General features: G+C 70.8%; 53 protein-coding genes (2 of these 53 running past the window's edge). 34 read left to right on the top strand and 19 right to left on the bottom strand.

The genetic code is table 11. The features are described 5' to 3' along the window. The 3 genes in view from ASF68_RS10370 to ASF68_RS10380 are tightly spaced (at most 24 nt apart) and all read right to left on the bottom strand, a layout consistent with a single transcriptional unit that may run on beyond the window. Positions 1-1,007 carry the 5' portion of an amidohydrolase family protein gene (locus ASF68_RS10370; RefSeq protein ID WP_235526784.1) on the bottom strand. 634 nt of this gene lie to the left of the window's left edge, so 1,007 of the gene's 1,641 nt are visible here — the first part of the coding sequence; its start codon is at positions 1,005-1,007; the stop codon falls past the left edge of the window. Continuing rightward, the gene (locus ASF68_RS10375) at positions 1,004-1,663 is read right to left on the bottom strand and encodes a bifunctional 4-hydroxy-2-oxoglutarate aldolase/2-dehydro-3-deoxy-phosphogluconate aldolase (RefSeq protein WP_056009928.1); all 660 of its coding nucleotides are present in this window, start codon (positions 1,661-1,663) and stop codon (positions 1,004-1,006) included. Before ASF68_RS10375 ends, ASF68_RS10370 begins: the two co-directional genes overlap by 4 nt. A gap of 24 nt (positions 1,664-1,687) precedes the next feature. Then, positions 1,688-2,992 carry an alanine racemase gene (locus ASF68_RS10380; RefSeq protein ID WP_056009930.1) on the bottom strand — a complete coding sequence of 435 codons (1,305 nt, stop codon included), beginning with the start codon at positions 2,990-2,992 and terminating at the stop codon, positions 1,688-1,690. Between the two features lie 155 nt (positions 2,993-3,147). Between ASF68_RS10380 and ASF68_RS10385 the strand changes: the two genes are divergently transcribed. The 3 genes from ASF68_RS10385 to ASF68_RS10395 all read left to right on the top strand — a co-directional run bounded on the left by ASF68_RS10385 (position 3,148) and on the right by ASF68_RS10395 (position 5,438). Then, positions 3,148-4,197 carry a sugar kinase gene (locus ASF68_RS10385; protein ID WP_056009932.1) on the top strand — a complete coding sequence of 350 codons (1,050 nt, stop codon included), beginning with the start codon at positions 3,148-3,150 and terminating at the stop codon, positions 4,195-4,197. Further along, positions 4,194-4,958: an IclR family transcriptional regulator gene (locus ASF68_RS10390; RefSeq protein WP_056011768.1), complete on the top strand. Its 765-nt coding sequence runs from the start codon at positions 4,194-4,196 to the stop codon at positions 4,956-4,958. Before ASF68_RS10385 ends, ASF68_RS10390 begins: the two co-directional genes overlap by 4 nt. 75 nt (positions 4,959-5,033) lie before the next feature. Further along, positions 5,034-5,438 carry a RidA family protein gene (locus tag ASF68_RS10395; protein WP_056009933.1) on the top strand — a complete coding sequence of 135 codons (405 nt, stop codon included), beginning with the start codon at positions 5,034-5,036 and terminating at the stop codon, positions 5,436-5,438. A 6-nt stretch (positions 5,439-5,444) separates the two neighbouring features. Here the strand turns inward: ASF68_RS10395 and ASF68_RS10400 are convergent, their stop codons facing one another. Further along, positions 5,445-6,347, bottom strand: a complete 903-nt coding sequence (locus tag ASF68_RS10400) for an Lrp/AsnC family transcriptional regulator (RefSeq protein ID WP_056009935.1) — start codon at positions 6,345-6,347, stop codon at positions 5,445-5,447. Between the two features lie 245 nt (positions 6,348-6,592). Between ASF68_RS10400 and ASF68_RS10405 the strand changes: the two genes are divergently transcribed. The 3 genes from ASF68_RS10405 to speB all read left to right on the top strand — a co-directional run bounded on the left by ASF68_RS10405 (position 6,593) and on the right by speB (position 10,659). Next, complete coding sequence (locus ASF68_RS10405; RefSeq protein ID WP_056009937.1) at positions 6,593-8,266, top strand: amidohydrolase; 1,674 nt, start codon at positions 6,593-6,595, stop codon at positions 8,264-8,266. A gap of 99 nt (positions 8,267-8,365) precedes the next feature. Further along, positions 8,366-9,724, top strand: a complete 1,359-nt coding sequence (locus ASF68_RS10410; protein ID WP_056009939.1) for an MFS transporter — start codon at positions 8,366-8,368, stop codon at positions 9,722-9,724. Then, positions 9,721-10,659, top strand: coding sequence for an agmatinase (gene speB / locus ASF68_RS10415; protein ID WP_056009941.1), 939 nt, complete (start codon positions 9,721-9,723; stop codon positions 10,657-10,659). The genes ASF68_RS10410 and speB overlap by 4 nt, the downstream gene beginning before the upstream one ends. A 28-nt stretch (positions 10,660-10,687) precedes the next feature. Here the strand turns inward: speB and manD are convergent, their stop codons facing one another. Genes manD through uxaC form a run of 3 tightly spaced genes read right to left on the bottom strand, consistent with a single transcriptional unit; the run spans position 10,688 to position 14,871 of the window. Beyond that, complete coding sequence (gene manD, locus ASF68_RS10420; RefSeq protein ID WP_056009943.1) at positions 10,688-11,926, bottom strand: D-mannonate dehydratase ManD; 1,239 nt, start codon at positions 11,924-11,926, stop codon at positions 10,688-10,690. A 60-nt stretch (positions 11,927-11,986) separates the two neighbouring features. Next, positions 11,987-13,456, bottom strand: a complete 1,470-nt coding sequence (locus ASF68_RS10425; RefSeq protein ID WP_235526785.1) for a mannitol dehydrogenase family protein — start codon at positions 13,454-13,456, stop codon at positions 11,987-11,989. Then, positions 13,453-14,871, bottom strand: coding sequence for a glucuronate isomerase (uxaC, locus tag ASF68_RS10430; protein WP_157580302.1), 1,419 nt, complete (start codon positions 14,869-14,871; stop codon positions 13,453-13,455). The genes ASF68_RS10425 and uxaC overlap by 4 nt, the downstream gene beginning before the upstream one ends. 184 nt (positions 14,872-15,055) lie before the next feature. Here uxaC and ASF68_RS10435 point away from each other — a divergent pair, with 184 nt between their 5' ends. The 8 genes from ASF68_RS10435 (at position 15,056) to ASF68_RS10470 (ending at position 22,807) form a co-directional block, all read left to right on the top strand. Continuing rightward, the gene (locus ASF68_RS10435) at positions 15,056-16,318 is read left to right on the top strand and encodes an ABC transporter substrate-binding protein (RefSeq protein ID WP_056009947.1); all 1,263 of its coding nucleotides are present in this window, start codon (positions 15,056-15,058) and stop codon (positions 16,316-16,318) included. Beyond that, positions 16,318-17,289: a carbohydrate ABC transporter permease gene (locus ASF68_RS10440; RefSeq protein WP_056009949.1), complete on the top strand. Its 972-nt coding sequence runs from the start codon at positions 16,318-16,320 to the stop codon at positions 17,287-17,289. Before ASF68_RS10435 ends, ASF68_RS10440 begins: the two co-directional genes overlap by 1 nt. Next, positions 17,286-18,230, top strand: a complete 945-nt coding sequence (locus ASF68_RS10445; RefSeq protein WP_082498572.1) for a carbohydrate ABC transporter permease — start codon at positions 17,286-17,288, stop codon at positions 18,228-18,230. The genes ASF68_RS10440 and ASF68_RS10445 overlap by 4 nt, the downstream gene beginning before the upstream one ends. Positions 18,231-18,268: 38 nt before the next feature. Next, positions 18,269-19,087 carry a sugar phosphate isomerase/epimerase gene (locus ASF68_RS10450; protein ID WP_056009951.1) on the top strand — a complete coding sequence of 273 codons (819 nt, stop codon included), beginning with the start codon at positions 18,269-18,271 and terminating at the stop codon, positions 19,085-19,087. Positions 19,088-19,138: 51 nt separating this feature from the next. Then, the gene (locus ASF68_RS10455) at positions 19,139-20,236 is read left to right on the top strand and encodes a Gfo/Idh/MocA family protein (RefSeq protein WP_056009953.1); all 1,098 of its coding nucleotides are present in this window, start codon (positions 19,139-19,141) and stop codon (positions 20,234-20,236) included. Between the two features lie 17 nt (positions 20,237-20,253). Then, positions 20,254-21,114 carry a sugar phosphate isomerase/epimerase gene (locus tag ASF68_RS10460; RefSeq protein WP_235526786.1) on the top strand — a complete coding sequence of 287 codons (861 nt, stop codon included), beginning with the start codon at positions 20,254-20,256 and terminating at the stop codon, positions 21,112-21,114. An 86-nt stretch (positions 21,115-21,200) separates the two neighbouring features. Next, the gene (locus tag ASF68_RS10465; RefSeq protein ID WP_082498574.1) at positions 21,201-22,283 is read left to right on the top strand and encodes a LacI family DNA-binding transcriptional regulator; all 1,083 of its coding nucleotides are present in this window, start codon (positions 21,201-21,203) and stop codon (positions 22,281-22,283) included. Beyond that, entirely contained in the window at positions 22,280-22,807 is a 528-nt protein-coding gene (locus ASF68_RS10470) for a GrpB family protein (RefSeq protein ID WP_056009957.1), read from the top strand. The genes ASF68_RS10465 and ASF68_RS10470 overlap by 4 nt, the downstream gene beginning before the upstream one ends. Positions 22,808-22,826: 19 nt before the next feature. On the opposite strand, the gene ASF68_RS10475 is transcribed toward ASF68_RS10470, so the two are convergent. The 3 genes from ASF68_RS10475 to ASF68_RS10485 form a co-directional block, all read right to left on the bottom strand. Beyond that, on the bottom strand, positions 22,827-23,204 hold the full coding sequence (locus ASF68_RS10475) for a Rid family detoxifying hydrolase (RefSeq protein ID WP_056009959.1): 378 nt from the start codon (positions 23,202-23,204) through the stop codon (positions 22,827-22,829). 27 nt (positions 23,205-23,231) lie between these two features. Beyond that, the gene (locus ASF68_RS10480) at positions 23,232-24,194 is read right to left on the bottom strand and encodes a helix-turn-helix transcriptional regulator (RefSeq protein ID WP_056009961.1); all 963 of its coding nucleotides are present in this window, start codon (positions 24,192-24,194) and stop codon (positions 23,232-23,234) included. A 95-nt stretch (positions 24,195-24,289) separates the two neighbouring features. Next, entirely contained in the window at positions 24,290-25,789 is a 1,500-nt protein-coding gene (locus ASF68_RS10485; RefSeq protein ID WP_056009962.1) for a glycoside hydrolase family 36 protein, read from the bottom strand. 146 nt (positions 25,790-25,935) lie between these two features. Between ASF68_RS10485 and ASF68_RS10490 the strand changes: the two genes are divergently transcribed. After that, a complete protein-coding gene (locus tag ASF68_RS10490) occupies positions 25,936-27,150 on the top strand; it encodes an ROK family protein (RefSeq protein WP_235526787.1) in 1,215 nt (404 codons plus the stop codon). A 30-nt stretch (positions 27,151-27,180) separates the two neighbouring features. Here the strand turns inward: ASF68_RS10490 and ASF68_RS10495 are convergent, their stop codons facing one another. After that, positions 27,181-28,239, bottom strand: coding sequence for a Gfo/Idh/MocA family protein (locus tag ASF68_RS10495; RefSeq protein WP_056009964.1), 1,059 nt, complete (start codon positions 28,237-28,239; stop codon positions 27,181-27,183). Continuing rightward, complete coding sequence (locus ASF68_RS10500; RefSeq protein ID WP_056009966.1) at positions 28,236-29,117, bottom strand: sugar phosphate isomerase/epimerase; 882 nt, start codon at positions 29,115-29,117, stop codon at positions 28,236-28,238. The genes ASF68_RS10495 and ASF68_RS10500 overlap by 4 nt, the downstream gene beginning before the upstream one ends. A gap of 107 nt (positions 29,118-29,224) precedes the next feature. Between ASF68_RS10500 and ASF68_RS10505 the strand changes: the two genes are divergently transcribed. The 11 genes from ASF68_RS10505 (at position 29,225) to ASF68_RS10555 (ending at position 37,432) form a co-directional block, all read left to right on the top strand. Further along, positions 29,225-29,920: an HAD hydrolase-like protein gene (locus ASF68_RS10505; protein ID WP_235526789.1), complete on the top strand. Its 696-nt coding sequence runs from the start codon at positions 29,225-29,227 to the stop codon at positions 29,918-29,920. Between the two features lie 89 nt (positions 29,921-30,009). Next, positions 30,010-30,603 (top strand): sulfite oxidase-like oxidoreductase, encoded by a 594-nt coding sequence (locus ASF68_RS10510; RefSeq protein ID WP_056009970.1) that lies wholly within the window; start codon positions 30,010-30,012, stop codon positions 30,601-30,603. Continuing rightward, positions 30,600-31,328, top strand: coding sequence for a ferredoxin reductase (locus tag ASF68_RS10515; RefSeq protein ID WP_200936417.1), 729 nt, complete (start codon positions 30,600-30,602; stop codon positions 31,326-31,328). The genes ASF68_RS10510 and ASF68_RS10515 overlap by 4 nt, the downstream gene beginning before the upstream one ends. Beyond that, a complete protein-coding gene (locus tag ASF68_RS10520; protein ID WP_056009974.1) occupies positions 31,328-31,585 on the top strand; it encodes a DUF6510 family protein in 258 nt (85 codons plus the stop codon). The genes ASF68_RS10515 and ASF68_RS10520 overlap by 1 nt, the downstream gene beginning before the upstream one ends. A 125-nt stretch (positions 31,586-31,710) precedes the next feature. Further along, positions 31,711-32,547, top strand: a complete 837-nt coding sequence (locus ASF68_RS10525) for an alpha/beta fold hydrolase (protein WP_056009976.1) — start codon at positions 31,711-31,713, stop codon at positions 32,545-32,547. Then, complete coding sequence (locus ASF68_RS10530) at positions 32,540-33,121, top strand: TetR/AcrR family transcriptional regulator (protein WP_056009978.1); 582 nt, start codon at positions 32,540-32,542, stop codon at positions 33,119-33,121. The genes ASF68_RS10525 and ASF68_RS10530 overlap by 8 nt, the downstream gene beginning before the upstream one ends. Before the next feature lie 55 nt (positions 33,122-33,176). Beyond that, entirely contained in the window at positions 33,177-33,554 is a 378-nt protein-coding gene (locus ASF68_RS10535; RefSeq protein WP_056011783.1) for a VOC family protein, read from the top strand. A gap of 37 nt (positions 33,555-33,591) precedes the next feature. Continuing rightward, positions 33,592-34,731, top strand: coding sequence for a ThiF family adenylyltransferase (locus ASF68_RS10540; RefSeq protein ID WP_056009980.1), 1,140 nt, complete (start codon positions 33,592-33,594; stop codon positions 34,729-34,731). 58 nt (positions 34,732-34,789) lie between these two features. Then, positions 34,790-36,025 (top strand): gephyrin-like molybdotransferase Glp, encoded by a 1,236-nt coding sequence (gene glp, locus ASF68_RS10545; protein ID WP_056009982.1) that lies wholly within the window; start codon positions 34,790-34,792, stop codon positions 36,023-36,025. Then, positions 36,022-37,011 (top strand): bifunctional molybdenum cofactor biosynthesis protein MoaC/MoaB, encoded by a 990-nt coding sequence (gene moaCB / locus ASF68_RS10550; RefSeq protein WP_056009984.1) that lies wholly within the window; start codon positions 36,022-36,024, stop codon positions 37,009-37,011. Before glp ends, moaCB begins: the two co-directional genes overlap by 4 nt. Continuing rightward, a complete protein-coding gene (locus ASF68_RS10555; RefSeq protein WP_056011786.1) occupies positions 37,004-37,432 on the top strand; it encodes a molybdenum cofactor biosynthesis protein MoaE in 429 nt (142 codons plus the stop codon). The genes moaCB and ASF68_RS10555 overlap by 8 nt, the downstream gene beginning before the upstream one ends. Positions 37,433-37,508: 76 nt before the next feature. Here the strand turns inward: ASF68_RS10555 and ASF68_RS10560 are convergent, their stop codons facing one another. Further along, complete coding sequence (locus ASF68_RS10560; protein ID WP_056009986.1) at positions 37,509-38,081, bottom strand: dihydrofolate reductase family protein; 573 nt, start codon at positions 38,079-38,081, stop codon at positions 37,509-37,511. A gap of 93 nt (positions 38,082-38,174) precedes the next feature. On the opposite strand from ASF68_RS10560, the gene ASF68_RS10565 reads away from it, so the two are divergent. From ASF68_RS10565 to ASF68_RS10575, 3 genes are read left to right on the top strand one after another with little or no spacing between them, the layout of a single operon-like run. Next, complete coding sequence (locus tag ASF68_RS10565; protein ID WP_056009988.1) at positions 38,175-40,775, top strand: excinuclease ABC subunit UvrA; 2,601 nt, start codon at positions 38,175-38,177, stop codon at positions 40,773-40,775. 35 nt (positions 40,776-40,810) lie between these two features. Further along, a complete protein-coding gene (locus ASF68_RS10570) occupies positions 40,811-41,353 on the top strand; it encodes a hypothetical protein (protein ID WP_056009990.1) in 543 nt (180 codons plus the stop codon). Between the two features lie 34 nt (positions 41,354-41,387). After that, entirely contained in the window at positions 41,388-41,858 is a 471-nt protein-coding gene (locus ASF68_RS10575; protein ID WP_056009992.1) for a BLUF domain-containing protein, read from the top strand. A gap of 13 nt (positions 41,859-41,871) precedes the next feature. Here the strand turns inward: ASF68_RS10575 and ASF68_RS10580 are convergent, their stop codons facing one another. Together ASF68_RS10580 and moaA are read right to left on the bottom strand one after the other, a co-directional pair. Continuing rightward, on the bottom strand, positions 41,872-42,129 hold the full coding sequence (locus ASF68_RS10580; RefSeq protein WP_056009994.1) for a MoaD/ThiS family protein: 258 nt from the start codon (positions 42,127-42,129) through the stop codon (positions 41,872-41,874). Continuing rightward, positions 42,122-43,189, bottom strand: a complete 1,068-nt coding sequence (moaA, locus tag ASF68_RS10585) for a GTP 3',8-cyclase MoaA (RefSeq protein ID WP_056009996.1) — start codon at positions 43,187-43,189, stop codon at positions 42,122-42,124. The genes ASF68_RS10580 and moaA overlap by 8 nt, the downstream gene beginning before the upstream one ends. A gap of 90 nt (positions 43,190-43,279) precedes the next feature. On the opposite strand from moaA, the gene ASF68_RS10590 reads away from it, so the two are divergent. From ASF68_RS10590 to ASF68_RS10600, 3 genes are all read left to right on the top strand, one after another. After that, positions 43,280-44,845, top strand: a complete 1,566-nt coding sequence (locus tag ASF68_RS10590) for a molybdopterin-dependent oxidoreductase (protein ID WP_056009998.1) — start codon at positions 43,280-43,282, stop codon at positions 44,843-44,845. A gap of 273 nt (positions 44,846-45,118) precedes the next feature. Further along, the gene (locus ASF68_RS10595) at positions 45,119-46,855 is read left to right on the top strand and encodes an ABC transporter ATP-binding protein (RefSeq protein ID WP_056010000.1); all 1,737 of its coding nucleotides are present in this window, start codon (positions 45,119-45,121) and stop codon (positions 46,853-46,855) included. Between the two features lie 2 nt (positions 46,856-46,857). Beyond that, entirely contained in the window at positions 46,858-48,942 is a 2,085-nt protein-coding gene (locus tag ASF68_RS10600; protein ID WP_056011789.1) for an ABC transporter ATP-binding protein, read from the top strand. Positions 48,943-49,008: 66 nt separating this feature from the next. Here the strand turns inward: ASF68_RS10600 and ASF68_RS10605 are convergent, their stop codons facing one another. Then, positions 49,009-50,760, bottom strand: a complete 1,752-nt coding sequence (locus ASF68_RS10605) for a right-handed parallel beta-helix repeat-containing protein (protein ID WP_056010002.1) — start codon at positions 50,758-50,760, stop codon at positions 49,009-49,011. A 129-nt stretch (positions 50,761-50,889) separates the two neighbouring features. Between ASF68_RS10605 and ASF68_RS10610 the strand changes: the two genes are divergently transcribed. Further along, entirely contained in the window at positions 50,890-52,140 is a 1,251-nt protein-coding gene (locus ASF68_RS10610; RefSeq protein ID WP_162239354.1) for an acyltransferase, read from the top strand. Here ASF68_RS10610 and ASF68_RS10615 read toward each other — a convergent pair. Beyond that, the gene (locus tag ASF68_RS10615) at positions 52,058-53,158 is read right to left on the bottom strand and encodes a hypothetical protein (protein WP_056010006.1); all 1,101 of its coding nucleotides are present in this window, start codon (positions 53,156-53,158) and stop codon (positions 52,058-52,060) included. The two genes, ASF68_RS10610 and ASF68_RS10615, sit on opposite strands and share 83 nt — an antisense overlap. Positions 53,159-53,186: 28 nt before the next feature. Continuing rightward, positions 53,187-53,654, bottom strand: coding sequence for an NUDIX domain-containing protein (locus ASF68_RS10620; protein WP_200921067.1), 468 nt, complete (start codon positions 53,652-53,654; stop codon positions 53,187-53,189). A gap of 79 nt (positions 53,655-53,733) precedes the next feature. On the opposite strand from ASF68_RS10620, the gene ASF68_RS10625 reads away from it, so the two are divergent. Next, complete coding sequence (locus ASF68_RS10625) at positions 53,734-54,738, top strand: aldo/keto reductase (RefSeq protein ID WP_056011794.1); 1,005 nt, start codon at positions 53,734-53,736, stop codon at positions 54,736-54,738. Between the two features lie 293 nt (positions 54,739-55,031). Here ASF68_RS10625 and ASF68_RS10630 read toward each other — a convergent pair whose 3' ends face one another. Next, positions 55,032-56,840, bottom strand: partial view of a bifunctional proline dehydrogenase/L-glutamate gamma-semialdehyde dehydrogenase gene (locus ASF68_RS10630; protein WP_157580304.1) — the 3' portion only. It continues 1,665 nt past the right edge of the window; the window shows 1,809 of its 3,474 coding nt (coding positions 1,666-3,474); its start codon lies beyond the right edge, outside the window; it ends in the stop codon at positions 55,032-55,034.

Raw genomic sequence — 56,840 nt, forward strand, 5'->3', positions numbered from 1 at the left:
AGCTCGTGCCGCACCCGCGCGCGGACGTCGTCGTCGCCCAGACGCTCGAGCGTCGCTTCCGGCCCGCCGACGGCCGCCCAGCTCGGGAGCAGTGCCGAGAGCGTGGTCGATCCCGGCAGGTAGGGGTAGGTGTCGAGCGTGAGGTCGACACCGTCGGCGATGGCCTCGTCGATGAGCGCCACGAGCTCCGCGGCACGACCGGCGTTGACGCCGAAGTTCATCGTCGCGTGCGTGAGGTGCAGCGCGCAGCCGGAGCGACGACTGACGTCGATCATCTCCGCATACGCCTCGAGGGCACCCTTCCCGTAGGAGCGCTGGTGCGGTGCGTAGAAGCCGCCGTGCTCCGCGACCGTGCGGCACAGCGCGACGAGCTCCTCGGTGTCGGCGAACATCCCGGGCACGTAGGTGAGGCCGGAGGACATGCCGACGGCGCCCTCCCGGAGCCCTGCGGCGACGAGCTCCTGCATGCGCTCGATCTCGTCCGGAGTGGCGGCGCGGTTCTCGGTGCCGACCACGAGCATGCGGACGGAACCCTGCGGCACGAGGTAGGCGACGTTCAGCGCGGCTCCGCGGTCGACGCGGTCGAGGTACTCGCCGACGCTCCGCCAGGCGAAGTCCACGTCGTCAGGCTGGCCGTTCCAGCCGGCGATCTGCTGCCGGACGATCGCCATCGTGCGGTCGTCGGTCGGCGCGTAGGAGAGGCCGTCCTGCCCGAGCACCTCGGTGGTGACGCCCTGCGAGACCTTCGCGAGGTGGTCACGGTCGCGGAGCACGGCGAGGTCGGAGTGCGCGTGCATGTCGATGAACCCCGGTGCGGCGACGAGCCCCTCGGCGTCGACGACGAGCGCATCGGCCGGCGCGTCAGTGGCGGCGTCGGCACCGATCGCGACGATGCGGCCGCCGTCGATGAGCACCGAGCCGAGCGTGCTCGGGCCACCGGTGCCGTCGACGATGCGCGCATCGCGGAGGAGCACCGCGCGCGCATCACCCGTCGGCCGTGAGCTCACGGCAGCAGGGCCGCCGCGGTGAACGCGGCCGCGCGCTCGGTGACGCCGGCCCAATCCGCGGCGGCGACGTCGGCCGCTCCGACCACGCTGGACCCCGCGGTCACGGCGGCGGCACCGGCCTGGATGTACTCACGGGCGTTCCCGGCGTGCAGCCCACCGGAGGGCACGAGCCGGAGACCGGGGAACGGGCCGGACAGGTCCTTGAGGAACCCGGGGCCCATGGCGGCGGCGGGGAAGATCTTCACCGCGTGCGAGCCGAGTGCGGCCGCCCGCATGACCTCGCTGGGCGTCATCGCGCCGAGCAGGAACGGCACGCCGGCGGCGGTCGCGACCTCGGCGACCTCCTCGCTCAAGCCGGGAGTGACGAGGAACTGCGCGCCGGCGTCGATGGCGCGCTGCGCGGTGTCGCGGTCCACGACCGTCCCGGCACCGATCACCGCGCCGTGGTCGGCGATCGCATCGGCTGCGGCCCGGATCAGCGCCTCGACGCCGGGGGTGGTGAAGGTGAACTCGACGCTGCGGATGCCGCCCGCGGCGAGCGCCCGGCAGAGTTCGACCGGGTCGGGGATGACGGGCACGCGCACGACGGCGATGGCGCGGTCGGCGTAGAGCGCGTCGAGGGCGTGCGGCGCGGACGCAGGGGTCTCGAGCGTCATGCGGGTCTCCTGTTCGGGGTCGGCTCAGCCGAAGGTGGTGGTGACGGCGTCGACGGCGCGCGGTTCGGCGAGACGGACGTCGTCGACGACGATGAGCGCACGCCACTTGTCGAAGGTGGTGCAGGGGTGGGACAGGCCGAGGCGGATGACGTCGCCGACCTCGACGTCGCTGCCGGGCGGCAGGGAGACGAAGGTGTGCTGGTCGTTCATGGCCGTGGTCGTCGCGCCGGCCAGCGGTTCGACGGTGCTGGAACCGGCACGACGGACACCCTGCACCTCGGGCAGCCCCTCATCGAAGGGGAAGTCGCGCTTGCCGCCGTCGATGAGCGCGAGACCGGGCTCGGGGCGGGAGACGACCGTGGCCCAGCCGTGGATCGCCGAGCGGAACGAACCGACGCCCTCGTGTCGACCGAGGGGCGTGATCCCGCGGTAGAAGCCGTCGTCGTGGGTGATGTAGGCGCCGGACCGCAGCAGGACGTCGACGCGCGGGCCGCGCGCGCCGTCGAGGTCGCGCAGACCGGCGAGCACCTCGGCGACGACGTCGAAGTAGGCGCTGCCGCCGGCGGTCACGACGACGGTGTCGACACGCTCGTCGTAGCGGCCGCCCGCGAGCATCTCGGTGTGCAGTGCCGCGAGGGACTCGAGGTAGTCGCGGACGATCCGGAGCGAACCCTCGTCGCCGTGGTGCGCGAGCGCTCCCTCGTACCCGCTGACGCCGGCGAGCGCGAGCTCGGGCGAGGCGACGACGGCGTCGACGATCTCCCGGGCGGTGGCGTGGTCACGGGCCCCGGTCCGGCCGCCCGGTGCCCCGAGCTCGACGAGCACAGGCAAGGGACGACGTGGCGGCTGCTCGGCCAGCACGCGGGCCATGATCTCCACCGCGCGGACCGAGTCGGCCCACACGACGATCTCGGTGTCGCCCTCGTCCAACGCGCGCCCGACGGCACGGAGGTGCTCGGGCTGCACGAGTGCGTTGGCCAGCATGACGCGGGGGATCGACCAGTCGAGGGCGATCGAGAGCTGCCACGGCGTCGCGACGGTGACACCCCAGCTTCCGGCGTCGAGCTGACGTTGCCAGAGGGCACGGTTCATCGTCGTCTTGCCGTGTGGGGCGAGCCCGACACCGGCGCGCTCGCACCACTGCCGCATGGTCTCGACGTTGTCGGCGACCGCCGAGCGGTCGAGCGTCACAAGAGGCGTCGTGAAGTCGGCGAGCGCCGGGCGAGCCTCGAGGAACGTGGCCGCATCGGTTCCGACGGAGGCCGGCGGGAAGCCCTTGAGGCTGCCGTCGAGCACCCCGAGGTCGGCGGCGTCGAAGTCGTCCGTCATGGTCTCCTCGTTTCGGGTCCGAGCGTTGCGCCACCGAGAACCGGTCAGGCGGGTTGCAACATGCGCAACACGCATTGCACTGATCGCTACGTCTGTTCTAGCATTGCGACCACAGGCCGTCAACCGGACAGGGCCGCGACACGAGGGGAACCGTGATGACGACGTCACCGTCCACCGTGAGCACGATCGGCGAGGCGATGGTCGTCCTCCTCCCCGAGGGGCAGCTCCCCGTCGCCGAGGCGCGCGAGTACCGCACGGGCGTCGGGGGTGCCGAGTTCAACGTCGCGTCCAGCCTCGCGCGCCTGGGCGTCCCCACCCACTGGATCTCCCGCGTCGGCGACGACGGCTTCGGCGACTACATCCTTGAGACGGCCCGCCACGACGGCGTGCTCACCGACGCCGTCGAGCGCGACGACCACCGACCCACCGGGCTCTACGTGAAGGAGACGGTCGTCGGTGCCGACGGTGATCGACGACCGCGGATGCACTACTACCGCAGCGGCTCGGCCGCGTCGGCGCTCGGTGCCGACACCCTCCGGCACGACGCGACCCGCGCAGCCGTCGCCGCGTCGACCATCGTGCACACCTCGGGGATCACGCCCGCGCTGTCCGACTCCACCGCGGACCTCGTGGGCGAGCTGGGTGGGACCCTTCCCGACGGGGCCGTCCTCAGCGTCGACCTCAACTTCCGGCCGCGCCTCTGGGAACGCCGGTCCACGGCCGCACTCCACCGTCTGCTCGACCAGGCCTCGGTCCTCTTCCTCGGCACCGACGAAGCCGAGCTGTTCTTCGGGCATACGGACGCCGAGCGGCTCTTCGCGGATCTGCCCACCCTGCAGCGCATCGTCCTGAAGGACGAGGAGAACGCCGCGACGACGGTCCACCGGGGCGTCGCGGAGCACTGCGTGGTGCGCTCGCTCTCGGTCGACGTCGTCGAGACGGTCGGCGCGGGCGACGCGTTCGCCGCCGGATACCTCGCCGGCCTGGCCGACGGCCTCGACGACACCGCCTGCACGCGGCTCGGCCACGCGGTCGCGGCATCGACGCTCATCTGTCACGGCGACCGCCCGGAACTGGTCCCCGACGCACCCGGCGTCCGCACCATCGTCGAGGCGGACGACGCGTCGTGGGCTTCGTGGCGGATCGCCGCGGACCGACCGCTGCCCTGGTCGACGGCCGGATCACCGGGGACGGTGGGCGCATGAGTCAATCACTCTCCCGGGCGCTTGACCTCCTCCGCGAGATCGTCTCCGGCACGAACTCCCTCGACGCGCTCGCGGCGACGGCCGGTGTGCACAAGACCACGGTGCTGCGCCTGCTCAACACGCTCGAGGAGCACGGCTTCGTCACCCGCGACGCCTCGTACCGCTACCACCTCGGGCGGGCGATGTTCGAACTGACGCAGACCGCGCTCGACGAGCAGGACGTCCGTGGGGTCGCGGCCCCGCACATCCGTGCACTCGGCGCGGCGACCGGTCAGACGGTCCACCTCGCCGCGTACGAGAACGGTTCGGTGTTCTACATCGACAAGGTCGAGTCGCGCCAACCGCTCCGGATGTACTCGCGCGTGGGCCTGCCGGCCTCGCTGTATGCGACCGGCGTGGCCAAGGTGCTCCTCGGCGGACTCGACGAGGCCGAGCGCCGGCGCGTCGTCACGGGCATCGTCTTCGAGCGGTACACCGACAAGACCATCACCGACGCCGACGCCCTCCTCGCGGAGATCGAGCGCTCCAACGGACGCGGGTGGGCGGAGGACCACGAGGAGCACGAGAGCTTCATGAACTGCGTCGCCGCGCCGGTGTTCGGACCGGACGGCCGCGTCGCCGCCGCCGTGTCGATCTCGGTCCCGACGATGGTGCTCCCCCACAGCGGCGTCCGCGCCCTGCTGCCGCAGTTGCTCGCCACCACGGAGGCGATCTCCGCCGAGCTCGGCTACGCGCCTCCCCCACCCACCCCCGGTCCCTGACCATCACCCCGGTCCCCGACCATCCACCCCGGTCCCTGAGCTTGTCGAAGGGCCGACCACACGAAGGACACCCCCATGACCGCACGCACCGCCATCTCCACGACCGACGCTCCGGCTCCCGCGCACACCTTCTCCCAGGGGGTCCGCAAGGGCAACTTCGTCCAGGTCTCCGGCCAGGGCCCCGTCGACCCGGCGACCAACGAGTACCTGTTCCCGGGTGACGTCGCTGCACAGACCACCCGCACGCTGCAGAACGTCGAGGCGATCCTCAAGGCCGGCGGCGCGACCTTCGACGACGTCATGATGCTGCGCGTCTACCTCACGAAGCGCGAGGACTTCGCGATCATGAACGACGCCTACGGCGAGTTCGTCGGCTCGCGCGTCAAGAGCGGTGTCCTGCCGTCGCGTACCACGGTCTTCACCGGCCTCCCCCGCGAGGAGATGCTCGTCGAGATCGACGCGATCGCCATCGTCGACTGACCCGCCCTACCGCCCGGCGTCCGGGAGAGGCCACTCGTAGCGCTCCTTCACGACCTCGAGGTGGATCCAGCTGTCGAGCCGGATCACGTCGTCGAGGGATTTGAGGGAGTCGATCACCTGGTGCAGGCCGAGGGCCGAGTCCGCCGAGATCGTGGCGACGAGGTCGAACCGCCCGATGGTCCGCGCGATGAACTCGACCCCCCGGAGGCCCCGGAGCGCGTCGATCGCCCGGACGCCGTCGCCGTCGATGTTGATGCCGACACCCGCGGCGGCCTTCGCACTCCGCAGCCGACGGTTGAGGACCGGCCCGATCCGCACCACCTGGTGTTCGACGAGTGCCGTGACGCGACTCCGGACCGAGCTCGCCGACAAACCGACCTGATCGGCGAGCTCGCGGTAGCTCCGGCGGCCGTCCTCCTGGAGGGCCGTCATGAGTTCGAGGTCGACGCCATCGATCCGCAGGCCGGCAGGCAGCGGCTTGCCCGGCATGAAGACCCCGGTCACGACGTCGACGTAGAGCAGCGTGTTGACCGACACGACCCCCGGCAGTCCACGGATCACCGCGACCGTCGCGTACAGCTCGCGCTGGTTCGGCAGGCGCAGCTCGACGACGAGATCGTGCTCCCCGCTCACCGCTGAGACGAAGACCGCCGCCGGGAGTGCGACGAGCGCGGGGATCGTGTCGGCCGCGGCTCCGGCGGTGTGGATGGAGACGTGCGCGTACGCCTGTAGCCCGAGGAACTCGGGGTGGACGGCGGCGACCACCCGCACGGCACCGGTGCCGATGAGCGTGCTCAGCCGCCCGGCGACGACCGCCCGACTCACCCCGGCGAGCTCCGCGAGTTCGCTGTAGCTCGCCCGCCCGTCGTGCTGCAGCAGCTCGATCAGCTGCTCATCGAGATCAGGCATGACGGACTCCTCGGCTGCTGGGCGAGAGATCGCCGGAAAAATCTTCTGCACCCCAGTGTGACGTATGCGCGGCTGTGATGGTCGGTTTCGGGACGTATTCCATCGACTTCGCTCGGTTGTCGTCGAATCGTCGGCGGATCGGCCCGCCTGGCCGTGGATCTGTTTGCGCACCTGGCGCGAAGGGCGTAGCTTCCCCATCAGCCACCGCCGCAGCGACGCGACCCGCAGCCCTCAGGAGCCCTCCCATGCGTAAACTCCACGACAACGAACGCTCCGTGCTCGAGAGCCGCCCGCTCGTCCTCGTCCCGACGTCGATGCACACGCTCGACCCCGATGTGGACGGCGAGGCGGTCCTCGTCTTCGGCTCGCGCATCGCCGCCGTCGGGACGGTCTCCGAGTGCACGACCGCCGCGACCCGCCTCAGCGGGCAGGAGCCCGAGGTGCGACGGCTCGACGGCGTCCTCGTGCCCGGCTTCATCGACCCGCACGCCCACCCGCTCATGTACGGACAGATGCTCAGCTGGGTGGACTGCGGTCCCGAGCACGCATCGACCATCCCCGAGATCATCGCGCTGCTCCGCGCCGCCGCGGCGACGACGCCCGCCGTCCAGCCGATCCGCGGGTACGGCTACGAACACCGCAACCTCGCCGAGCAGCGCCATCCCACGCGATTCGAACTCGACGAGGTGAGCGCCGACCGCGAGGTCTACCTCATGAACGCGAGCGGCCACGGCGGCGTCGTCAACAGTCACACCCTGGCTGCAGCCGGCGTCACCCGCGACACCCCCGACCCGGACGGCGGCGTCTTCTTCCGCGACGAGGACGGCGAACTCACCGGCGAACTGTCCGACGCGGCCTGCAACATCCTCACCGGCGTGAGCGGCGTGAAGATCGGCCACCACGGCCCGAACTTCCATCTGCAGGACGAGCCGGAGGAGCACCTCCGCCAGCTCCGGGTCGCGCAGGACCGCTTCCTGCAGGGTGGCGTGACGACGATCGGCGACGCCCAGGTCACGAAGCGCGAGTTCGACATGTACCTGCGTCTCGCCGAACAGGGCGGCCTGAGGACGCGAGTCAGCATGTACCTCCTCTCGCACCTGCTCGACCAGGCACTCGAGATGGGGCTCCACGGCGCGTTCGGCAACGCGCACCTCGCCTTCGGCGGCATCAAGTTCTACGCCGACGGCACCCTCGGCGGGTGGACCGCGTACTTCCCGGACGGCTACGTCGGCGACCCGTGCCGCACCGGACAGCTCTACCACGACCCCGCCGACTACGCCGAGCTCATCTCCCGCGCGCACGCGGCCGGGCTGCAGACGGCGACCCACGCGCAGTCCCCCACCGCGATCGCGATGGTCATCGACGCGATCCAGGCGGCACAGGAGGCGACCCCGTCGTCCGACGCCCGCCACCGCATCGAGCACTGCGGACTCCCGTCCGAGGAGCAGATCGTCCGGATGCGCGAGTTGGGGATCCATCCCGTGAACCAACCGCAGCACTACTACAACTGGGGCGAAGGGGTCACCGACGCGGTGGGCACCCCCGGTGAACGCTTCAACCCGCTCGGCGAGTTCATCGAGGCCGGGGTCCCGGTCACGCTCAGCTCGGACGCACCGGTGGCCGAGCCCAAGCCGCTGGAGGCGATCCAAGCCGCCGTCACCCGGGTCACCCGGCGCGGTCATCAGCTGGGCTCGGACGCGTTGCGGATCAGTGCCCGCGACGCACTCCTGGGTCACACCCTGCAGGGCGCGGTCGCGCTCGGCCGCGAGGACGAACTCGGTTCGATCACCCCGGGCAAGCGCGCCGACTTCGCCCTCCTCGCGAGCGACCCACTCACCGTCGAGCCGTCCACCATCGCCGCGATCCGCGTCCACGAGACCTGGGTCGACGGCGTGCGCGAGTACGCCCATGCGGGCTGAGCGCCGACCAGCGCGGAGCCCCCGCCCGCATCCGGCATCCACCGGTCACCCCACCCCGACTCCCCCAGCACCCCCGGCAGCATTCCAGGAGGACCAGCGATGACGCACGATCCCCGCACCGAGACCGCGCAGGCACAGACCACGCGCGCCAGGAAGGCCGGCTTCGCCGCATTCGTCGGCACCACCATCGAGTGGTACGACTTCTACGTCTACGCGACGGCGGCCAGCCTCGTCTTCGGCACCGTCTTCTTCCCGGAGTCGACCGACCGGTTGACCGGCATCGCGGCGGCCTTCGCGACCTACGCGGTCGGCTTCTTCGCCCGCCCGATCGGCGGCATCATCTTCGGGCACATCGGCGACCGGATCGGTCGGAAGACCGCGCTCGTCGTCACCCTCACGATGATGGGTGCTGCGACCTTCCTCGTCGGGTGCCTCCCCGGGTACGCATCGATCGGCGCGTGGGCGCCCGTGCTCCTCGTCGTCCTGCGGTTCGTGCAGGGTCTCGCCGTCGGTGGCGAGTGGGGCGGAGCCGTCCTCATGGCCGTCGAACACGCTCCGGCCGACAAGAAGACCTTCTACGGCGGCTTCGCGCAGGCCGGCAACCCGGCCGGAGCACTCCTCGCGACCGGCCTGTTCAGCCTCATCTCCCTCCAGGGCACCGAGTTCATGCTCGCCTGGGGGTGGCGGATCCCGTTCTTCGCCTCGGCGTTGCTGATCATCGTCGGTCTCATCGTGCGGATGAAGGTCGAGAAGTCCCCGGTGTTCACCGAGAGTGTCAAGACGGTCTCCGCGGCCGATCAGCCCGTCCCGATCCTGTACGCGATCCGGACGAACTGGGCGAGCATCCTGCTCGGCATCTGCGTCCTCCCGGTCGCCATCGGCGGGTACTACCTCGTCACCACGTTCGCGACGGCCTACGCGACCGACCCGAGCGTCGGCCTGTCGGAGAGTGTCGTCCTCAACGCCCTCAGCGTCGCCGCCTTCGTCGAACTCGTCGTCACCCTCGGTGCGGCGTGGCTCGGTGACCGCTTCGGCCGGAAACGTGTGGTCGGGATCGGGCTGATCGGGGTCGCGATCCTCGCAGCACCCCAGTTCCTGCTGTTGAGCAGCGGCAGCATCCCGCTGATCTTCCTCATCTTCATCCTCATGCGGCTGGCGATGACGGCGACCTACGGTCCGATCGCCACGGTGCTGTCGCAGATGTTCCGTCCGCAGGCGCGGTACACGTCGATCTCGCTCGCGTACCAGCTGTCCGGCGCGATCTTCGGTGGACTGTCGCCCCTGGTCTCGACCCTGATGTTCCAGGCGACCGGCAGTATCGTCCCCGTCGTCCTGCTCCTCGTCGGGATGTGCGCGTTGAGCCTCGTGTGCCTGATCGCCGCCCCGCAGTACGTCGACGACGCCGAGGGCGCGGTCGCTCCGGAGTCGATGTCGCGTGACGGGCGGGACCGGTCGTGAGCGGCCCTGTCGGCCCCGTCGACGCGAGCGCCGTCCCACGGTTCGCGGGCATCGCGACCTTCGCCAGGCTCCCCCGCATCGAGGACGTCGGCCGGGCAGACGTCGCCGTGGTCGGTGCACCCTTCGACGGTGGTGTCAGCTACCGCCCCGGCGCGCGGTTCGGCCCGGCACACGTGCGGGAGGCGTCACGACTGCTCCGGCCGTACAACCCCGCGCAGGACGTCGAGCCGTTCGGTGCCCAGCAGGTCGCCGACGCCGGCGACATCGCGATCAACCCCTTCGACCTCGAGGAGGCCGTCCGGCAGGTCGAGGAGGCCGCCGCCGTGCTGTCCACCGACGGCACGCGACTCGTGACGATCGGCGGTGACCACACGATCGCCCTCCCGCTCCTCCGGAACGTCGCGAGGGAGCACGGCCCGGTCGCCGTCGTCCATTTCGACGCGCATCTCGACACCTGGGACACCTACTTCGGCGCTCCGATCACCCACGGCACCCCCTTCCGACGCGCCTCCGAGGAGGGGCTCGTCGACCTCGAGGCGAGCCTCCACGTCGGCATCCGCGGGCCGCTGTACTCGCGCGAAGACCTCCGCGACGATCAGCGCCTCGGTTTCGCCGTCATCTCGAGCGTGGAGCTGGAGACCGAGGGGCTCAGCCGGGCGATCGCCCGGATGCTCGCGCGCATCGGCGATCGTCCCGTGTACCTCTCCGTCGACATCGACGTGCTCGACCCGGCTCATGCGCCCGGCACCGGCACCCCGGAGGCGGGCGGGCTGACGAGCCGCGAGCTGCTCGCCATGATCCGGGCATTGGCCGGCGTACGACTCGTGGGCGCGGACGTCGTGGAGGTCGCTCCCGCCTACGACCACGCGCAGCTCACGGCCGTCGCCGCCTCGCACGTCGTCTACGAGATCCTCTCGGCCATGGCGCCGCGCTGACCGACCGCGGCGGCGGCGCGGCCCACCGTCACCAGTCGTGGACGGTGCCGTCGGCGAGGCGGTTGTAGGGCAGGTAGGCGCGCTGGTACGGGTACTTGCCCGCCTCGTCGACGTCGAGCTCGACACCGAGACCGGGCGCCTCGCCCGGGTGCAGCATGCCGTCGGTCCACGTGTAGGACTGCTGGAACACCGCGTCGGTCTTCTCGCCGTGCTTCATGTACTCCTGGATCCCGAAGTTGTGGATCGCGAGCCCGAGATGCATCGCGGCCGCCATACCCACTGGTGAGATGTCCGTCGGCCCGTGCATGCCCGACTTGATCTGGTACTGCGAGGCGTAGTCCAACGTCTTCTTCAGATGCGTGATCCCACCCATGTGCGTGACCGCACCCCGCACGTAATCGATGAGCTGCTCGCGGATGATCTGCTGGTAATCCCACACCGTGTTGAAGATCTCCCCGATCGCCAACGGCGTCGTCGTGTGCTGCCGGACGAGCCGCAGGGCCTCCGGGTTCTCCGCCGGCGTGCAGTCCTCCAACCAGAACAGGTCGTACGGTTCGAGCGACTTCCCGAGCTTCGCCGCCTGGATCGGCGTCATCCGGTGGTGCCCGTCGTGCAGCAACGGCAACTCCGGCCCGAACTCGTTCCGCACCGCCTCGAACACCGTCGGCAGGTGCCGGAGGTACGACCGGGTGTCCCAATCCTCCTCGTTCGGCAGGCCGCCCCGCTGCGCCGGCTCGTGGTCGTAGCGGACGCCCGTGTTGCCCTCGAAGGTGGCGTTGGAGGCGATGCCGTAGATCGACTTCAGCCCCGGCACCGCGGTCTGGATGCGGATCGCCTTGTAGCCCTGCGCCTGATGCTCACGGACACTGTCGAACAACTCCTGGTTGCTCTTGCCCGACGCGTGCCCGTACGCGAGCAGACCCGTCCGCGACGCTCCACCGAGCAGTTGGTAGACGGGCATGCCCGCGGCCTTGCCCTTGATGTCCCACAGCGCCATGTCGACCGCCGCGATCGCCGCCATCGTCACCGGACCACGCCGCCAGTACGCCGAGCGGTACAGGAACTGCCAGGTGTCCTCGATCCGAGCCGCATCGCGCCCGAGCAGCAGCGGCACGACGTGCTCCGCGAGGTACGCGACGACCGCCTGCTCGCGACCGTTCAGGGTGGCGTCACCGAGCCCGGTGAGCCCGTCGTCCGTCGTGAGCTTCAGGGTCACGAAGTTCCGGTCGGGACTCGTGACGATGACCTCGGCCTTGTCGATGTTCATCGGTGCTACTCCTTCGTACGATGCGACCGAAGTGGCCGCGCGGGTCGGGTGGATGCGGCGTCAGGGCCGCGGGCGGGTTCGGACCAGGTCATCGCCGAGTCGTTCGACCTCGGCGACCAGCTCCGGTCCGCCGCCCCTCGACGGGTCGAGCAGACGTGGATCGATCAGGCGGACGAGCGCCGTCGTGCGCTCGGTGCCCTGCGCGCGCAGGGCCTCGGCGATGGCGTCCGCGGCTGCGTCACCCGGCCGGTCGTCCGCCTGCACGGCGAGCACCCAGGCGGCGATCACGCGGAGCGACCCGGTTCCGGGACGACCGGCCGCCAGCTCACCGAGGAGGGTCGAGACGATCCGCACCCGCAGCTTCGTCACCCCTTCGAGCGCGATCTGCTGCAGCCGGTGTTCGATGCGGGCGTTGTCGAAGCGCTCGAGCAGCGCACGCCGGTAGGCCGCCAGGTCGAGGCCATCCGGGAGGTGGCGTTCCGTCTCGTCCCAGTACTCCTCGACCCAGGCTCGGCAGGCGCGGTCGCCGACGGCTTCGGCGACCGTCGCGTGCCCGCGGAGTGGTCCGGCGTAGGCGAGCAGGCTGTGGGCGCCGTTGAGCAACCGGAGTTTGCGCTGCTCGAACGGCTCGAGGTCGTCGACGAACCGGACGCCGGCCCGCTCCCAGGCCGGTCGTCCGGCGGGGAAGTCGCCGCTCAGCACCCAGTCGGTGAAGGGCTCGGTCACGACGGGCACCCCGTCGGTGTAGCCGGTGAGCGCGGCGGCCGCCACCTCGTCCGCGGCGGTCGGCCGCGGCGTGATGCGGTCGACCGAGGCCGAGACGAACGACACCTGTTCGGCGATCCACTGCGCCGTCTCGGGGCGGACCCGTTCGGCGAGCGCGAGCACCGCACCCTGGACGAGCGCGCCGCCGTCGGCGATGTTGTCACACGGGACGATGGCGATCGGGCCGGCTCCGGAGCGACGGCGCGCCTCGAGACCGAGCACCAGCCGACCGAGGGCCGTCGTCGGCCGGGCGTCCCCGAGCACCGCTTCGGCACGGCAGGCGGCGGACAGGATGGCGACGTCCTGCTCGACCGCCGGGTCCGAGGCGTCCGGTCGACCGTCGGCGTCGAGCCGGTATCCGGACTCGGTGATGGTGAGCGTGACGATCGCGGTCGACTCCAGCGCGAGGAGGTCGACCAGGCGCGGGAGGTCGGCTCCGTCCCTGGCCTCGACGATGGAGCCGACGACGGTCGCGGTATCGCCCGCGGCCGACCGTTCGACGACGGTGTACAGGCAGTCCTGGGCACTGAGCTCGGTCGCGGCCTGTGGGCTCCGACCGGTGAACGCGGCGATGCCCCACTCGTGGTCGGGGTCGGCGAGCTGCGTGTACCAGGCCTGGTGCGCGCGGTGGAAGGCGCCGAGTCCGAGGTGGACGATCCTGACCGGCGCCGTCGGGAAGCCGGGTAGCAGCGCGCGCGACAGCCGAGGGGCCGTCTCCGCTCCGTGCTCGGCGTCGGTGGGCAGCTGCGTCGCTGGCGCCCTCACAGCTTGAAGACCCGTCGCGGCTGGTCGACCACGAGGTCGAGGATGGTCCGCTCGGCCGTCACCCGGTCGACACGCCCTTCACGGACGAGCCGCGCGAGGAACGCCGCGTCGAGGCGTCGCGACATGTCGTGACGTGCCGGGATCGAGAGGAACGCGCGGGTGTCGTCGATGAATCCGGACCCCCGCGAGAAGCCCGCGGTCTCCGTCACGGCGGCGCGGAACCGGAGCACGGCGTCGGGTGCGTCGAGGAACCACCACGGTGCGCCGATGAAGACGCTCGGGTAGAACCCGGCGAGCGGGGCGATCTCCCGCGAGTAGCTCGTCTCGTCCACGCTGAAGAGGACGAGGTGGAATCCGGGAGCCGTCCCGAAGCGTTCGAGCAGCGGGCGGAGGGGCTGCACGTACTCGGTGCGCACCGGCAGGTCGTGGCCGGTGTCGGGGCCGGAGCGTTCACGCGTGGCCGAGTGGTGGTCTCGGAAGACGCCCGGATGGACGGTCATGACGAGCCCGTCCTCGACGCTCATCCGAGCGCTCTCGAACAGCATGTGGGCGGCGAAGCGCTCCCGCTCGGCGGCGTCCGCGGTCCCCGACAGCGCGCGGTCGAAGAGGGCCTGCGCCTCGGCGGCGTCGAGCTCCACGGTGCGCGGTTCCAGGACCCCGTGGTCGGCGGACACCGCGCCGTGCTCGATGAAGTGACGGCGACGACCGGCGAGGGCCTCGAGATAGCCACGGTGGCTGCCCTCGGGCGTCCCATTCCAGGCGGCGAGCGCGGCGACGCGCTCCGACCATCCCGGCTTCGACGGGTCGAGGTAGGCGTCGGGACGGAACGTCGGGAGCACGCGCCCCCGGAAACCGGGATCGGCCGCGAGCGCGGCGTGGGCCGCGAGGTCGCCCATCGGGTCGTCGGTGGTCGCGAGCACCTCGATGCGGAAGCGGTCGAACAGCGCGCGCGGACGGAACGCCGGCTGCTGGAGGGCATCCTCGATCGTGGTGAAGAGTCGGTCCGCGTTCGCCGCGTCGGGCTGCTCCGTGATGCCGAACTGTTCACCGAGGATCGTGCTCAGCCAGTATCCGGAGGCGGTGCCGGCGAAGCGGGGCCACTCCTCGCAGAACCGACGCCAGGCGTCACGCGGGGCGGCGACGGCACCACCGTCCGCGATGTCGGGCACGCCGACCTCGGCGAGCGCGTGACCGGAGGCGTGCAGCAGGCGGGTCACGTAGTGGTCGTGACGGAGGAAGAGCTGGGTGGCGTCCGTGAACGGGGTGTCGTCGACGAGGATCGCCGGGTCGACGTGGCCGTGGGGGGAGATGATCGGCAGCTCGGCGACCGAGCGGTAGAGCTCTCGGGCGACGTCGCGCGTCCCCGGATCGGCGGGGAGCAGGCGGTCTGGATCGTTCTGCAGCGTCAGTGGCACGCCTCCATTGAAGCCAGCGACCGACATGCTGTCAACCGATTGCCACTACTTCGTGGCAATCGCTTGCCACGTCGCGGGCCTTCTGCGAGATTGATCCCGCTTCCGCCCAGGACGTCCCGGCCGACCACCGCTGAAACGCTTCACTGCCGCGAGGAGCGCACCCCCGCTATCAAAGGAGATTGCAGTGGCAAGCAGCATTCGTTTCGGAATCGCGACCGCGGGAATCCTCGCCCTCGCACTGACCGCCTGCTCAGGGCCGGGCGGCGGCGACTCGGCCGACGGCCCGGTGACGCTCGAGTTCTGGGCCTGGGGCTCCAACATCGACAAACGCGTCGAGGTGTGGAACGAGGCCAACCCCGACATCCAGGTCAACATCTCAGCGCCGGCGAGCGGCGCCGACATGCCCGTCCGCGTGCTGAGCGCCGTCCGCGCCGGGGACGGCCCCGACATCGCGCAGGCCGAGTACACGCAGATGCCGACCTACGTCTCCGCCGGGGTCCTCGCCCCGCTCGACAGCGCGAAGGCGGAGCTCGAGGAGGCCTACTCCCCCACGGTGCTCGACACCGTCTCCTTCGACGACACGGTCTACGGCGTCCCGCAGGACCTCGGGCCGGCATTGTTCGTCTACCGCAACGACCTCTTCGCCCAGTACGGCCTCACGCCGGCGGCCAGCTGGGACGACTTCCGCGCCCTCGCCGAGCAGGTCCGCACGCTCGACGGCGACCGGTACCTCTTCAACTTCAGCTCCATCGACGCCGACCAGTTCATGGGCCTCGCCTTGCAGAACGGGGCCGAGTGGTGGGACTACTCCGACGAGGAGTGGAGCGTCGACATCGCCAGCGCCCAGACGCAGGAGGTCCTCGACTTCTGGCAGGGCATGGTCGAGGACGACCTCGTGAGCACGTACCAGACCGGCAGCCCGGAGCAGATCGAGGCCACCGCGAGCGGCCGCGTGCTGGGTACGATCGCCGGGGCGTGGGCGCCTGGGCCACTGCTCAACCAGTATCCCGACACGGTCGGCCTGTGGTCGGCCGCGCAGATCCCGCAGTGGGACACCGCCGACCCGAGGGTCTTCGCGCGCGGCGGCTCCGCCAACGTCATCCTCAAGGAGAGCCCGCACTACGAGCAGGCCCTCGAATTCATCACCTGGTTGAACGCCTCCGAGGAGGGCGCCGAGGGGCTCGTCGAGGTCAACAAGTTCACCGGGGCACTCCACGGCCAGGAGATCGACCGCACGCCGCCGGACCTCATGCCGGAGGACACCACGTACTGGCCGAGCGCCACCGAGGCCGCCTCGAAGCTCGTCTCCGTGCAGTGGGGACCGAACACGCAGGTCGCCTTCACCGCGATCACCGACGAGCTCGGCAACGCGATCGAGGGGACGAGCCCGTGGGCCGACGTCCTCCCGAAGGTGCAGGACATCGTGCAGAAGGATCTGGCCGGGTAATGACCGTGCCGACCATCGAGCAGCCCCGTGCCCGCGGCACCGCCGCGGGCACGGCTCCCACCGGACGGCGCGCCTCGCTGACGCGCCCGCACCACCTGTTCGCCTGGGGACTCATCGCACCCGCGGTCGTGCTCTTCGTGTTCGTCTTCATCATCCCGATCGTCTACTCCGGCGGCCTCAGCCTCATGGGGACGGCGGCCGGGGCGAGTGCCTACGGCGTGCGTGAGGAGGTCTTCGTCGGGCTCGGCAACTACGTGAAGGTCCTCGAGGACCCGACGTTCTGGACCAGCCTCGGCAACCTCGCCGTCTACGCGCTGTTCCTCGTCCCGATCATGATGCTGACGGCCATGCTGCTGGCGCTCCTCCTCGACTTGCCGCGCGCCCACCTCCGGGCGTTCAGCCGCATGGCGATCTTCCTGCCGTACGGCGTCCCGAGCGTCATCGCGGCACTCATGTGGGGCTTCCTGTACGTCCCGGAGATCAGCCCGATCTACCAGCTCGCCGACACCTTCGGCCTGCAGTTCCCGACGCTGCTGCGCGGCGACCTCGTCATGACGGCGATCATCAACGTCGTGCTGTGGGGCGGGATCGGGTTCAACACGATCATCCTGTACACCTCGCTGCAGTCGCTGCCGAAGGAGCAGATCGACGCCGCCCGCATCGACGGCTGCGACGAGCCTCGGATCGCCTGGTACATCAAGCTGCCGCACATCGTGCCCGCGACGATCCTGACGGGCCTGTTCTCGATCATCGGCGCCCTGCAGGTGTACAGCGAACCGCAGATGCTCTCGAGTCTCACGCCGGCCATCAACTCGACCTACTTCCCGCTCATGCGGGTGTACCGGGACGCCTTCGCCCACGACGACCTCAACTCGGCGTCGGCGGCTTCCATCATCCTCGCCCTCGCCACCGTGCTGCTGTCGCTCCTGGTGCTCGGTGGGCAACGCCTCGCCGCTCGGAGGAACGCATGACCACCACCGCACGCACCCCGGAACGGGTCGAGGAGGACCGACGTGCCAGGGAGGCCTCGCGCCGGAGCCACCGCGAGCACGACCGCAAGCCGGACAACGGTCCGAGCCTCGTCCGGAAGCTCGGCGGCCTCCTCCCCACGATCGTCCTGCTCATCGCCGTCGTCTACTTCCTCCTCCCGATGGTCTGGGTCGTGTTCGCCGCGACGAAGAGCACCGGTGAGCTGTTCTCGACGGGCGCCTTCTCCGTCGGGTCGAGCCTCGTCGACAACCTGGTCGACCTCTTCGAGTACGAGAACGGCTCCTTCATCCGCTGGTTGGGCAACAGCTTCATCTACTCGATCGGTGGAGCGCTGCTGTCGACGGTGGTCTCGGCGGCCGCCGGCTACGCGCTCGCGCTCTACCGGTTCCCCGGCAAGAAGGCCGTGATGGTGGGGCTGCTCGCCGGTGTCCTCCTGCCGACGATCACGCTCGCGATCCCCCAGTACATGCTGTTCGCGCAGCTCAACCTCACCAACACCTACTGGGCGGTGCTCATCCCGATCTCGATCACGCCGTTCGGGATCTACCTCTCCTACGTGTTCGCGCGGGGGTCCGTGCCTCAGGAGCTCCTCGAAGCCGCACGGGTGGACGGGTCGAACGAGGGCCGCACCTTCGTCTCGATCGGCCTCCCGCTGCTGTTCCCCGGCCTCGTCACCGTGTTCCTCCTGCAGTTCATCGGCGCCTGGAACAACTTCCTGCTGCCGTACATCATGCAGTCGAAGTCGGAACTCTCCCCGATCACCGTCGCCATGTTCCTCATGCTCAACCGCGGCGGCAGCGAACCGGTGCTCTACTCGGTGGCCATCGCGGGCGCGCTCGTCGCCGTCATCCCCGTCGTGATCTTCGTCCTGGTGTTGCAGCGCTTCTGGCGCCTGGACCTCATCTCGGGAAGCCTGAAGTAGCCATGACGACCCTCCACCCCACGAACGGAAGGACCCCCATGTCCGACACGGACACGCGATCCGACACGAACCCGACGGCCCAGCGGTACCCGCTCAGCGGCTACGGCGTGATCGTGCCGAGCGAGCGCATCGCCGCAGCGTTCGCCGCCGGCGCCGACTACGCCGAATCGACCATCGTCGGCAACCTCGTCGTGGCCGAGGGCGACGGCTGGGTGCGCAACCCGGCGTACGACGCCACGGTCCGCCGCGGTTCCTTCGCGATCCTGTTCCCCGCCGAGCTGTCCCTGGCGGACCCTGGCGTCCCGGCGGACCGCGTCACCGCCTACCTCGACGCCGCCATGCCCATCATCGGTTCGGTCGCGGAGCCGGGCGCGAAGATCGTCTTCGGGAGCGGGAGCGCGCGGACCATCCCCGACGGGGTCGACCTCGCGGCTGCCCGGGCACGGTTCGCGGAGGTCGTCGTCGAGACCCGCGACGCCGCCGAGCGGAACGAGCTGCAGATCGTCCTGGAGCCGTTGAACCGACGCGAGACGAACCTCCTGAACTCCCTCGAGGAGACGGTCGCGTTCCTCGACGAGTTCGGCATCGAGCGCGTCCCCGTCGTGGCCGACCTCTTCCACATCATGCTCGAGGCCGAGCCGCTGTCGGTCGTCCGGGAGCTCGGGCCGCGCATCGGGCACGCGCACATCGCCGACGCCGAGCGACGACCCCCGGGGCAGGGCGACTGGCCGCTCGCGCCCTTCATCGAGGCCCTCCGGGAGGGTGGCTACGACGGCCCCGTGACCGTCGAGTGCCTCTTCGAGGACTTCCAGCCCGAACTCGAGGCCGCCCTCGCACACCTCCGCCGGCTCGCCTGAGCCGGCACGACCGCAGCCCGCATCACCCACCGAACTGGAGCGAACCCCCGCATGACCCGACCGCACCGCATCGCCATCGCCGGCGCCGGCATCATCTCGAAGCAGCACGGCATCGTCATCGACCAGCTGCGCGACGAGTTGGAGCTCGTCGCCGTCGCAGACCCCGAACTCGCGAAGGCGGAGGCCCTCGTCGCCGAGCGCGGCGGACGGGCGTTCGCGAGCCTCACCGAGGCGTTGGCGCAGACCGACCCGGACATCGTCGTCGTCTGCACGCCCACCGGGCTGCACGCCGACCTCGCCATCGAGGCGCTCGAGGCCGGGAAGCACGTCATCATCGAGAAGCCGGCCGACGTCACCGTCTCGCGGACCGACGACATCATCGCCGCCCAGGAGCGCGCCGGGACGCTCGTCACCGTCATCTCGCAGCACCGGTTCGACCCCTCGACGGAGATCATCCTCGACGCGGTCGAGCGCGGCGACTTCGGTCGACTCACCTCGGGCATCGCGTCCGTCGACTGGTGGCGCGGTCAGAGCTACTACGACTCCGGTGACTGGCGTGGCACCTGGGCGCTCGACGGCGGCGGTGCGCTCATGAACCAGGGCGTGCACACCGTCGACCTGCTCGTCGCGGTGCTCGGGCGTCCGGTCGAGGTCTTCGGATACACCGCGCTCCTCGCCCACGAACGGATCGAGACCGAGGACGTCGCGGTCGGTGTCGTGCGGTTCGCCTCCGGCGCGCTCGGCGTCCTCCACGGCTCCACCGCGGTCTACCCGGGACTCATGGCCAGGCTGCAGGTGCACGGCGACCGCGGCTCGGCGGTCATCGAGAACGACCAGCTCACCTACTTCCACGCCACCCCCGCCGGCACGGAGCGCGCTGAGGCGTTCTTCGGTTCGCAGGGCGCCGGCACGAACCAGGCCGAGCAGTTCGCCGACGAGACCCAGGCCGGCTCCAGCGTCGCCGGCCAGATGTCGGACGCGCATCTGCGGCAGTACCGGAACGTCCTCGCCGCGATCCGCGGGGAGGAGCCGCTGCGCGTGACCCTCGCGGAGAACCGACAGGCGATCTCGATCATCACCGGCCTCTACGAATCGGCACGCACGGGCGGGCCCGTCCGCCTCGACACCGTCCCGGCGGTGGCCCGATGAACGCCAGGACGCCCCGGGTGGCGGCGAACCCCATCCCCTACTGGAGTGCACGTGGCAAGACCCGGGAGGTGTTCGAGGAGGCCTTCGCCGACTTCCAGCGCATCGGGTTCACCGCGGTGAAGGCCGACATCCCCGAGGGCATGACCGCCGACGAGTACCGGTCCTGGATCGACGGCTACGGTCTGGCGCCGTCGCTCAGCCTGTTCAGCAGCCCGTTCGACGAGACGGTCGAGCTGGCGGACGTCCTGGAGGCCGCGAAGGCGTTCGGCGCCGCACAGGCCTCGCTCGGACTCGACCGGACGATGATCTCCTCCATGTCGGTCCCGGCCCGCATGGTCACCCCGGCCGTGGGCGCGGACTTCTCGCAGGAACGCCTCGACCGCGCCATCGAGCACGCCGGTCGCACCTGCGAGGTCCTGCTCGCGGAGGGGGTCCGCCCGTTGCACCACTCGCACGTCGGCGGGGTCTTCGAGACGGAGCACGAGATCCGGAGCCTGCTCGACACCCTCGGACCGGACCTCATCGGCTTCGGTCCCGACACCGGCCACCTGCGCTGGGCCGGCGCAGACCCCGTCGCCATGATCACCGACTACCGCGACCGGGTCGGCGGCATCCACATCAAGGACGTCTACGCCGACCACCTCGACGGTGCGGGCGACGGCACCCTGTCGTACCAGGAGACCTCGCAGACGAAACGCCTGTGGGCAGAGCCCGGACTCGGTGTGCTCGACTTCGACGCTATCGTCGCGGCGATGCCTGCGGACTACGACGGCGACTACATGATCGAGGTCGACTTCCCGAGCGTCGACAGCGTCTTCGAGTCGCACCGGCTGTCCTACGAATGGGCGAGCCACGCGCTCGACGTCGGGAGCCGCTGAGGGCCCCGGGGTGAGCCCGCGAGCGGTGACCGCGGCAGTACGATGGCTCAGGTCGCCGACGGCGGCGATCGAGAGGAGCGAGCACCATGAGCACCTCTGACGCGTCGCCCGAAGTCGTCCTGCCGGCACCCGACGCGGAAGCGCCCGAAGCCGGAGCGCCCGAAGCCGCCACCGTACCCGCGAAGACGAAGCGCGCCGCCACCATCTACGACATCGCCCAGCTCGCCGGCGTCAACCCGTCGACGGTGTCCCGGGCCCTGAGCCGCCCCGGGCGGATCAACGAGAAGACGGCGCAGAAGATCCACGACGCCGCGAGGCAGCTCAATTACGTCGCCAACCCGGCTGCCCGCGCGCTGCCCACCGGACGCACCGGCACCCTCGGCCTCATCGTCGCCGACATCACCAACCCGATGTTCTTCGACGTGGTCCGCGGTGCTGAGCGCGAGGCGGCGGAGCGCAACTACACGCTCGTGCTCGCGGAGTTCAAGGAGTCGGCGGAGATGGAGCTGCTGACCGCCAGACGGCTCATGCCGTCGGTCGACGGTCTCATCCTCGCGACGTCGCGGCTCCTGCCTGACGACGTCCGTGCGCTGGGCCAGGAGAAGCCCGTCGTCGTGATCAACCGTCAGGTCGACGACGTCGACAGCATCGTCGCCGACGTCGACCCCGGCCTCACGGAGGCGATCGACCATCTCGTCGGGCTCGGGCACCGCCGCCTCGCGTTCGTCTCCGGTCCCGGCCGGTCCTGGATGTCGCGGCACCGGTGGAACCGGACGCGGGAGCTGTGCGCCGAGCGCGGGATCGAGACGGCGCGGGTGCCGTCGACGCAGCCCGACATGGCGGCGGGCAGGGCGGCCGCCACGGCCGTGCTCGAGACGGGTGCCACCGCGGTCCTGGCGTACAACGACCTCCTGGCCATCGGCATCATGCTGGAGCTGCGCTCCCGCGGCGTCGAGATGCCCGCACAGCTGAGCCTCATCGGCTTCGACGACATCTTCGGTTCGGACTTCACGACACCGGCGCTCACCTCGATCCGCAGCCCGCACATCGCCTCCGGCTCCTACGCCGTCCAGACCCTCTTCGCGCACCTCGGGGGCACCGACGTCCCGGTCATCACCGACCTCGCGACCACGCTCATCATGCGCGAATCGACCGCCCCGCCGCGATGATCGAGCTGAGCGGGCACCGGACGGAGTGGGCCGAGGCGTTCCGACTCGAGGCGGCGCGGCTCACCGCGGCCCTGCACACCGAGGTCGACGCGATCGAGCACATCGGCAGCACCGCCGTTCCGGGACTCGTCGCCAAGCCGATCATCGACCTCGCCGCGCGGGCGTCGGACGGCACGGATCCCCGCGCACTCGGTCCGCTGCTGGTGGAGCTCGGCTACGACCCGAAGCCCGCCGGCCCCACGACGCACGCCGTCTACGCCCGCTCTGACGGGAGCAGGCGGACGCATCTCCTCCACGTCTTCACCGCCGACGACTGGGAGCACTGCAACCAGCGGCTGTTCCGCGACAAGCTGCTGCACGACGCCTCCGCCGTGCGCCGCTATCAGGACCTCAAACTCGGCCTGGCCGCGGCGCATGACGACGGCCGCGCCTACACCGCGGCGAAGCTCCCCCTCATCGAGGAGCTGCTGAACGAGGAGCGCGCGGCGCGAGGCCTCCCGCCGACGACCGCCTGGGACAAGTAGTGTCGTCCCTCGCGCGGCTTCAGGCGACCAGTTCGATCTCCACGCGTGCGCCGAGCGGCAGCCCGACGACCGCGACCGTGGTGCGCGCAGGGTAGGGCGCCGAGAAGACCGTCTCGTAGACCCGGTTCATCGCCGCGAAATCGGCCATGTCGACGAGGTAGACGTTCACCTTGACCACGTCGCCGAACCCGCGCCCGGCGGCCGTCAGCACCGACTCGAGGTTGGTGAACACCTGGCGGGTCTGCTCGGAGACATCACCCTCGACGAGGGCTCCGGTCGCCGGATCGATCGGTGTCTGCCCGGAGAGGTACAGCGCTCCACTCGGGGCGACCGCGGCGTGCGAATACGGCCCGACGGGCTTCGGGGCGAGCGGGTCGTTCACCGTGGATCGTGTCATGGCCTCAGCCTAGGGAAGACCGGCGATTCAGCGGGCGCTCGACGCGAGGGTGACGCTCGGGTACTCACCGAAGCGGCTCGCGTAGGACGCCGCGAACCGTCCGAGATGGGAGAACCCCCACCGGCGGGCGAGCTCGGCGACGGTCGCCAGGCCCGGTTCGGCCTCCTGCAGCTCCTGTCGGACCCGGTCGAGGCGGATCGAGCGGAGGTAGTCGGTGGCGGTGAGGTCGTACTCCCGACGGAACGCCGTCTGCAGGCTGCGCGGGCTGAGCCCGGCGGCGGCGGCGATCTCCTCGGTCCGGATTGGGCGGTGGGCGTTGGCGATCATGAACTCCACCGCAGCCGCCGTCTTCCGACCGGACGCCACGACGCGATCCCGCCGTGGCTGCACGGCCAGATGAGGGAAGGTCTCGAGGAGCGCGACCGCGGCCGAGCGGTTCGCCTCGGCGCGGAGCACGGCCGAACTGCCGTCGTCGTAGATCACCCGGCCGACGCTCGCCACCGCCTCCGCCCATCGCCGCAGCGCCTCGCCCGACGGTCGGAAGGTCGTGTCGAAGGTGATCGGACCGACCGAGCCCTCGAGCTCGGCGGCGACACCCTCGAGGTACGTTCCGCCGAAGTGCATCATGTTGAGGCGGTAGTCGATGAGGTCGAACTGCGCGGGGCGGTCGTTCGCGAACATCGCCGGCTGCCCCTGCAGGAACGTCATCGGCGAGCCCAGCAGGTCGGAGACGCCTTCGCCGCGCGTCATCCAGGCGACGACGTACTCGCCCTGCGTGAACGACGCCCCCGTGATCCGTCCCTCGACCTGCGAAGCACGCAGCGCGAGATCGTCGTCACCGACGGAGGTGAAGCGGTACCGGAACTCGGCGGCGGTCGGCTCGACCGTCATCCGGCCGATGTTGTAGGCGGCACCGTACAGCTCCCGAGCCTGATCCACATCGGTCCCGGCGGCCTCGAACCGCTGCGCGGACCCTGGTTTCGCGCTCATCCTGCTCAGAATCTCACGACTCGGGCGCAGGTCCTCCTTCAGGCGATCGCGCTTCGTTTACTGGATAGTGCGGGTCCGGCGGCGGACGGTGTGCTTCACCCGATGTATGAGGTGTCGGAGCGGGCCTCGCCCGCCACCACGGCCGTCAGATCGACCTCGCGGCCGTCGAGCCGGAACGTGAACCGCCCCGTCTGCTCGACCGTGGGCGTCTCGCTGAGGTACTGGCGGAGTTCGGCGCGTTCGCTCTCGTGGAGCCAGACCACCGGGTCGGAGGTCGATTTGAACTCGAGGATGGCGGCGACGTCCTGGAGCAGGCGACGTTCAACCGGGTCGAGGAGGTTCCGGGCGCTGCGGAAGTAGACCGCGTCGGGGTCGACCTCGTAGACGTCCTTCAGCCAGACGCGGTTGACGGAGTCGACGATGGAGTTCCAGGCCCCGACGCCCGACGGATCGCCGACCCGTTCGGCGTTGTCCCAAAACGGACCGACATCCGGCCCCACGCGCGCGCCGTCGAACACGCCGATGGACGGGATCATCGGGACGCCGCAGCCGAGCAGGTACACGTCGTCGCCGACGGTCTCCCTGATGAACGAGATCGCGTCCCGGTAGGCCGTCTCGCGGTGCACGTCATGGTGGCGACGGCCGGCGACCGCGCCCGCGTACATGAAGTCGAGCTTGAGGTAGCTGAAGCCCCAGCCGGTGACGCGTTCGAAGACCTCGCGGAGGTGGTCCTGCACCTCGCGCTGCGTGGTGTCGAGCGAGTAGTAGTGCGAGTTCCAGTTGTAGCCGGTCGCCAGTGGGCGTCCGGCGTCGTCCTGCACGAGGAGGTCGGGGCGTTCGCGGGCGATCGTGGAGTCCGGCAGCGCGATCATCGGAGCGAGCCACAGGCCTGGCCGGAACCCGGCCGAAGCGATCCGCTCGGCGGTCGCCTGCATACCGGAGGGGAAGTCCGGTCCGGCGGTCCAGTCGCCGACGATCGGTTCCCAGCCGTCGTCGAGCTGGAACACGTCGAAGGGGTACCCGGTGAGGTCGGCCACGGTGCGGGCGACCAGCTCCTCGTCGATGCCCTCGTAGTAGGAGTACCAGCTGCTCCAGACGCGACCGGCCCGCTGCGAGCGCCGACCGAGCCGTTCCGACAGCACCGCGGCGTAGTCGGCGAAGGCCTGCTGCTCCGGGCCGAAAGTCACGAACCACTCGGCTTCGTCGGTCTCGCTCCGCGCCCAGATGGTGTTGCGGTCGGCGCCGACACGCGGGTTGCCGAGGCCGAGGGTGCCGATCAGCAGCACCGTGCCGTCGGGCCCCTCGATGGCACCGACACCGCTGCCGGAATGGTGGTGCGGGGTCTCGTTGAGCGCGTCGTCGGCCGTGAGGAGTCGGTCCGGGCTGTCCTTGATGCCGATGGTCTCGCCGTCGGTGGTGGTCCAGCCACTCGGGCTCCACGAGTTCCAGCCGTGCCGGTAGAACCCGGTGTCGCCGAACGGGTGGAGCAGCGCGACGGGGCCGGCCGGGATGATGTGGCCGGTGCGCGTGGCGACGGGTGCGCCGGGGAGGTTCGCGGGGACGCGGAGGTCACCGAAGGTGAAGGTGTGCAGCATGTGGTTGCCCTCTCGTGGGTGGTCGACCGCCCGACGGCGGCTTCCGGTCGGTCGACGTGGGTAGAGTCGGACCGACGAGCAGTTAATACTGCAACGTGGCGTGATAAGTCGCAAGAGCTCCCTGGACATCGAGAGAGAGGACGGCCATGGCTCCCGAGGCGATGATCGATTCGACCGGCGGGTCGATGGGCAGCCGGTCGCTGCTCCGCCGCATGAACTCCCTGGGGATCCTGCGAGCGGTCCTCCAGGCCCCCTCGACCCTGCGGACCCTGGCGAACGACTCCGGCCTCTCCCGGACGGCCGTCGACGCGATCGTCACCGACCTCGTCGGGCTCGGATGGTTGGAGCCCGCGGAGGCGACCGCCACCTCGCGGATCGGCAGGCCGGCCGCGGCCTACCGGATCCGCGCCGGACTCGGGCACCTCCTGTCGATCGACATCGGTGCGAACCACATCCACGTCGTCGTCGCCGAGCTCTCGGGCGCCGTGCTCGCGCAGCGCACCGCACACCTCGACGAGGACACCGAAGCCGCGGAACGCCTGGCGACGGCACTGGCGACCGGCGACGCGGCCCTCGCCGACCTCGACCTCGACCGCCGTGCGGTCTGGGTCACAACGATCGGCTCGCCGGGCGCGATCGGGCGGAACGGCGAGGTGCTGTACTTCGGCGGAACGGGCCTCCCCGGCTGGGTGGGACTCGACCTCCGCGACTGGTTCGAGCGGGAGTTCGAGGGGGCCGTCCTGGTGGAGGGCGACGTCGCCCTCGGCGCGCACGCGGAACTCGCCCTCGGCGCGGCACGGGGCCGACGCGACGTCGTCTACCTGCTCTGCGGGGTGCGGACGAGCGGCTCGTCGATCATCGACGGCAGGGTGCACCGCGGCGTGCACGGTGCCGCGGGCATCGTCGGCGAGATGCCCGAACTGCGGTGGTCCCGGCTGAACGAGGAGTACGGCGGCTCGGTCCTCGGCACACCCCGGCCCTCCCGCGAGGAGATCTTCGACGCGGCCCGCGCCGGCGATCGGGTCGCGGGCATCGCGGTCACGGAGTTCGCCGACGACCTGGCGACGGGGGCGGCGGCCCTCACCCTGGCGGTCGATCCGGAGCTGCTCGTGATCGGTGGCGGCAGCGCACCCGGCGCCGACGTCTTCCTCCCGCGCTTCATCGAGACGCTCGGTGCGATCTGCCCGCTTCCGCCGGAGGTGGTCGTCTCGGCACTGGGTTCCGAGGCGGTGGCGCTCGGCGGCGTCAGCCTGGCGTCACAACGGCTCGACCGCGTGCTCGAAAACGCCGTCCGTGAGCGCGAGCGGTTCCCCGGCCCGGAGGAGGCACGCCGCCTCGCGCGGCAGGCACCGGCGTCCTGAGCCCCGTCCCAGCCGCCCGGAGGCGTGTCGTCAGGCGATGGCAGCCGGTGCCGATAGGTCCGGGGTCGGCATGACACGGTCCGGGATCGCGTCGTCGTAGACGTCCTGGATCACGTCGAAGGCCTTCCGAGCCTCGGCCGGGTGGAGCCAGAAGGCGCCCGGCTCGTCGAGTCCGGCGTAGAAGTCCTGGATCAGTCGTTCGTGGGACACCCCCCAGTACGCGCGTTCGCCACTCGCGGTGGCCCGCTCGACCGTGGTCTCGACGCGCCCGTCGTCGAAGCGTGCCGTGAGCTCGGCGCCGAGATGCAACGTCCCGCGCTCGCAGACGACGTCGATCGTGACGGGCAGGTTCGCGACGCCGGCGACCGTCGCGTAGACGGTGCTCGTCGCGCCGCCCGCGTGCACGATGCGCAGCTCGGCCGTGTCCTCGACCTCGATCACCTCGGCGAGCGCGCGGGTCGCGATCGACCCCGTCGCGGCGATCGGGTCGCCCACCAGCCACTGCACGAGGTCGATCGTGTGGATGGCCTGGTTCATGAGCAGCCCGCCACCGCCCGTGGCCCAGCTACCCCGCCACGGGCGGTCCTCGTAGTAGGCGGCCGTGCGATGCCACGGGACGATCGCCGAGGCGCCGAGCACCGCGCCGAGCTCGCCGGCGTCGAGGAGTTCCTTGGCGCGTTCCGCCGGTCGGTTGTACCGGTTCTGGAAGCACACGGCGATCTTGGCGCGGCTGTGCTCGGCCGCCGCCACGAGTCGGTCGGCCTCCGCCCGCGTGTGGGCGAGCGGCTTCTCGAGGACGACGTCGATCCCCCGTTCGAGCGCACGGATCGCCTGGTCGGCGTGCAGATGGTGCGGGGTGCAGAGGTGGACGACGTCCGGTCGCGCCTCGTCGAGGAGGCGGTCGAGGTCCGTGTACCCGGGGACGCCGGTCGCCGTGCTCACCGCGTCGAGCCGGCCGGCGTCGACGTCGCACACCGCGACCAGCTGGGCGCCCGGCACCGTCGCGATGGCGGCGAGGTGGAGGGCGGAGATGTCGCCGCACCCGACCACGGCGACGCGGCGGACGACGGGCTGCGGCTCGCGGGTCATCGCAGCCCGATCCCCAGCTCGTCGGTGAGTCCGCGGAACGCGCGGGCCGCGACACCGAACGAGGCCGGCCCGGAGAAGCCGCCGAGCGCATGCGTCTCGGACAGGTGCGGCTCGAGCGAGGCGAACCCGGTGTAGCCGTCGTCGCGCAGGGCGGTGAGCGTCTCACGGAGCTGGCCGTCGCCCTCCCCCGCCGGGACCACCTGGCCCGACTCGGCGACCGCGTCCTTCACCTGCAGGTAGTCGACGTAGGGGCGGAGCATCGCGTACGCGTCGTCGAACGGCGCGACACCGCACTGGACGAAGTTCGCGTTGTCCCAGGCGAGGCGGAGCGCCGGCGATCCGACCGATTCGACGAGGTCGAGGATCCGCTCGGGCACGTCGCCGTAGATGTCCTTCTCGTTCTCGTGGAGGAGCACGACCCCCTCGCGCTCAGCCAGGTCGGCGAGCAGTCGCATGCGGACGAGGACGTCGTCGCGGGTGTCCTCGACGCGCACGTCCGCACCGCGGAAGAAGGAGAAGATCCGGATGTTGGTGGTTCCGAGCGCATGGGCGACGGCGATGGCCCGGGCGAGGCGGGCGACCTCCAGCTCGGCGTCGAGGGCCACGTCGACCTTGCCGATGGGCGATCCGATCGCGGAGACCCCCATCCCCGCCTGTTCCAGCTGGGCGGCGAGGCGGGCCGACTGCTCGGTGTCGAGGTCGATCACGTTCGTGCCCCACGCGCTCCGCACCTCGACGTGGGAGGCGCCGAGCGCTTCGAGCACCGCGATCTGTGTCGTCGGGTCCGCGTCGATCTCGTCGCCGAATCCCGACAGGGTCCAGGTCACCGGGTGCTGTGCATTCACGTGCGCTTCCGCCTTCGCGTTCGTTCTCGTCATCGGGAACCGGGCAGTCGCGCTGCCGGTCGTGCCAGCCTAGAACGTTGGCAACCGGTTGACAACCCCGCCAGCGAGACCGTTCACGGGCGGACCTTAGGATGGACGGCGTGACCGACCTCTATCTCGCGAGCACGACCGTGTCCTTCCATCGCAGCTGGTCCTGTGTGCTGTTCGACCTCGACGGCACGATCGTGGACTCCGCCCCCGGCATCATCTCGCGCATGAAGACGACCCTGGCGAACGTCGGCGCCGTCGTGCCCTCCGACGAATCGCTGCTGCGCTGGGTCGGCCCACCACTCCTCGACTCCTTCCGCGACTTCGCCGGGATGGACCCGCTGCAGTCGCAGCTCGCCCTCACGGAGTACCGACGCCAGGTCGCCATCGAGGGCGCCGAGGTCGGGACCGCCGTGTTCCCCGGGATCGCCGGACTCCTCGCGCGCATCTCCGAGGCCGGCGTTCCGCTCGGTCTCGCCACGTCGAAGCCGGAGTCGCAGGCGAACACGATCCTCGACCACTTCGGCCTCAGCCAGTACTTCACCGTCGTCACGGGCGCCTCGGAGGACGAGGTCCGCAGCAGCAAGGCCGACGTCATCGGCGAGGCGCTGCGACGCCTCACGGCCGCCGGGGTCGACACCTCCCGGACCGTGCTCGTCGGCGACCGCCTCCACGACATCGAGGGCGCGACGGCGCACGGCATCCCGACCATCCTCGTGGAGTGGGGCTACGGCTCACCGGCTGAGGCGGCGGACGCCCTCGCCGTCGTGCACTCGATCGACGCGCTGTCGAGCCTCATCATCGGCTGACCGAGGCCGGAACCGCTTGGTGACCCCAGGAGGGCCTGGCTTCATCGACACCTGCTCACTAGGGTGATGACCATCCTGAGGAGGTCGACATGGCGGTGTTCACGCGCGGTTTCGGAGGACGGGCACGGGAGCAGGACGACCGACTCCCACCCGGTCAGTTCCTCACCGAGGACTTCCCGGTCCTCTCCGCAGGCCCCACGCCGCGGATCGACACGGATGAGTGGGAGTTCCAGATCCGCACCGAGGCGGGCGAGACCCACCGCTGGGACTGGGACGCCCTCCAAGCCCTGCAGCAGGACGACATCACGCGCGACATCCACTGCGTGACCCGCTGGACGAAGCTCGGCACCAGTTGGCAGGGCGTCTCGCTCGACACCCTCTTCGCCGACGTCGAGAGCAGCTACGACTTCGTCATGGCGCACTCCTACGGCGGGTACACGACCAACATCCCGCTCGAGGACCTCCTGGACGGCAAGGCCTGGATCGCCACCGGCTTCAACGGCGAACCGCTCGAAGCCGAGCACGGCGGACCGGCCCGCCTCCTCATCCCGCACCTCTACTTCTGGAAGAGCGCGAAGTGGGTCCGCGGCCTCGTCATGCAGCAGGACGACGAACCGGGCTTCTGGGAGCAGAACGGGTATCACGCCTACGGTGATCCCTGGCTCGAGCAGCGCTACTCGTGAGGCGCACGGGTCATGTCGACGTCTGGAAGACGGCCACCGTGGTCTCGGCGACGCAGCTGACACCCTCGGGGCGGAGCCTCGTGCTCGACGTTCCGGGCTGGGGCGGCAACCTCGCCGGGCAGCACGCCGACGTCCGGCTCACCGCGCCCGACGGGTATCAGGCCGTGCGCTCGTATTCCATCGCCTCGGCCGACGCCGGCGACCGCCTCGAGATCGCCGTCGACCGCGTCCCCGACGGCGAGGTGTCGCCGTTCCTCGTCGACGCGATCGAGGTCGGCGACCAGGTCGAGGTCCGCGGGCCGCTCGGCGGCTGGTTCGTCTGGCGACCGGAGGAGACCGAGCCCGTCCTCCTCGTCGGCGGCGGATCGGGCATCGTGCCGCTCATGGCGATGGTGCGCGCCCACGAGGCGTCCGGGAGCACGGCCCCGTTCCGCCTCGTGTACTCGGTGCGCTCCCCCGAGGACGCCTTCTTCGCCGAGGAACTGTCTGCGGCAACCGGGGTCGAGGTCACCTGGATCTACACGCGGCGAGCGCCGGACGGCTGGCCGCGTCCCGCGGGGCGGTTGGCGGCGGCGGACCTGCAGGCCCTCGAGGCGGCCGGCGTTGAGGCACCGTCGGTGTTCGCGTGCGGCCCGACCGGCTTCGTCGAGGCTGTCGCGGACACCCTCGTCACGATCGGCCACGATCCCGCCCGCATCAAGACCGAGCGGTTCGGAGGGGCCTGATGACCACCCATCTCGACGGCAACGTCCTCGCCGGCACCCTGTCCGAGCTGACCGGCACCGACCCGACCGACACCATGTCGCAATGCCTCGGGTGCGAGGACGTCGCCCCGCTCGCCGCGGAGTTCGTGTTCGGCACGCCTGACGCCTGGGTGCTGCGCTGCCGTCACTGCGACGACGTCCTCCTGGTCGTCCTCCATCACGGCGAGACCACGCTGGTCACCCTCGACGGCGTGCGGTGGTGGACCGAGCTCGGCTGACCCGTCGCTCCCCGGTTCGTTCGCCCATCTTCGGGCGAACGAACATCCGGTCGCCCAAACATGGGCGAATGAACCACGACACGAAAGCTATTGACATTAGCCAAACGGCGAGTCAAGATAGCTTCATGAACACGAACCCGGCGTCCGCAGGATCCGCCACCCGCCACCTCCACCGCCCGGAGGGCAAGATCGCCTACGAGCTGCAGGGCGAAGGCCCGCTCGTCATCCTCGTCCCCGGCATGGGCGAGCTCCGCTCCTCCTACCGCTTCCTCGCACCCGAGCTCGCCGCCGCCGGCTACCGGGTCGCATCCACCGACCTCCGCGGTCACGGCGACAGCGACACCACGTTCTCCAGCTACGGCGACGTCGCGACCGCCTCGGACATCCACGCCCTCATCCGCGAGCTCGGTGCACCGGCCGTCGTCGTCGGCAACTCCCTCGCGGCGGGAGCCGGCGTGATCGTCGCCGCGGAACACCCCGAGGACGTCAGCGCCCTCGTCCTCGTCGGGCCGTTCGTCCGCAACCCGAAGGCGGGCGCCGTCATGCAGGCGCTCTTCCGGGCGATGACCGCACCGCTCTGGGTGGCGCGGGTCTGGAAGGCCTACCTCCCCACGCTCAACGCCGGTCGCAAGCCGGTCGACTTCGACGACTACCGCGACGCCGTCTACACGAGCCTGCGCCGTCCCGCCTACGGCAAGGCGTTCTCGCAGACCACCAGGCAGACCGACCACGCCCCGGCTGAGGCGGTCCTCAGCCGCGTGAGCGCACCCACCCTCGTCATCATGGGCGACAAGGACCCCGACTTCTCCGACCCGTCGGCCGAGGCGCAGTGGATCGGCGACACCCTGAGCGCCGAGGTCGTCCTGGTCCAGGACGCCGGTCACTACCCGCAGGCGCAGCAGCCCGAGGTCACCTCCCGCGCCGTCCTCGGCTTCCTCCAGACGGCACTGCACCGTGCCTAGGGCGGGTCTCAGCCGGGAGCGGGTCGTCAGTGAGGCGGCGGTGCTCGCCGACGAGGTCGGCCTCCAGTCCCTGACGCTCGCCGCACTCGCCGAGCGACTCGGCGTCCGACAACCGTCGCTCTACAAGCACCTCGACTCCCTGGCCGGCCTGCGTCGCAGCATCTCGCTGCAGGCCAAGGCCGAGCTCGGCGACGTGCTGCGTCGTGCCGCGGTCGGCCGCTCGGGTGCGGACGCGATCCACGGCATGGCCCTGGCGTACCGGCAGTGGGCGCTCGACCACCCGGCGCGCTACACCGCCGCGCAGTGGATCGCGGGGCCGGACGACGAGGAGGACGCGACGGCATCGCTCGACGCCATCCAGGTCATCTCCGACGTCCTCACTGCCTACGAACTGCGCGGCGACGACGCCATCGACGCGATCCGCGCGTTCCGCTCCACGCTGCACGGCTTCGTCTCCCTCGAGGCCGCCGGCTCGTTCGGGCTCGACCGCGACCTCGACCGCAGCTTCGACCGACTCGTCCGCGGCTTCACGATGACGCTCGAACGCTGGGCGGAGACCGCCGACGAGGAGTGACGGCCGGATCCGCAACGGGTTCCACTGGATGCACGCGGCTCGGTACAGTGCCGCCATGTCATGTCGAATCAGTGAACTCGTCCTGGACTGCCGCGACCCGGAGGCGCTCGCCCGCTTCTGGTGCGAGGTGCTGGACTTCGTCGTGCTCGACCGCGATGAAGACGGCGTCGAGATCGGAGCGCGCGACGGCTTCGGTGGATCGCAGCCGACCATCATCCTCAGCCGGAGCGACGACCCGCCGCAGCAGAAGTCGCGGCTCCACATCGACGTCAGCCCGACCGACGGCGACCAGGACGCGGAACTCACCCGACTGCTCGCGCTCGGGGCGCGCCCGGCCGACATCGGGCAGACCGGCGACGAGTCCTGGCACGTGCTCGCCGATCCGGAGGGCAACGCCTTCTGCCTCCTGCGCACGCGCGTGAACCCGGTCTGAGGGGCGGCGGTCACGGACCCGGTGGGATAATCGGCGCATGTCCTCGACCGCGCGGTACGCCAGGCAGCTCGCCCTCCCCGGCTTCGGTCTGGCGGCGCAGCGACGCCTGGCCGACGCCCGCGTCCTGATCGTCGGTGCCGGTGGCCTCGGCAGCATCGTGATCCCCGCCCTCGCCGCAGCCGGCGTCGGCGCCGGCGACGGTGCGATCCACCTCGTGGACGACGACGAGGTCGAGCTCAGCAACCTGCACCGGCAGACGGTCCACAGCACCGGCGACATCGGCCGTCCCAAGGTCGACTCCGCCGCGGACCGCGCGCTCGCCATCAACACCGACGCGACGATCGTCCGTCATCGACTCCGCCTCGGGCCGGGCGAGATCATGGGGCTCCTGGCGGACGCACGGATCGACCTCGTCATCGACGGCAGCGACAACTTCGAGACCAGGTACCTCGTCGACGACGCGGCCACCCTCGCCGACGTCCCGCTCGTCTGGGGTGCCGTGTCGCAGTACGGCGGGCAGGCAGGGCTCAGCTGGGCGAGCCGCGGCCCCCGCTACCGCGACCTCTTCCCCCACCCGCCGACCGACGGTTCGATCCTCTCCTGCGAAGCGGGCGGCGTCCTGCCCACCACGGTCGGTGTCATCGGCTCGATCATGGCGACCGAGGCGATCAAGGTCCTCACGGGCGTCGGGACGCCGTCGCTCGGGCGCGTGACGATGTTCGACGGTCTGAGCGGCGGCTTCCGCGAGCTCCGCTACGAGCGCGACCCGGCCGGCGCCCGGCAGGTGTCGCTCGACGAGCATCTGCATCGGACGCCGGGAGGGGATGCGGCGAGCGCGGCATCGGCAGCACCACACGCACCCCGGCACGCCGGCCGCACGGTCACCGCGCAGCAACTGGCCGCCAGCGACGACGGATCCGTCCTCCTCGACGTCCGGGAGCCCTGGGAGGCGGAGATCGCCCGCCTGCCCGGGTCGACGCTCATGCCGCTCGGCTCCCTCCCGGAGACACTCCACGGCCTCGACCCGCAGACACCGGTGGTCGTCTACTGCCACCACGGCATCCGCTCCGAGTCCGCGCTCCGGCTGCTGCTCGAACGCGGTTACGCGGCCGTCCACCTCGAGGGCGGCATCGACGCCTGGTCGCGACTCGTCGACCCGACCGTCCCCCGGTACTGACCACCGCTCCGAACACCCCGTGCACCACCTCCGACCGACCTCGACGACGGGACCCACAATGACGACGACGCCACCCCCGAGCCGGAAGCGGGTCGAGGAGCATGCCTCGGACGTCGCAGCCGTCCTCGGCCCTGTGACGAGCACCGGCACCGAATCCGTGCTGATCGACGACGCCGCTGGTCGGGTGACGGCCGTCGCCGTGACCTCCCCCGTCGAGCTGCCGCTGTTCCGCAACTCGCAGATGGACGGGTTCGCCGTGCGATCCGCGGACCTCACCGCTGGTGAGACGCGACTCCGGGTGGTCGGGGAGATCGCCGCACGGCCGATCGAACCGGCCGAGCTCCAGGCCGGCACCTCGGTGCGGATCATGACGGGGGCGGTGGTGCCGCCCGGCGCGGACGTCGTGGTGCCCGTCGAGGAGTCGGCGGTCGAGACCGCGCCCGACGGGACCGAGACCGTCGTCCTCGGGGCCCCGCGCTCCGGCGGCGAGCGCACGTCAGGGCTCTTCGTCCGCGAACGCGGCAGCGACGTCCACGCCGGTGACGAACTGCTCCCCGCCGGGATCCGTCTCGCCTCGCGTCACCTGGCCGTCCTGGCGGCCGCCGGCATCACGACGGTCGAGGTGCGGCGGCGGGCGCGCATCGCGATCGTCACCACCGGTGCGGAACTCGTCGAACCCGGCGAGACGCCCACGCTCGGCCAGACCTTCGACTCGAACGGGACCGCGTTGGCGGCCGCCGTCGTCGCGGTGGGAGCCGAGGTCGTCCGGCGGGCGCGGGTGGTCGACGACCGCGACGCCCTGCTCGCGCTCCTCGACGAGCTGCACGGCGACGCCGACCTCATCCTCACCTCCGGCGGCATCTCGATGGGCGACCACGAGGTCGTCCGCGACGTGCTCGGGCCGTTGGACGGCTGGATCGGATCGGTCGCGATGCAGCCCGGCGGGCCACAGGCGCTCGGCGCGTACCGTGGTGTCCCGATCATCGCGTTCCCCGGCAACCCGGTCAGCACGCAGCTCTCGTTCGAGGTCTTCGTCGCCCCGGTCCTGCGTCGTGCGGCCGGACTGCCGCAGGCGGCTCGCGGCCCGGCCAAGCTCGCCGTCGCGGTGCAGTCGGTGCCAAGGAAGCGACAGTTCCTCCGTGGACGCCGGCGCGACGACGGTCGTGTCGAACCCGTCGCCGGTCCCGGCTCGCACCTCGTCGCCGGTCTCGCCGCCTCCGATGTCCTCCTCGTGATCCCCGAGGACGTCCTCGCGCTCGAGGCCGGGGACGCTGTGGAAGCATGGACGCTATGACCGGGCTCACGCACCTCGACGACGACGGCCGCGCACGGATGGTCGACGTGGGCGACAAGGCCACGACGAAGCGGGTCGCGACGGCGACGGCGACCTTCACCACGCGGCCGGACGTCATCGCACTCGTCCAGGCCGACGGGCTGCCGAAGGCGGACGTCATCGCGACCGCGCGCATCGCGGGCATCGCGGGAGCCAAGCGGACGAGCGAGCTCATCCCGCTCTGCCACCAGCTCGCGCTCTCCTCCGTGAGCCTCGACTTCGCCTTCACCGAGGACTCGATCGTGATCACGGCGACCGCGAAGACCACCGGGCAGACCGGGGTCGAGATGGAGGCCCTCACGGCTGCGTCGATCGCCGGCCTGACCCTCCACGACATGACGAAGGCCGTCGACCCCGCCTCGGTCCTCGGCGACATCCGCCTGCTGGAGAAGTCCGGCGGCAAGCGCGGGGACTGGACGCCCGACTCGCAGGACTCGGCAACGGTCGCGGTGCCGACGGAGCGAGTGGTCCGTCCGGGGACTGCAGCCGTCATCGTCGCCTCAACCGCCGGCGCAGCGGGCACGCGTGAGGACCTCACGGGGCCGCGCATCTCGGCTTGGCTCGCTGATCGCGGGTACGCGGTCGACGCGGTGACGGTCGTGTCAGACGCGGACGTGCACCTTGCGATCGCGGCGGCGCTGCATGCTGCGCCCGCGGTGCTCATCACGACGGGCGGCACCGGCCTTTCGCCGAGCGACCGCACCCCGGAGGCGACCCGGCCGCACCTCGACCGCGAGCTGCCCGGCATCGCGGAGGCGATCCGTACGCTCGGGTCGACCAAGACCCCGACCGCGGCGCTCAGCCGCGGGCTCGCCGGGGTGTCCGGCGGCACCGTCGTGGTGAACCTGCCCGGGTCGACCGGCGGCGTGAAGGACGGACTCAGCGTCCTCGACGGCCTGCTCGACCACCTCGTCGCCCAGATCGCCGGAGGTGGCGCGCATGAGTGAGTCGACGGTTCCCGAGGTCCTCGCCCTCATCTCCGAGTCACCTCTCGACGCGCATGCGATCGAGGACTTCGTGGCGGCGCCCGCCAACGGCGCACTCGTCGCCTTCCGGGGGATCGTCCGCGACCACGATCACGGCGAGGCGGTCGACGCCCTCGACTACCGGGCGCACCCGGACGCCCAGCGGTTCCTGGAGGACTGCTGCCGCACCGTCGCCGCGGAGACCGGTCTGCGGGTGGCCGCCGCGCACCGGGTCGGTTCCCTCGTCGTGGGTGACCTGGCGCTCGTCGCCGCCGTCGCGGCCGCCCACCGTGCCGAGGCTTTCGCCGCGTGTGAGCGCCTCGTCGAGGAGATCAAGCGCACCGTCCCCATCTGGAAGCGTCAGCACCTCGCAGACGGCGAGACGGAGTGGGTCGGTCTGTAGCGCGCGCCGCGCGGGAATCGCGTTGTATTGGGCTGTATCGGGCTGTATCGCGAAAACGCAATAATCGTGACGGCGCCTAGGCGTCCTTTGCCAGCACGTCGTAGGTGATGCGCACGAGCCCGTCCTCGGGCGTCGCGTGGGTGCCTCGGAGCCGCAGGAGGACGTCGGCGTCGAGGTCGCCGAAGAGGCGTGCGCCGGAACCGATGAGGACCGGGGCGACCGACACCGTCAGCTCGTCAACGAGGCCGGCGCCCAGGAACGCCTGGATCGTCCTGCCACCGTCGATGTAGACACGCCCGGCTCCGGCCTCGTCGAGCAAAGCCACGGCATCGTCGAGCGACCCGGCGATCGCGATGCGGTCGTCCCCGGCTTCCAGCGTGGTACTCAACACGACGACCCGCTTGCCCTCGAACGGCCACTCGTCGAAGCCGCGGACGGTCTCGTAGGTGGTCCGACCCATCACCAGGGTGTCGACGTCCGGGAAGAACGTCTCCCAGACGAGTGCCGGGTGCTCCCCCGGCGCATCCGCGGTGTGGTCTCGCGGCGCGAGTCCGGTGAGCCAGTCGAGGTCGCCGTCGGGCCCCGCGATGAATCCGTCCAGGCTCACGCCGATGAAGACGCAGCCGCGCCAGGAATGTTCACGAGTCATGCCTCGATCCTGCCCGGAACCGCCGACACCGCTCGTCGGCCGGAGCACGTCAACCCGGTCGCCCATCGGGCCGCGGCGACGTAGGGTGATCTGATGCCCGAACACGCCCCCGAAGCATCCGACCCGTTCGTCCGCGTCCGGGGAGCCAACGAGAACAACCTCCGCAACGTGGACGTCGACGTCCCCCGCGACGCGATCGTCGCCTTCACGGGCGTCTCCGGTTCCGGGAAGTCGTCCCTCGCGTTCGGGACCATCTTCACCGAGGCGCAGCGCCGGTACCTGGAGTCCGTCGCCCCCTACGCCCGGCGACTGATCCAGCAGGGCCACGACCCGCACGTCGACTCCATCTCGGGTCTTCCGCCGGCGGTCGCCCTGCAGCAGCGCCGCGGTGCCCCCAGCTCACGCTCCAGCGTCGGCACCGTCACCACGCTCTCGAACTCCCTCCGCATGCTCTTCTCGCGCGCCGGCACCTTCCCCGAGGGCTTCACGACCCGGCTCGACTCCGACGCGTTCTCCCCGAACACCGCCGTCGGCGCCTGCCCCGAGTGCCACGGCATCGGCGTCGCGCACACGGTCACGGAGGACTCCCTCGTGCCCGACCCGTCGCTCAGCATCCGCGAGGGCGCGATCGCCGCCTGGCCCGGAGCCTGGCAGGCGAAGAACCTCCGCGACATCACCATCGCGCTCGGCTACGACGTCGACCGGCCGTGGCGCGAGCTCGATCAGGAGGACCGCGACTGGATCCTCTTCACCGAGGAGCAGCCGGTGGTGCAGATCACCCCGCAACGCGACCGGGTCGCGAAGCCGTACAACGGCATGTTCTGGAGCGCCAAGCAGTACGTCTTCCACACCCTCTCCGACTCCAAGAGCCAGATGATGCGGAACAAGGTGCTGCAGTTCGTCCGCTCCGGCCCCTGCCCGCTGTGCCACGGCACCGGGCTCCGCCGTGAGGCCCTGGCCGTCACCTTCGCCGGCCGGACCATCGCCGAGCTCAACGCCCTCCCGATGACGGAACTCGCCGAGGTCATCCGGCCGACGACCGAGCTGACCGACGCCGCACCGGCGCTCCCGACGACACTCTCCGGCGAGCGCACCGACGTGGCCGTCGCCATCACGACCGACCTCCTCGCGCGCATCGGGGTCCTCACCGACCTCGGCCTCGGCTATCTGGGGCTCGGCCGGGTGACGACGACGTTGTCCCCGGGTGAGATGCAGCGACTCCGACTGGCGACCCAGCTGCGGTCCGGGCTCTTCGGGGTCGTCTACGTGCTCGACGAGCCGTCGGCGGGCCTCCACCCGGCCGATGCTGAGCCCCTGCTCGACGTGCTGGAGCAGCTCAAACGCTCGGGCAACTCGGTGTACGTCGTCGAGCACAACATGGACGTCGTCCGGAACGCCGACTGGATCGTCGACGTCGGACCGGGTGCCGGCGAGGGCGGCGGCGAGGTGCTCTACAGCGGTGCGGTCTCAGGGCTCGCCGACGTCGAGGCCTCGGCGACGCGTCCCTTCCTCTTCCCCGAAGCGGCCGGGTCGGCCGACGCTCGTCGTGCGCTGCGGGAACCGCGCGGATGGCTGAAGGTCGAGGGCATCAGCCTGCACAACCTCGCCGGTGTCGACGCGGAGATCCCCCTGGGCACCTTCGTGGCGGTTACGGGCGTCTCGGGTTCCGGTAAGTCGACGCTCGTGAGCCGGGTCCTCCGCGACGTCGTCCGGGACCACCTGCGCGCAGGCGGCGACCGTGACGACGTACTCGACGAGGACGACGCGACGGACGAGCCGGATGCGACCGGCGCCGGTCTGGCCGAGGCGACCGTCCCGGACGGGCACGCTGACACCCTGTCCGTCCGCCGCACGACGGGCCTCGAGCACATCGACCGCCTCGTGCGGGTGGACCAGAAGCCGATCGGACGCACGCCGCGCTCGAACCTCGCGACCTACACCGGACTCTTCGACGCCGTCCGCGCGGCCTTCGCCGCAACGGACCTGGCCCGCGAGCGCGGCTACTCGGCCGGCCGGTTCTCGTTCAACGTCGCGGGCGGCCGCTGCGAGACCTGTCTCGGTGAGGGCTTCGTCTCCGTCGAACTCCTGTTCCTCCCCGGTAGCTACGGCAAGTGCCCGACCTGTGGTGGCGCGCGTTACAACGCGGAGACGCTCGAGGTCACCTACGACGGGAAGTCGATCGCCGACGTGCTCGCGCTGACCGTGGAGCAGGCGGCGGACTTCCTCGCGTCCGTTCCGGCGGCGGCACGGAGCCTCCGCACCCTGCTCGAGGTCGGCCTCGGGTATCTGCGGCTCGGCCAGCCGGCCACCGAACTGTCGGGCGGCGAAGCGCAGCGCATCAAGCTCGCGACGGAACTGCAGCGGGTGCGCCGCGGGCACACCCTCTACCTCCTGGACGAGCCGACGACCGGTCTGCACCCGTCCGACGTCCGTCGCCTGCTCGCGCAGTTGAACGCGCTCGTCGACTCCGGTGACACCGTCGTCGTGGTCGAGCACGAGATGGACGTCGTCGCCGCGGCGGACTGGGTCATCGACCTCGGGCCGTCCGGAGGTGACGCGGGCGGACGGATCGTCTCCGCCGGCACACCGGACACCCTCGCCGCGGACCCGGCCAGTCGGACGGCGCCGTACCTCGCGAAACGGTTGGCGCTCCTCGGCGAGGCACCGTCGCCCGAGGACACCTCGGCAGGATGACGCCCCGGCGTCGTCGAGCGCCTAGCGTGGAGTCCATGCAGACGCCCGACGCACGCCGCGACCTCCGCCCGCAGCGCATCGCCGTGATCGTATGGGCGGTCGCCGCGACGGTGATGCTCGTGCTCGCCCCCATCGAGGAACTCATCTGGGCGCCGCTCGCGATGACGGACGACTCGTACGGCCTCGAGGCGATCTACGGCGTCTTCAGCCCGACCGCCTTGGCCGTCGGTCTCGTCGGCGTCGCGATCGCGTTCCTCCTCGGCCTCACCGCCATCCTGGTGTTCACGTCCTTCGGATGGCGCGGGCGCCTCGGCACCCACTGGGTCCATGTCGCGACCCTCGGATCGATGCTCGTCTGGCTGGGGCTCCTGGCCATGTTCTTCGCCGGTTTCGGGGTCGGGAACACCGTGTCGGACGAGATCCCGCCGTACATCGGCCGATCGTCGTCGGTGGGCGAACTCCTCCAGATGCTCGCCTTCGCAGCCTTCCTGACGACCGTCGTCGGCGCGATCGCCTCGCTCGTCCTCGCGTTCCGCTCAGCGGGGGTCGCGCGCCGTGCATGGCACGCCTCCCAGTGACCTATTCGACACCTGGCGTGTAAGGTCACGGAGTATGACGCAGCCCGAACCCGCGTTGCTCTCCGTGACATACGTGAGCACCTCGTCCACCCCGCTGACCCGTCCCACCCTGGACGCGCTGCTCCGACAGTCGCGGGAGAACAACGAGCGCTCGGGCCTGACCGGGATGCTCGCCGTCAAGGCTGACGACTTCTTCCAGGTCATCGAGGGCCCTCCGGTGGTCGTCCAGCACGTGCTGAAGAAGCTGTGGGCGGACGCCAGACACCGCGACATGCGGATCCTGCTCGAAGAGGAGATCCCCTACCGCCGCTTCCCTGACTGGACGATGCGGTCCGAACGCCTCGCCGACTACCCCGACGGACCGATCCCCGGGGTCGACGAGCCCGGTGACGACCGCGAGGAGGTCGCCGCCAAACACCACCGCATCCGGGGCGTCGTCCGCTGGTTCCAACAGCGGGCCGCCCGCGCGGGCTCCGAACGCGACACCTCGTCGGCGTCGTCCTAGCGGCGTCGCCCTCTTAGCCGCCGGCGAACGGCGGCAGGACGTCCACGCGTGCACCGAGCGGACGTTCGTCGTCGCGGCTGACGACCCCGTCCACGAGGAACGACCCTGAGGCGAGCACCCGCACCATCGCGTCGCCGTAGCGCTCCGACAGCACCGTCTTCAGCTGGCCCACCGTCGCCACCGCGGGGAGGGACTCCTCCGGCACACCGGCGGCCTCCTCGGCCGCGGCGAAGTAGCGGACGAGCACCTGCTGGGTCGTCGTCTCAGCCACCGATCGCCCCCATGCTCCGCTCCGGGCGGACGAAGTCGGCCGACGCGATGCGGTGTCCGGCCTGCTTGTGCCACATGGCGGCGCGCCAGCGGTCGGCGATCTCGACGTCCTCGACGCCCGAGCGCAGCATGCCGCGGAGGTCGGTCTCGTCGTCGCCGAACAGGCACGACCGGATCGTGCCCTCTGCGGTGAGCCGCGTGCGGTCGCAGTCGTCGCAGAACGAGCGCGTGACCGAGGCGATGATGCCCACCGTCGCCGGGCCGCCGTCGACGAGCCACTCCTCGGCCGGAGCCGACGGGTCCTCGCGGTGCGGGGCCGTCAGCGTGAAGCGCGAGCCGAGCACGTCGAGCAGCTCGGCCGCGTCGACCATGTTCTCGCGCACCCATTGCTCGTCGGCGTCGAGCGGCATCTGCTCGATGAACCGGAGGCGGCACCCGTTCTCGATGGCCCAGGACAGCAGGGCGACCGCACCGTCGAGGGTGTCGCGCATGAGGACCGCGTTGATCTTCAGCGGCGTCAACCCGGCCCGCTTGGCGGCCTCGATCCCGGCGAGTACCGCCGGGAGACGGTCGCGACGGGTGAGCCGCGCGAAGTGGTCACGGTCGACGGTGTCGAGCGAGATGTTCACGCGGGTGAGCCCGGCGGCGACGAGTTCGTCGACCCGCTTGTCGAGGCCGATGCCGTTCGTGGTCATGGAGATCGACGCGTCGCCGGCGACGGCGGAACTGCGGGAGATGATCTCGGCGAGGTCGGGGCGCATGAGCGGCTCGCCACCGGTGAAGCGGATGTCGTGCACCCCGAGGTCGCGGACGGCGATCTCGACGAGGCGACCGATCTCCGTCGGCGTGAGGAGGTCCTCGCGGGCGATCGCCGGGAGCCCCTGCTCCGGCATGCAGTAGGTGCACCGCAGGGAGCACTTCTCGGTGATCGACACCCGGAGGTCGCGGGCGACGCGTCCGAAGCGGTCGATGAGGCCGTCGACGTCGGGGCGTCCGGCAGCGTCCGGGATGCGCCTGAGTGGCGACCCGATACGAGGGATTCCGAGCCCGACTGCGGTCATCACCCCAGGCTACGGGCACGAACGCCCGAGTCACCCCTCTAGCGCCGGTTCCGGGAGGAATGTCCAGCGGGCGCGCGTAGCATGACGGGCATGGAGCCTCGCCGTCGTACCCTGCTCGCCGGCGCGTCCGGCATCGTCGCAGCCGTCGCCACCCTCGGGTCGGCCGAGGCCGTCGCAGCGTTCGTCGCACCGGCGAGTTCGCCGCTCCTCGCGGTCGGCTCCCTCGTCATCGACCTCGTGCCCGGCTGGGTGAAGGACCTCGTCATCGCCCTGTTCGGCACGAACGACAAGCTCGTGCTGCTCATCGTGCTCGGTGTCCTGGTCGCGGCACTCGCGGTCGGCATCGGTGTCCTCGAGGAGCGCCGCCCGGTCGTCGGCTGCCTCGCACTCGCGCTGGTCGGCGGGGTCGCGGTCGTCGCGGCGATCACCCGGGCCGACGCCGGGCTCGACTGGGCGTTCCCGAGCATCGTCGGCACGGCGGTCGGCATCCTGATCCTGCGCCTCCTCGTGGCGCGCCTCCGCACCTGGGACGACGCGACCCTCACCGACGCCGCCCGCCCGGTCGTGGGCGCCTCCCGCGCAGAACTCCCCCGACGTTCGTTCCTCGTGCTCCTCGGCGGCACGGCCGTGGGCGCTCTCGTCGTGGGGGTCGGTGCCCGTGTGGCGTCGGCCGGAGCCGTCGCCGTGGAGACCATCCGGAAGGCCCTGAAGCTCCCGAAGGCCGCCGTCGCCGCACCGCCGGTCCCGGCCGGAGCGGAACTCGGCATCGACGGGCTCACCCCAGTCGTGTCGGCCAACGACTCCTTCTACCGGATCGACACCGCCCTGCAGGTGCCGAACGTCGACCCCTCGACGTGGAGCCTCAAGATCACCGGCATGGTCGAGCAGGAGATCGAGATCGACTTCGCCGAGCTGCTGGCCCTCCCCCTGCAGGAGTCGATCATCACCCTGACCTGCGTCTCCAACCCCGTCGGCGGCGACCTCATCGGGAACGCCCTGTGGCTCGGCCACCCCATCCGCGAGCTGCTCGCGCGCGCCAAACCGCTGGCCGGTGCCGACATGGTCCTGTCCCGGAGCATCGACGGTTTCACCGCCGGGACCCCGCTCGAGGTGTTGCAGGATGTGAACCGCGACAGCCTCCTCGCCGTCGGGATGAACGGCGAACCGCTGCCCCTGCAGCACGGCTTCCCCGTGCGCATGGTCGTCCCCGGCCTCTACGGCTACGTCTCCGCCACGAAGTGGGTCGTCGAGCTCGAGGTCACCCGCTACGCCGACGCCCGCGCCTACTGGACCGACCGCGGCTGGTCCGAGCGTGGGCCCATCAAGACGGAGTCGCGCATCGACGTCCCCCGCAACGGCGGGCGGGTCGCGGCCGGCACCGTCGCCGTCGCGGGCGTCGCGTGGGCACCGCACACCGGCGTCGAACGCGTCCAGGTGCGGATCGACGACGGCGACTGGGTCGACACGACCCTCGCGTCGGCCATCTCCGACGACACCTGGGTGCAGTGGGTGCTCGAGTGGGACGCCCCGGCCGGCGACCACACCATCGCCGTGCGGGCCACCGACGCGAGCGGGAAGACCCAGAGCGAGACCCCTGTCGACGTGGTCCCGAACGGAGCCGAAGGCTGGCACACCATCACGGTGGGCGTGGACTGAGCCGAGCCGCTCGAACCCGGTCGATTCGCGGGCTGGGCATCTGGAATATATGCTGGACCGTCGCTCGCTGATCGGTGGTCGCGTCGGCGTTGATCACGATTCCGAACCAGGACACCCCGGTGTCACCGGCTCGGAGTATCGTCACACGGGCACCACCCTCTCCCGCCGACCGAGCATCGCCGGGAGCACTGGCGTGCTCGCCAGGCCGGCTCCACCTCTCCTCCGTCCGCACGCCCTCCCGCGCACCGGACACGAATCGTCAAAGGACCTCACATGGCCCTCCTCGCCCTCGCGCTCCGACACGCCAAGCCGTACGCGGCGTGGGTCGTCGCGGTCTTCGTGCTGCAGCTCGTCTCCACGATCGCGGCCCTCTACCTCCCCAGCCTGAACGCCCAGATCATCGATCAGGGCGTCTCGCGGGGCGACACCGACTTCATCTGGTCCACGGGCATGACGATGTTGATCGTCTGCCTGGTCCAGGTGGCCGCGGCCATCGGCGGCGTCTACTTCGGCGCACGCACCGCGATGGCGATCGGCCGCGACCTGCGCCGCGAGTTCTACCGCAAGGTCGACTCGCTCGGCGCGCTCGAAATCAGCGGCTTCGGCAGCGCGACGCTCATCACCCGCGGCACGAACGACGTGCAGCAGGTGCAGATGCTCGTGCTCATGACCCTCAACTTCATGGTGTCCGCGCCGATCATGTGCGTCGGTGGCATCATCATGGCCCTCCGCGAGGACGCCGGGCTCTCCTGGCTCGTGTGGGTGTCGGTACCCGTACTGTTCATCATCGTCGGGTTCCTCGTCTACCTGCTCATGCCCCTGTTCCGGCAGATGCAGGACCGCATCGACGGCATCAACAGCGTGCTGCGCGAGCAGATCATCGGCATCCGCGTCGTCCGCGCCTTCGTCCGCGAGCCGTTCGAGTCGGAGCGCTACAACCGGGCCAACGAGTCCCTCACCCGGGTGTCCGTCAAGGTCGGCAACATCTTCGTGCTCATGTTCCCCGTCATCATGATGGTCCTGCACCTCGCCACCGCGGCCGTGCTGTGGTTCGGCGGCCACCGGGTGGACGCCGGGCAGATGCAGGTCGGCTCGCTCACCGCCTTCCTCCAGTACCTGCTCCAGATCCTCACCTCGGTGATGATGGGCGTCTTCATGGTGATGATGATCCCGCGCGCCGTCGTCTGCGCCGAGCGCATCCAGAGCGTCCTCGACACCGAGCCGAGCCTCGCCGTCCCGACGAGCACCGACATCCGCGTGCCGTCCGTCGGTCGCGTCGAGTTCACCGGCGTCACCTTCGGGTACCCGGGGGCCGAGCGTCCCGTGCTGTCGAACATCACGTTCACGGCGGAACCCGGCAAGACCACCGCGATCGTCGGCTCCACCGGTTCCGGCAAGACGACGCTGCTGTCACTCATCCCCCGCCTCTACGACCCGCAGCAGGGACACGTCACGATCGACGGCGTGCCCGTCTCGCAGCTCACCCGGCAGCAGATCGCCGGCGTGGTCGGCATCGTCCCGCAGAAGCCCTACCTCTTCTCGGGCACGATCGCGTCGAACCTCCGCTTCGGCCGCCCCGACGCCACCGACGAAGAGCTGTGGAGCGCACTCGACGTCGCCCAGGCCGAGGACTTCGTCCGCGCGAAGCCGAAGATGCTGAACGACGGCGTCGCGCAGGGCGGCACGAACGTGTCCGGAGGGCAACGACAGCGCCTCTGCATCGCTCGCGCGCTCGTCGCGAAGCCCCGCGTGTACCTGTTCGACGACTCCTTCTCGGCCCTCGACGTCTCGACCGACGCCCGCCTCCGCGCGGCCCTCGGGGAGAGCACCGCCGACGCGACGGTCATCATCGTCGCCCAGCGGATCGCCACGATCCGCGAGGCCGACCACATCATCGTCATGGACGACGGCGGCATCGTCGGCCGCGGCACCCACGACGACCTCATCGAATCCAACGAGACGTATCGCGAGATCGTCCAATCGCAGCTCGCTGTGGAAGGGGTGGCGTGATCATGGCCCGTTCACCACGAGACAAGCGCTCATCCGGAGCATCGAAGGACGCCGCTCAGGCTCCCGAGCTGAACGCCGTCGAGGAGGAGGCCCTCTCGCCGGAGTTCACGCCGAGCGAGGCCGACGGCGACATGTTCGGCGGCACCCCCTCCAAGAAGGCCGAGCAGTTCTGGCCGTCCGCGAAGCGGCTCGTCGGGCTGCTCGCCCCCGAGAAGCTGAAGATGAGCCTCGTCGTGGGGCTCGTCGTCCTGTCGGTCGTCCTCACCGTCATCGCACCGAAGATCCTCGGGCTCGCGATGGACGCGATCTTCAACGGTGTCATCGGCTCGCAGTTGCCGACGGGTGTGCCGCTCGACCAGATCGTCGACGAAGCGCGGGCGTCCGGCAACGACCAGTACGCCGACATGCTCGTGAAGTCCGACATCACGCCCGGTCAGGGCATCGACTTCACCCTGCTCGGCCGGCTCATCATCATCGTGCTCGCGATGTACGTGATCGCCTCGATCCTCAACTGGGCGCAGGGGTACGTCCTCAACGGCCTCGTCATGCGGGTCGTCTACAACCTCCGCCAGGACATCGAGCGGAAGCTCAACCGCCTCCCGCTCAGCTACTTCGACACCCGCCAGCGCGGCGACCTCATGTCTCGCGTCACAAACGACGTCGACAACATCCAGACCGCGCTCCAGCAGGCGTTCTCGCAGCTCGTCCAGTCTGCGCTCACCGTCCTCGGCATCACGGCGATGATGTTCATCGTGTCGTGGCAGCTCGCCCTCATCGCACTCATCGCCCTGCCACTGTCGGCGCTGATCGCCGGGGTCATCGGCTCCCGCTCGCAGAAGCTGTTCACCGCGCAGTGGAAGAACACCGGTTCGCTCAACGGGCACATCGAGGAGTCGTTCTCCGGCCTCGAGCTGGTGCGCGTGTTCGGTCGCGACAAGGAGATGCTCGCCGAGTTCGACGAGCGCAACGAGAAGCTCTTCACCGCAGCGTTCGGTGCGCAGTTCGTCTCCGGGATGATCATGCCCGCGATGACCTTCGTCTCCTACCTGTCGTACGTGCTCATCGCCGTGGTCGGCGGGCTGCGCGTCGCCTCCGGGCAGATGACGCTCGGCGACGCGACCGCGTTCATCCAGTACTCGCGCGAGTTCTCGCAGCCGCTCGGCCAGATCGCCGGCATGGCGAACCAGCTGCAGTCGGGTGTCGCCTCCGCCGAGCGCACCTTCGAGCTGCTCGACGCCGAGGAACAGGACCCGGAGACGGCGACGGCACACCTGCCCGAGCACACCGACGGCCACGTCGAGTTCGACGGGGTCTCCTTCAGCTACGACGCCGAGAAGCCCCTCATCGAGGACCTCTCCTTCTCCGCGCAGCCGGGTCAGACGGTCGCGATCGTCGGCCCGACCGGCGCCGGCAAGACGACCCTTGTCAACCTGGTGATGCGGTTCTACGAGCTGACCGGCGGGCGCATCCTGCTCGACGGCGTCGACGTCACGGCACTGACGCGTGCCGAGCTGCGGTCGCAGGTCGGCATGGTCCTGCAGGACGCCTGGCTGTTCGAGGGAACCATCCGCGAGAACATCCGGTACGGCCGACTCGATGCGAGTGACGAGGAGGTCGTCGAAGCTGCTGAGGCGACGATGGTCGACCGCTTCGTACGGCAGCTGCCCGACGGATACGACACCGTCCTCGACGCCGACGGCGGCAGCGTGTCGGCCGGTGAGCGACAGCTCATCACGATCGCCCGTGCCTTCATCGCGAAGCCGAAGCTCCTCATCCTCGACGAGGCGACCTCGTCCGTCGACACCCGCACGGAGCTCCTCGTGCAGCACGCCATGGCGGCGCTGCGGAGCGACCGGACGTCGTTCGTGATCGCCCACCGGCTCTCGACGATCCGCGACGCCGACACGATCCTCGTGATGGAGAACGGCCGCATCGTCGAGCAGGGCTCGCATGCGCAGCTGCTCGAGGTCGACGGCGCGTACGCGGAGCTCTACCGCACGCAGTTCCGTGGTGGCGAGCAGGCGGCGGCGACCGACGGGGCCGTGCCCACGGGCGGACCCGACGCGTCGCACGCACCGCGCAGCTGACGCCGCACCTCCCCACCACGACCACCAGCGGGCGGGCTCTCGGACACCGAGGGCCCGCCCGTCGGTTCAGCTCAGGGTGGCCGAGCGCCAGGTGCCCTGGTCGTTCACCCACAGACGGCCGTTCCCGACGAGGAGGTCGCCCGACGCACCGCCGTACGGGCGGGCGAGCCCCATGTGCCGCGTCGACAGGTAGCTCGTGTTCGGTTGCGCGTTGGCGTGCGCGGTGTTCGTCACCTCCCAGCGGTTGCCGTACACCACCGAGCGCCCGGTCGATCCGAAGGTGTCGAGTCCGTACTCGCAGTCGCGACCGGTGTTGGTGGCTATGGTGGCACCTCCGCTGCAGTTGGCCACGGAGACGGCGACCCGGATGTGGTCGATCCGGTTCCCGGTGATCACGACGGAGCCGGGCCCCTCATGCAGCACGCCGAACCCGTGCGAGGTCGCGGAGCCGGTGATGGAGTTGTCGGCGATGACGGCGTCCTCGGCGAAGTAGGCGACGATGCCACCCACGGAGCCTGACCCGCGGGTGACGGTGATGCGATTGCCCGTGACGACCGGCTGCATCGCCCGATCGAGGGAGATCCCGACGGGGCAGGTGCCGTCGGCGATTCGGACCATGTTGTCGGTGATGAGGGCGTCGCTGGCCCCGACGACGGTGGCCGACCCCGGCGCCCCCGCCGCCTGTGCCATGATCGCGGCGCTCGCGACCCCACAGACGTCGATGACGTTGTTCGCGACCACCGTCCCCCGGGCGTTCCGGTAGATCATGATGGGGCCGCGTTTCGGCGTCCAGGCCGACCCCTGGTCGTCGGCGGCCGTGCGGGTCCAGCGCACCGTGTTCGCGACCAGGGCGACGGAGCGGCTGTCGATGGCGGCGATGCCCCACCAGGTCGCGTCGGAGACGGTGTTGCCGGTGACCACCGTGTGGGCCATGCCCTCCACGGCGATGGACCGCCGGAACGGCCCCGTCACGACGTTCCCCTCGATCGTGACCAGCGAGTCGGCCCAGTCACCAGGCTCGGCCGCATACGCGGGCAGGCTCTCGGCGTGGATGCCGACGCGGGCGTCCGTCCCGGCCGCCGCCGAGACGATGTTGCCGACCACGGTGGCTCGAGCTCCCCAGACGGTGATGCCGTCGCCGCGGTCCTCGCCCGCCGATGAGGCGGAACCACGGCCCCCGCCCGAGCCGGTGACGTTCAGGATGTGGCACCCGGAGACGATCACCCCTTCGAACTCACCGGTCGGCTGGACGGCGACCCCGTTCTGGAAGCCGTCGACGGTGACCCCGCTGACGGTCACGTCGTCGGCCCAGATGCCGATGCCGGTGCTGCGGCCGCCGGTGGCTGGAGCGGCCGGCCCGGTGTAGGTGATCCGGATGCCGGTGACCGTGCTGCCGTCGCCGACGAGTTTCAGTGCCGGCGCGGCGCTGACGCCACCCACGAACCGGAGCTCGCCATGCCCGCGGAGATGGATGCGACGCGGGATCCGGAGCGTCGCGTCGAGCGCGATGACGTCGCCGCCGCGCACCACGACGGTGCTCCCGGCGGGGACCGAGGCGAACCACGCGAGGACCGCCGCCGTACTCACCGTCGCGCCGGTCGGGTCGATCCCCGGCCCTTCGAGGACCAGCTCGGCTGGCGACGAGGCCGGAGCCGCATCGGTGCCTGCGGGCGCCGGAGCCGGCTCGGGCGCCGGGTCCTCGCCGGGAGGGGTCGGCAGCGGATCCGCTGGTTCCGGGGTGTCCGGAGGCTCGGGGGTATTGGTGGGCTCGGGGGTGTTCGTCGGTTCGGGGGTCGGTTCGGGAGGTACCGCGTCCATCCGCCGATCCGCGCGGCCGCTCGTCGAGATCGTCTTCACAGATCACAGAGTACAGAAACATGAGGTACAGAAGCACTCTAGACTGACATTCCGGCGATGAACGTCGCGTCACGACCGACCAGGAGCACCATGACCTCGACCGCGGACCGCGAGCCCCCACCCGACCCGAGCTTCGAGGTCGCAACGCCGCGCGCGGACCTCACCGCGTTCGCGGGCGCCCGGGCCCTCGCCGCCTGGTGGGTGGTCTACTCCCACTCGGCAGACTGGCTGTTCAGCGTGCTGCCGGAACTCTCCTGGCTCGCCCCGCTGGCGCACACCGGCCTCGCGGTGGACGTCTTCTTCGTCCTCAGCGGGTACTCGATCGCCCAGGCGTACGGCGCGAGGCGCTGGACCTTGCGCAGCTACGGTCGCTACCTCCGGAACCGCCTGGCCCGCCTGTATCCGGCTCACGTGGCGGTCCTCCTCGCCTTCCTGGCGCTCTGCCTCGGCGGGGCACTCGTGGGTATCGATTCCGAACCCGGCGCGTTCCCGCCCGTCGGCCTCCTCGCCGAGCTCACGCTGACCCGTGCCTGGTTCGGCGACGCACTGTGGTGGAACCCGCCGGCCTGGTCGCTGTCCGCCCAGTTCCTCGCGTTCCTCCTGTTCCCGGTGATGGCCCTGGCGATCCGCGGTCGGTCCCGGCGCAGGTCGACCCCGACCCTGCTCGTCGTCGCCGTCCTGACGATCGCGGTGTCGACCCTCGCGGCCGGGCTCGCGCCGTCGGCCATGAACGGCATGGCGCCCCCGGTCGTCCGCGTGCTGTGCGGCTTCGCGCTCGGCGTCTGCGTGGCGCAGCTGACCTCACGGCTCCCGGTCACCGGCCACGCGGCGTGGGTCGCGGCGGGTGGCGGCCTCGGGCTCCTGATCGCCGCCGTCGTCCTCGAACCCGGCGCGCCGCGCGCGTGGGCGGCGATCACCTTCGCTGCGGTCGTCGTCGGCGGCCTGGCGGTCGCGAGCCCCCGGACGACCGCCGCGTTGCGGAGCCGACCGGCGCAGGTGCTCGGGCGGTTGTCGTTCAGCACCTACCTCGTGCACGTGTTCGTGCTCATCCTGCTGGCGAAGACGATCACGCCGGCAGCGGTCGGCGCGTTCCCCTTCCCCCTCCGTGCGCTCGTCCTCCTGGCCTGGTCCGGGTCGATCCTCGGCGCGTCATGGCTCCTCCACACCCTCGTGGAGGCACCGGCCCACCGGAAGCTCGCCGCGCCCCGGCGAGACCACGAGGGCAACCTCGAGCGCCCGTCCGGCGGGCAGCGGTCGGTCAGGCGTTCGGACGAGGGAGCGGACGCCTCGCAGCCCGGACGCCACCGGCGACTCGCTGAGGGAGACGGAGCGCGGCGCTGACGAACGCGAGCACGGCGACCCCGAGCGACACCCACAGCACGATCCACGCCGAGTCGGTCGGCGGGCCGAGGAGCAACGACGCCGCGGCCTCACCGACCCCGCCGGAGATGACCGTCGCGATCGCGACGATGAACGCGAGTCGGGCCGCGCCGAGCAGGACGAGGGCCACGCCGGCGCCGACGACCGCACCCATGGCCCCCGCTGCCACGGTCCGGCTCGGATCACGGCGTCCGAGCAGCAGGAGGATCACCCCGAGTACGAGCAGCCCGGGGGCGAGCCACGGCGACCATCCCGCGGTCGTCTCGATCGCCCGGATCACGGCGAGCACCGGCGCGACCTGATCGGCCGGGACGACGTCGACCACGCGGTCGACGTCCGGGATCTGCGCGGCGAACCCGAACCCCGCGTCGACGAGCCAGCCGCGCGTGGCGGAGACGATCGGACCGAGCTGGATGCCGAGCCCCTGCTCGGCGGAGACGTCGATCACCGCGCCGTCTGCTCCGGACACCCCCGCGACGAGCTGCTGGTGGGTGACCCGCAGGGCGTCCGTCCAGGCGGTCGCGAAGGCGGGTGACGCCGCGAACTCGGCCACGTTCCGCCGCAGCACCTCGCGCAACGCGTCGGCGGTGTCGCCTCCGATCGCGCCGAGCACCTCCGAGATCGCGGGCGGGAGACCGAGCGCTGCAGCGAGGTCCGACGAACTCGCCGCGGCCGCATCGAGGTCGACCTGGCTTTCGAGCGCGGCGAGCGCCTGTTCACCGACGAAGGCCTGCACTGCGGGCTCCGTGGCGAGTGGGGCGAGGGTGTCCACGAAGGCGTCGGTGTCCCGGAGGAGGGTGTCGGCCCAGGTGCTCATGATGGCGACGGGGACGAGCAGCGCACCGATCAGGATCGCGACGGTGCCGAAGAAGCCCCACGCTCCCGCGCCGCGCCGCACGGGTCGTTCGACCGCTTCCGCTCGGAGCGCGTCGAACGTCACGAACTCGTGGTGGGCGTTGGACGATCGCGAATCGGTCACGCGCCCGAGTCTACGAGTCGGCGTCGCTCTACCGGCCGGGTCCCCGACGCCGACCGATCGCCTCGACCGCCGCCCGGGTGGAGACCGTCACGCGCTCGGGCAGGTGGTCGAGCGGGAACCAACGCACACCGCCATGTTTTTCCGGTTCACGGAGCACCGGCTCCCCCTGCGACGTCTCCGCGAGGAACACGGGCGAGATCCAGTGCTGCTGCAGCCGTTCTTCGAAGTGGTCGACGACGCAGAGCAGCTCGACGGGTCCGAGTTCCAGGCCGGTCTCCTCCCGGGTCTCGCGGCGGACCGCGTCCTCGAGGCGTTCCATCCAGTCGACCTTGCCGCCGGGGATGCCCCAGGACCCGGCCTCGGGCTCCCGGAGGCGTTCGAGCAGCAGGATCCGACCGTCGCGGACGATGGCCGCACCGCATCCGGACCGCGGCTGGGGCGCGGGCGTGGTCGGGTCTGTCGACGAGGTGGACGGCACCAGCTCACGGTAGTCCACGTCGCCACTGTCGTCACCGTGAACGGTCACGGTACGCTGACACCGGCACCACGACGATTCGATGATGAAAGCGCAGACCATGCCCTACGAAGCAGCCGAAACCCGTTACGACGACATGACCTACCGCCGCGTCGGCCGCAGTGGACTGCGCCTCCCCGCGCTGTCCCTCGGCCTCTGGCACAACTTCGGCGAGAGCCGCAGCATCGAGGTGCAGCGCGCGATCGTGCGTCGCGCCTTCGACCTCGGGATCACCCACTTCGACCTCGCCAACAACTACGGCCCGCCTGCCGGTTCCGCCGAGACCGCCTTCGGCAAGATCTTCGCCGACGACCTGGCCGCGCACCGCGACGAGATCATCATCACCTCGAAGGCCGGCTATTACATGTGGCAGGGTCCCTACGGCGAGTGGGGCTCCCGCAAGACCATGCTGTCGTCGCTCGACCAGAGCCTCACGCGTATCGGCGTCGAGTACGTCGACGTGTTCTACTCGCACCGTCCCGACCCGGAGACGCCGATCGAGGAGACCATGGGCGCGCTCGCCTCGGCCGTGCAGTCGGGCAAGGCCCTGTACGCGGGTATCTCGAACTACTCGCCCGAGCAGACCGTCGCCGCAGCGGCCGCGATCCGCGAGTTCGGCGTGCCGTTGCTCGTGCACCAGCCCCGGTACTCGATGTTCTCCCGCGAGGTCGAGGACGGCCTCCTCGACACCCTCGACGACCTCGGTCTCGGTGCCGTCGTGTTCAGCCCGCTCGCGCAGGGCATGCTGACCGACCGCTACCTCGGTGGCTCGGTGCCGTCGGACTCGCGTGCGGCGACGAGCCACTTCCTCAACGAGGAGTCGATCACCGACACGTACCTCGAGCGAGCCCGCGGCCTGCAGGCGATCGCCGAGGAGCGCGGTCAGACCCTCGCGCAGCTCGCGCTGTCGTGGGTGTTGCGTCGGAACACGGTGACGTCCGCGATCATCGGTGCCAGCTCGGTCGAGCAGCTCGAGGGCAACTACGCGGCGATCCACCGTCTCGACTTCGACGACGCCGAGCTCGCCCGCATCGACGAGTTCGCCGTCCACGGCACCCTCCGCTAGCCCGCTCCTCCTCCTCCCTGGTTCGCAATTCAGGACGCCTCCGGCGCGCCGCCCGTTTCCGTGGCCCGCCGGTGCCGACACGCCGCACCGGTCCTGAATTGTGAACTCCCCCACCCGCGGATCCCCAACTCAGGAGACTCCCGGCGCGTCACCGCCGCACCCATCCGGCACGCCGGAGGTCTCCTGAGAACGGTCCACAACGCAGGACGGTTGCGGCGCGGCAACGCGGAACGCCCCGGGTGTCGGGTTGACACGCCGGGGCGTTCCTGAATTGCGAACCGCGCGGAGTCGGATCAGATGAGCTCGTCCGAGAGGTGGTTCGGCGTGCCGAAGCGGTGCGCCGTGATCGAGACCGCCTGCTCCTGGAGGAACGGCAGCAGCTCGATGCGGCCGGCCTCGGTGACGTCGCCGGCGTAGATCGCGACGTCGGGGCTGCCGGAGGTCGCGTGGGCGACGCCCTCCGTCGTGCCACCGATGATCCGCACCCGCGCGCCCGCCTTCGTCCCGACGAGCGACGAGGCCGTGACGTACCAGCGGTCCTCGCTCTCGACGGTGATCGCGCCGGTGATCGCCTCGACGGCCGGCACGAGCTTCGGTGCCAGGGCCACGGCGGACGACACGTGCACGGTCGCACCCGCGGTCGCACCGGCAGCGACGACGCGGAGCAGCTCGGCGACGGACCCGCCGTCGACCAGGCGCACGTGGACCTCACGCGGGACGTAGCGGAACACGTTGCGCTCCGCCGTGAGCTTCGAGACGTCCTTGGCGACACCGAACTCCTCGGCCCACGCCGCCGTGTCACTCACGACCGAGCGACGCAGGAACGCGAACTCCTCGGCGGGCAGCACCGCGTCGGCGGCACGCAGCAGCGAGGCGACGACGGGCTTCGGGCCGCGACGCTCCGCCGAGCGACCGACGGTGCGCTCGGCCGTGCTCTCGGCGCTCGACCACGAGCCGAGCCCGATGAGGTAGTTCGGCCCACCGGCCTTGGTCCCGGCACCGACGGCCGACTTCTTCCACCCGCCGAACGGCTGCCGCTGCACGATCGCGCCGGTGATGCCGCGGTTCACGTACAAGTTGCCGGCCTGGATGCCGTCGAGCCACACGCGCAGCTCCGCCGGGTTGAGCGAGTGCAGGCCGGCCGTGAGGCCGTAGTCGATCTCGTTCTGGATCGCGATGGCCTCCTCGAGCGTCTCGGCCGTCATGACGCCGAGGATCGGGCCGAAGTACTCGGTGAGGTGGTACTCGGAGCCGCGCGCGACGCCCGCACGGACGCCGGGGCTCCACAGCTTGCCGCTGTCGTCGAGCTGCTTCGGCTCGACGAGCCAGGACTCACCGACACCGAGCGTCGTCAGGCCGCCGAGCAGCTTGCCCTTCGCGGGCTCGATGATCGGGCCCATCTGCGTGGTCGGGTCGACCGGGTAGCCGACCTTCAGCGAGGTGACCGCGTCGACGAGCTGGTGACGGAACCGGCGCGAGGAGGCGACGGATCCGACGAGGATCACGAGCGATGCGGCCGAGCACTTCTGGCCGGCGTGACCGAAGGCCGAGGCGACGACGTCCTTGACGGCGAGGTCGAGGTCGGCGCTCGGCGTGACGATGATGGCGTTCTTGCCCGAGGTCTCCGCGAGGAGCGGCAGCTCGGGACGGAAGGAGCGGAACAGCTCCGCCGTCTCGTAGCCACCGGTGAGGATGACGCGCTCCACGGCGGGGTGGGCGATGAGGCGCTCACCGAGCGAGTTGTCGGCCAGCTGCGCGAAGCGGAGGACCTCACGCGGCACCCCGGCCTCCCACAGCGCCTCGATCATGACGGCACCGCTGCGGCGGGCCTGGCGGGCGGGCTTGATGATGACGGGCGAACCTGCGGCGAGCGCCGCGAGGGTCGAGCCTGCCGGGATGGCGACGGGGAAGTTCCACGGCGGGGTGACGACGGTGAGCTTCGCCGGGGTGAAGGTCGCGCCGTCCACGTGGTCGAGCTCGCGGGCCCGCTCGGCGTAGTAGTGGGCGAAGTCGATCGCCTCGGACACCTCGGGGTCGGACTGGTCGAGGGTCTTGCCGGTCTCTGCGGCCATGACCTCCATGAGGTCGGCGCGGCGCTGCTC

It is taken from the genome of Plantibacter sp. Leaf314, assembly GCF_001423185.1.
Taxonomy (GTDB): domain Bacteria; phylum Actinomycetota; class Actinomycetes; order Actinomycetales; family Microbacteriaceae; genus Plantibacter.

Coding starts and splice junctions, on each gene's coding strand:
- ASF68_RS10375 (WP_056009928.1), bottom strand. CDS start 1,663: ATGACGCTCGAGACCCCTGCGTCCGCGCCGCACGCCCTCGACGCGCTC.
- ASF68_RS10380 (WP_056009930.1), bottom strand. CDS start 2,992: ATGACGGACGACTTCGACGCCGCCGACCTCGGGGTGCTCGACGGCAGC.
- ASF68_RS10385 (WP_056009932.1), top strand. CDS start 3,148: ATGACGACGTCACCGTCCACCGTGAGCACGATCGGCGAGGCGATGGTC.
- ASF68_RS10390 (WP_056011768.1), top strand. CDS start 4,194: ATGAGTCAATCACTCTCCCGGGCGCTTGACCTCCTCCGCGAGATCGTC.
- ASF68_RS10395 (WP_056009933.1), top strand. CDS start 5,034: ATGACCGCACGCACCGCCATCTCCACGACCGACGCTCCGGCTCCCGCG.
- ASF68_RS10400 (WP_056009935.1), bottom strand. CDS start 6,347: ATGCCTGATCTCGATGAGCAGCTGATCGAGCTGCTGCAGCACGACGGG.
- ASF68_RS10405 (WP_056009937.1), top strand. CDS start 6,593: ATGCGTAAACTCCACGACAACGAACGCTCCGTGCTCGAGAGCCGCCCG.
- ASF68_RS10410 (WP_056009939.1), top strand. CDS start 8,366: ATGACGCACGATCCCCGCACCGAGACCGCGCAGGCACAGACCACGCGC.
- manD (WP_056009943.1), bottom strand. CDS start 11,926: ATGAACATCGACAAGGCCGAGGTCATCGTCACGAGTCCCGACCGGAAC.
- ASF68_RS10440 (WP_056009949.1), top strand. CDS start 16,318: ATGACCGTGCCGACCATCGAGCAGCCCCGTGCCCGCGGCACCGCCGCG.
- ASF68_RS10445 (WP_082498572.1), top strand. CDS start 17,286: ATGACCACCACCGCACGCACCCCGGAACGGGTCGAGGAGGACCGACGT.
- ASF68_RS10450 (WP_056009951.1), top strand. CDS start 18,269: ATGTCCGACACGGACACGCGATCCGACACGAACCCGACGGCCCAGCGG.
- ASF68_RS10455 (WP_056009953.1), top strand. CDS start 19,139: ATGACCCGACCGCACCGCATCGCCATCGCCGGCGCCGGCATCATCTCG.
- ASF68_RS10465 (WP_082498574.1), top strand. CDS start 21,201: ATGAGCACCTCTGACGCGTCGCCCGAAGTCGTCCTGCCGGCACCCGAC.
- ASF68_RS10470 (WP_056009957.1), top strand. CDS start 22,280: ATGATCGAGCTGAGCGGGCACCGGACGGAGTGGGCCGAGGCGTTCCGA.
- ASF68_RS10475 (WP_056009959.1), bottom strand. CDS start 23,204: ATGACACGATCCACGGTGAACGACCCGCTCGCCCCGAAGCCCGTCGGG.
- ASF68_RS10480 (WP_056009961.1), bottom strand. CDS start 24,194: ATGAGCGCGAAACCAGGGTCCGCGCAGCGGTTCGAGGCCGCCGGGACC.
- ASF68_RS10485 (WP_056009962.1), bottom strand. CDS start 25,789: ATGCTGCACACCTTCACCTTCGGTGACCTCCGCGTCCCCGCGAACCTC.
- ASF68_RS10490 (WP_235526787.1), top strand. CDS start 25,936: ATGGCTCCCGAGGCGATGATCGATTCGACCGGCGGGTCGATGGGCAGC.
- ASF68_RS10495 (WP_056009964.1), bottom strand. CDS start 28,239: ATGACCCGCGAGCCGCAGCCCGTCGTCCGCCGCGTCGCCGTGGTCGGG.
- ASF68_RS10500 (WP_056009966.1), bottom strand. CDS start 29,117: ATGACGAGAACGAACGCGAAGGCGGAAGCGCACGTGAATGCACAGCAC.
- ASF68_RS10510 (WP_056009970.1), top strand. CDS start 30,010: ATGGCGGTGTTCACGCGCGGTTTCGGAGGACGGGCACGGGAGCAGGAC.
- ASF68_RS10520 (WP_056009974.1), top strand. CDS start 31,328: ATGACCACCCATCTCGACGGCAACGTCCTCGCCGGCACCCTGTCCGAG.
- ASF68_RS10525 (WP_056009976.1), top strand. CDS start 31,711: ATGAACACGAACCCGGCGTCCGCAGGATCCGCCACCCGCCACCTCCAC.
- ASF68_RS10535 (WP_056011783.1), top strand. CDS start 33,177: ATGTCATGTCGAATCAGTGAACTCGTCCTGGACTGCCGCGACCCGGAG.
- ASF68_RS10540 (WP_056009980.1), top strand. CDS start 33,592: ATGTCCTCGACCGCGCGGTACGCCAGGCAGCTCGCCCTCCCCGGCTTC.
- glp (WP_056009982.1), top strand. CDS start 34,790: ATGACGACGACGCCACCCCCGAGCCGGAAGCGGGTCGAGGAGCATGCC.
- moaCB (WP_056009984.1), top strand. CDS start 36,022: ATGACCGGGCTCACGCACCTCGACGACGACGGCCGCGCACGGATGGTC.
- ASF68_RS10555 (WP_056011786.1), top strand. CDS start 37,004: ATGAGTGAGTCGACGGTTCCCGAGGTCCTCGCCCTCATCTCCGAGTCA.
- ASF68_RS10560 (WP_056009986.1), bottom strand. CDS start 38,081: ATGACTCGTGAACATTCCTGGCGCGGCTGCGTCTTCATCGGCGTGAGC.
- ASF68_RS10565 (WP_056009988.1), top strand. CDS start 38,175: ATGCCCGAACACGCCCCCGAAGCATCCGACCCGTTCGTCCGCGTCCGG.
- ASF68_RS10570 (WP_056009990.1), top strand. CDS start 40,811: ATGCAGACGCCCGACGCACGCCGCGACCTCCGCCCGCAGCGCATCGCC.
- ASF68_RS10575 (WP_056009992.1), top strand. CDS start 41,388: ATGACGCAGCCCGAACCCGCGTTGCTCTCCGTGACATACGTGAGCACC.
- moaA (WP_056009996.1), bottom strand. CDS start 43,189: ATGACCGCAGTCGGGCTCGGAATCCCTCGTATCGGGTCGCCACTCAGG.
- ASF68_RS10590 (WP_056009998.1), top strand. CDS start 43,280: ATGGAGCCTCGCCGTCGTACCCTGCTCGCCGGCGCGTCCGGCATCGTC.
- ASF68_RS10595 (WP_056010000.1), top strand. CDS start 45,119: ATGGCCCTCCTCGCCCTCGCGCTCCGACACGCCAAGCCGTACGCGGCG.
- ASF68_RS10600 (WP_056011789.1), top strand. CDS start 46,858: ATGGCCCGTTCACCACGAGACAAGCGCTCATCCGGAGCATCGAAGGAC.
- ASF68_RS10605 (WP_056010002.1), bottom strand. CDS start 50,760: ATGGACGCGGTACCTCCCGAACCGACCCCCGAACCGACGAACACCCCC.
- ASF68_RS10610 (WP_162239354.1), top strand. CDS start 50,890: ATGACCTCGACCGCGGACCGCGAGCCCCCACCCGACCCGAGCTTCGAG.
- ASF68_RS10625 (WP_056011794.1), top strand. CDS start 53,734: ATGCCCTACGAAGCAGCCGAAACCCGTTACGACGACATGACCTACCGC.